This is a genomic window from Taklimakanibacter albus (genome assembly GCF_016595235.1).
GTDB lineage: Bacteria > Pseudomonadota > Alphaproteobacteria > Rhizobiales > Aestuariivirgaceae > Taklimakanibacter > Taklimakanibacter albus.
The window spans coordinates 56,615-112,987 of sequence record NZ_JAENHL010000007.1 but is presented as its reverse complement, the minus strand read 5'-3'; the positions used below and the strand labels follow the sequence as shown (position 1 = coordinate 112,987).

Here is a 56,373-nt window from a genome sequence, read left to right as displayed (position 1 = left end):
GGCTCGCTGAGCTTGGGCGCAGGGGCCGGCGCCGCGGCCGCTTCGCTCTCGCCCAGATGGCGCTCCAGCGCCCGGCGATCGGTGACGTCTTCGCAGATGACGAGGATGGCGGGATCGGCGCTCTTTTCGCCCGCCATCAGCTTGGCGGTGAGGCGGATATCACGCTCACCGAACAGCGTGTCGAGCTTGCGGGTGAGGCCCAGCGTGCCGGCGGAGATCACCCGCTGCTGGAACTCCTCGAAGGCCTCGACGCTGCCCAGAAGCCGGTGGGCGTAGCGGCGCTGCTCCGGCATGAACAGGCGCTCGGCGGCGGCATTGGCGAAAGCGACCATGCCTTGCGTGAGGAGGAGGGCCGGGAAGGGCAGATCGCTGAAGGCCCGCGCCAGCTCACCCGATTGGCTGGCGGTCTCTTCGGCCTCGGCGATTCCCGCCACCAGAAGTCCGGTTCGGCCATCGGGAAGGGTGTGCAGGGCGCAGTGACAGGCAAGCGCCGTCGCATTGCCGGTCGAGGGGAAATGGAGCAGCGCCTTGCGCAGCTCACCGCGCCGCAGACGGCGCGCCAGGGCGCCCAGATTTTCCACGCCGGGCTCAGTCCGGTCGAAGGGGCGGTCGAGCAGGTCGAACAAGGTCTCGCCGCCGAAATAGGCGATGCCGGCTCTATTCGCCCAGACGATGCGCGCACGATCGCTGTCCCACAGCCAGGATGGCTGGGGGAGGCTCCGCAGATCCTCGAGCGTTGGCAAAACGGCCTGATTCACTCATCCTGCCGCAGGCTTGGCTGCCCGCGGCCCCTTGCTCCACACCGTCCCGGCAGAATCGCGCGTTCCGGCATTTTGTCTATAAAGCAATGTTAAATGAGTACAATTCATCAATCTTTTATTAAGCTTAACGGCCTTTCCCCAGTCTACAGGGCGACTCACTTGAGTTCACGTCCTGACTGTCAGTTCTCCACAGGCTCTTGCTGCGTCGCAAAATAATGTTGCGATGCACAATGATCGCGCCTATCATGGACAGATTGTGGTCACTGGCGGGCCTCGGTCCGCCCGAAAAGGAGACGTGACATGAGCAAGAAGCTGAAGCTTGTCCGGAACACCCCGGAAGTGGCGGCCGAGGTCACTGAATTCGCCCAGAAATCGGTCGATCAGGCGCAGGCCGCCTTCGACAAGGCGAGCGATCTCGCCCATTCCAACATGCAGTATGTCGACGCCGTTGCCGGCGCCTTCAAGGCGCGCACGACCGACATCCACCTCAAGGCCATGGAGATCGCCCAGATCAACATGAATTCGGCCTTCACCTATATGCGCAAGGCTTTCGCGGTGACGGATCCGACCGAGTTCGTGACCCTCAACCAGGATTTCGCGCGCGACCAGTTCGCCGCCTATACGCGCCAGGTGAACGAGCTCGGCGAGCTATCGCTGCTCCTCGCCCAGGAGACGGTGAAGCCGGTGCAGGAGAGCGTGCTGAAGTCGTTCGGCGATCTCGGCAAGACCTTCGACGTCTGATTTCACAGAGCATTTGCAACGGATCGGGCCTGCTCGCGAGAACAGGCCTTTTCCTGTTGAATTACAAACCGCTTCAGACTAGTTTGCGCCCGTTTCGAGGAACCGTGCAGCTGTAGCTCAGTTGGTTAGAGCGTCGGATTGTGGATCCGAAGGTCCCTGGTTCGAGACCAGGCAGCTGTACCACTCGATTTTTTCCACCCAGTGATAATTCGATTCTAAGAGGCGGACTGCGCCTGGAACGGATAGCCGATCCTCGCTATGGCGCTTTCGATATAGTCGATATCCTCGGCGCTCATGCGCTGCTTGTGGGAGCCGATCTTGCCGTCGCGCACCTTCATCGCATTCTTGTCGCGGGCTTCTGAGCGCATGGCGCCCGACTCGAAGAAGCCCGAACGCTCCTTCTCCTTCAGATTGTCGATGTGCCCGAAATCGACGGAGGCCTTGACGGCGAGGGGATCGACACCGATGTCGCAGAACTCCAGGGTCTCACGCAGCGCCTGCGCCGGATCGTCGTGGATGGTCTCGTAACGCTGCCACAAAACCTCGCGCGCATAAGGCATGTAGGAGGCCCAGCGATTATGGGCGACGAGCAGCTTCTCGATGCCGGTGAAGGGATGCCTGACGAATTCCGACAGCGAGCCGCTGAACGACTTCGAGCGGAAGCAGGCATGCATATAGGCGGAGACGAGGACATCCTTGGGATCGCGGGTGAGCAGGATGACTCTACGTCCGCGCCAGCTCGCAGCCGAGCCGTTGAACGGATGCCACGGCGATATCGCGTTGAGAAAATTGGCGCCGGCATGCGTATAGGAAATCTGCGGCAGCCCGGCCTTGCGCGTCAGCTTCTTGGTGTCGAGCGAGCGTGTTTCCTGACCGAGGAAGGTGGAGTTGATGTAATGGGCCAGCAGCACGCGATGCCAGGTGCGTCCGCTCTTGGGGTAGGAGACGACGAGCACCTTGTCGCCCCAGGACTGCACATGTTCCTTGTACTGCCTGCGCCACAACTTGATGCCGCCGATCATGCCTGGTCCCAGCACAGACTGATCGATCATTACGTTACCCCCTCCGGCTGCACCTCTGCTCCATCAAGACTCCGACCAAACGGAAACCTTGAGAATCTCACGAACATTATTCGGCGGGATTTGACCATAACGTGACGGTTGCATGACGATCGCGGCTCCAATTTGTATCCTTTCGGCTACAATCGCAAAACGCCGCGCCATGCGGACAAATGCGTAACCGGACGGCTCTGCAACCTGCAGCTTCAGGTTGATTTGATAACGGATTTGTGACATCTGTTGACCATGAGTTCCCTCAAAGAAAACACCGCTAAAACAAGCATTAGCGCCAAAACCTCCGACGCACAGACGCTGAAATCGCAAGCCGAGCCCGCCCGGACCTGGACGCGCGAGGCGATCGAGCAGCAGCTCAAGCTGGAGCGCTTCGACTATCAGCGCGTGCCGCTGCCCTTTGGTCTGGCGACCGAGGGGCATGACCGCTCATCGACGGCGGCCGAGATCTTCGGCGACGATCTCGCCGGCAAATCCGTCCTTGATGTAGGGGCAAGTCTGGGCTTCTTCTGCTTCGAGGCCGAGAAGCGCGGCGCCACCGATGTCGTGGGCATCGACGTCCATCCCGAGTCGGTGCGCAAGGCGCGTCTCCTCGCCGAAATGAAGGGCTCGCAGGCGCAGTTCGTCGTCGGCAATCTCGAAAGCACCTATCTCGACCGCAAGTTCGACCAGGTGTTCTGCCTCAACGTGCTGCACCATCTGCATGATCCGATCGCGGCGCTCAACCGCCTGATCGACATCACCAAGGAGAAGCTCATCCTCGAAGTCGCGACGTTCGGCGCGCATGACAAGCGCAAGGTCGGGCTTCCCGCCTTCATCTGCAACTGGCTCAGCCGCTTCCCGATCATCTTCGTCACCGCCACCGGCACGCGCGGCAAGCGGGAAGTGCAGCGCTTCTATATGAGCGAGAAGGCGATCTTCAACATTCTGAAGGTGCATCGCGGTGTCTTCGCGAAGGTCGAGCTGAAGCCGTCCGGCCACAAGGGTCGCTTTGTCGCCATCGCCCATAAGCGGCAGATCGATCATCTGCTGGTGGTCGGCGGACCGACTTCCTCCGGCAAGAAGACGATCATGGCGCGGTTCATGAGCAATCAGATGCCCGAGCTCGCCAAGGCCCTGGGCACGCCCGACGCCACCGTGTGGGGCGAGCGGTTGAACGCCAACCATCTCGACAAGCCGGACGACCAGCCGGTGCGCTCGCATGTCATGCTGCATTACGACATCATGCGCCCGTTCATGCGCTCGACCCGCGTCTATGAGCGGGACGAGGCGATGGATCTCCTGTCCTGCGCCAAGAAGATCACCTTCCTCACCGTTGCGACCCCGAGCGAAAGACTGTTCAAGCAGATCACCGCGGCGGAGATCGACAAGAAATTCGCGCGCTCAGGCAAGGCGAAGAACCGCCATCTGCGCATCCGCGAAATGTATCAGGATCCGGCGAAAGTGAAGGAGATCTATTCGACCTGGATCGACTTCGCCAAACAGCACTCCGATACACACTGGATGATCGAGATGACGTCGCCGACCGAGTTCAAGCTGTTCCCGGCCGACGAATACGTCCCGCGCTAGCGCGCTATTTGATTTTGCGCATCAGCTTGCCCGAGAACCGCATGCACTTCTCGGTCCGACGCTTTAGACGAGTGCGGCGGCGACGTCGCGCTCCCACTCCTCGACAGTCAGCAGCATCGGGCCTTCCGGCTTGATCCACAGGATGCGGTGGTCGACATTCTTGCGGGCCAGATACTGGAACCAGGCGCGGTAATGCTTGGCCAGGTGCTTCGGGTTTTCATACTGGCCGAGGAGATTGACGAGCTGCTTGCGCCGCTTTCCGTCGCTCTTGCCGATATCGGCCTCAGCCGCCTTGATGAGCTGATCGCGCGGCAGCCAGACGGTCACGGCGCGCGTCGCCTGGGCGGTGTCGATGACATCGAGCGCCGGGTCGTGCTCGAAGGTGCCGGCGCCGCTGGTGAAGGGGCGCATGAAATCGTAGTCGAAGGCGAGCGCCGGCTGATGCGGCGTCTGCGGCTCGTGATAGTCCTCGGCGCGCAGCACCGGAACTTTGCCCTCAAGACCGAGGAAGCGCGCGGCCTCCGTCTGCTGGCCGGCGATGACCTTCTGGACGAACGGCGTCATCGCGGAAGAGGTGGGCGAGCCGACGATCATCAATTTGTCGATCTGGCGCTTGGTGGCGATGACCAGGAAGCGCTCCTTGAAGGTAGATGGCACGATTTCTACCGAAGCGAAGCAGCCGCGCCGATAACGCAGCAGATTCTCGATCGCCGATTTGGTGATGTAGAACTGCTTGACGCCTTCGCCGGCGGTGCCGCGCCCGACGAGCAGAGCCGGCAGGCGCACCAGGGTGCGCTGCTGCAGCAAGGTCATGCCGAGCTTGCGGCGGTCATGGGCGCCGAAGGTCGCGAGCTCAAGGATGAGGCGGCGGCGGGTCGCGGCGATCAGCCGGTCGAGGCCCTGGATCGGGTCGGCCAGGTGATGCAGCACGTTCAGGCAGATGACATGGTCGAAGCTCTCGCCGATCGGTCCGTGCTCGATGTCGCCGAGCGTGAATTCGACCGGCTGTCCCAATATGTCGGCAAGAAGCCTGCCCTTGCGGACATTGTCGATCTCGAGGTCGAAGCCGACCACGCGGCCGGCGCCGCGGCGGCGCGCCTCGAAGCAGAAATAGCCGAGCGCGCAGCCGACATCGAGGAAGCTCTGGCCCGTCATATCGTCTGGCAGAATAGCCTTGGCTGTGCTTGAACGGTCATGGCCGCCGGTGCTGAGCCCATAGGGCAGGGGAATGGCCTGGTAGTTGAAGGGCTCCGAACGGAGCAATTCTTCGATCTTTTCGCGCGACCAGGACGTGCTGGCGGGTGCGGAAACTTCAGTCATCGGGGGCCTCGTGCTAGCTATGCCGCGTTGTTCGAAAAGGAGGGGAATTTCGTTGTTTAATGCGTCAGGGCGGCCTTCATATCAAGCCTCGGCAGACCAGCGATGAACTGGAAGCAGCTGCTCTTTCCGCGCGCCGTCCATAGCGCCTTCAAGCGCGCCCGTCGAGCCAAGACGGCGCTGGCGAAACCCTGGCTGACGGGGCGGCTCCGGCTCGGCCGGCCGGCGCCCCTGGCGCGGTATCTGGGGGCGTTACGCCATGGCAGCCAGGTCGTCCGGAAGAAGCAGGGGATCGTCTATGCCGTGGCCGGCGACCGGTTCGTGCGTTTCGCCGCCGAGCCCCGCGCCATGGCCAAGCTCGGGCGCGAATATGACATGTGGCAAGCGCTGCGCGGCGAAGGGCTCGCCGCCATCCTGCCCCATAGCATGGCGCTCCACGATGTCCCCGGCGGCAAGATCCTCGAGAGCGACAGGCTGCGGCCGATCGCCAAGGAAGACCATGCAGCGGTGGCCTTGCCGATCGTCCAGGCGCTGCTCAGCAAAGCCCGGCCGGTCGTCCCGAGTGGCCTGCCGGCGACAATCGAGGCGGGGCTCGCTTTCGCCCGACAGATTTCCGGCGGCGCGCTGCCCCAGTCCTTCGCCAGCGAAAGCGACATCCGCGACGCCTTCGCGCGCCCATTGATGACCGGCATCTCGCACAAGGACCTGCATTATCGCAATGTGATGCGCGACGATCAGGGCAAGCCGGTGCTGATCGATCTCAAATCCTGCGAGCCCGAGCGCGTCGTCGCGATCGACCTCCTGGCACTCGCCTGCAAGAATCTGCAGGCGCAGGGGAAGCAGACCCTGGTGGATGCGGCTTTCGCCGCACAGCAGCGCAACTGGCGCGTCAGCGAACTGGAGCCGATCCTGGCGCTCGTCGATCTTCCCCGGCCGCTCTGGGGGCAGATCTATCTGCTCAACGTCATCGGCCTTCACGCCACGAAGCGCAAAAGCGGCGAGGAGGTGGATCCCTTCTCGCGCGCTTTGTTCCTGCGCATTCTGGCCAAGGATTGGCGATCGCCGATCCGGTAGGGCGTCAGGCGGCGAAGAGCGGGCGTTCGACCAGCGTCGACGTGCGCGCGATCACATCGAGCGCATCATGGCGGACATGGTTCTTGCGCATCTGATCCTCGATCATGTCGCGGGTCACGATGCCCTTCTCGACACACTCTTTCAGGAGCGCGAAGAACAGCCGCTCCTGGTTGGAGTCGGGATGCTTCTTATACTGGCCGAGGAAGGCATATTCGCCGAACAGCGAGCGGCGGACGCGGTGCCAGATATTGGCGGGCTTGAGGGACCCGGCCTTCTGCGGCGGACGGTAATCGACGGGGAGGCCCGTCTTCCAGGGCTGCGTGTTGCGGTGAGTGTTGTGGATGAGACGGGTATCGGGCGCCAGGCGGTCGAAATCATTCCAGGTCGGCTCGAGAACCCCGATCGTGTCGTCGTTCTCGAGCTTGAGCGCGATCCACTGGGCGTAGTCGCGCTTGGAGGCGAACATCTCGGCGAAATTGTTCTGGAGCTGCCAGTGCTTGAGCCTGGCATTGTCGAGCAGCATGACGCTCGAGGCGAAGTCGCTGTCCTTGGAGCCGCCCTTGCGCCGGCGCGCCATGATCGCCTTGCCGCCCATGTCGCGCTCGAGCAGCGGCACCACGTCCGCGACGCAGAACACATCCGGATCGACGACGACGGAGCGGCCCTCATAACCCATCTCCTCGGGCGGCGCGAAGCGCAGGACGGTGAAGGACTGCAAATCCTCGTTGCGCCATTCGCGCTGCAGGCCGTCGCGCAGATATTTCTTGCCTTCATAGGCCTGGAAGAAAGGATAATCGCGCGTGTCGACCAGCTTGACGTCGAAGAGGTCCTTCTTCGAGGCGAAGCGCTCGAAGGAATATTTCGAAACGAGCGCGCCGATGATCTGCTTCTCGTTGGTGTGAATGAAAATGCAGTGTTTCATTTTTCCGTCTCCGATGGGCAGCCAAGCAGCGCCCTTTCAACAATGGCTCATCACACGACCCGGGGATCGGGCGGGGCTTCGCTGTAGCCGTAGGCCGGCGACAAGGTGCGGGCGACGAGCTCGTCGATCCGGGCGACCTCGTCTTCGGTGAAATAGTCACGGTAGCCGCCGACTTTGGCGCGGCGCACCTTGTAGCTGTCGGGGTTGCTGGCATCGCCCGGCGTCATGCGATCGCCGACGCCCTTGAAGAAAGTATCCTTCTCCATCTTGCGCATGTTCTCGACGGAAGCGAATTCGACGCACTGAGCGAGTTCGGTGTCGGTCGCCATCTCATTCATGAATTCGAGGACATTGCCGAGCGTCTTGGCGGTGTCGCGCCTCAGCGTCTCGTAGCGCACCACGCGTATGGCCTTCAGCTTGTCGAATTCGGCCGCCCACAGGTTCATGAAGCGGATGATCTTCGGGATGCCGGCGCTTTCGCCGAGCACGAAGTCGATGAGCGGCACGTCGTCCTTGGGATCGGGATAGTTGTTGATGTACTTCTTGCGGTCGCGCATCCGGTGCTTCCACTGGAAAAACTGCGACACGGCAGTGTCGGCGGGGTGGCGGGCCAGCAGCACGACGCGGCTGCCGGCATAATCCGCTTTCGAATCCTGCGTACCGGTATAGTCGCCCAGATAGTTGTCGTGGGTGAACATCACCCGCGGAACGGCCCGATCGAGCACATGCAGGCTGTCATATTGCAGCAGCCGGTCGGCCGGCAGCTTGTAGCGCAGCTGGAAATAACGCGACAAAAGCACGCACAGCCAGGTGCGGCCGCTCTTTCCGTAGGACACGACGGCGTAGTCGGACTGGGCGAGCATGCGGGCGTCTTCCTGGCCGCGCAGGTAGCGCTCCAGCTTGAGACTCTTGTCGCGGGGCATGGTCACCGAGCTCGCCATGGCTATGCCCTGGCGCAGGGCGACGCGAACTTTATGGCCTATCGACATTCCTTGATTGACATCCGCGATATGTTGAGGGAAGTGCGGGGATATAGCTTGACCCTCCTTAAGTGGCAATCACAGACTGGCATGGACAATTCATGAACGGACCGGACATCAAACTGAAGCCCCTCGGCGAATTGGGGCTCGGCGTCGATGGCGAGGCGGTGTTCGAGGCCTTGCGTCCGTTCGTGACCCAGAATCCGGAAGCCGGACGGTTCGACACCGAAATGCGGCTCCGGCGTAAGAATCTGCGAAAGCGGCTGATCAAGCGGATTGGTAACGGTTGGTTTCGCCAGGTGCGATCGACGGACCGGATTCTCAACGAATATGAAGCGGCCTGGCAGGCCGGCCATACGCGCTATGACGTCACCCGCGGCCCGCAAAGCTTCACGCCCTGGCGCTGGCGGGACAAGGATATCCTGGTCGACGCGGCCGGATCGGCGCGGATGCGCAATATCATGTTCGGCGCGGTGATCCGCGCGCTCAAGCCGAAGCGGGTGCTAGAGGTCGGTTGCGGCGAAGGCATCAACATGTTCCTCCTTGCCGGCGCCTTTCCCGACGTGTCCTTCACCGGGCTGGAGTTGACGAGCACGGGCCATAACGAGGCCTTGAAGCTGCAGGCCGGCGCGGTACTGCCGGAGCATCTCCTTTCTTATGCGCCGCTGCCGCAAAAGGACGGCCAGGCGTTCAAGCGAATTTCCTTCGTGCAGGGCAATGCCTGCGCCATGCCGTTCGAAACCGGCTCCTTCGACCTGGTGATGACCGTGTTATCCGTCGAGCAGATGGAGCAGGTCCGCAAAGAGGCGCTGACCGAGATCGCCAGGGTGACCGGCGGACATTTGTTGTCGCTGGAGCCATTCCGCGATGTCAATGCCGATTTGTTGCGGCGCCTCAACGTGGCGAGCCGAGACTATTTCCGCGGCTCGATCGCCGAAATGCGCGATTATGGCCTGGAGCCCATCTGGGCGACGGATGATTTCCCGCAAGAGGTCTTTCTCGGCTCAGCCCTCGCGCTTAGCCGCAAGATCACAAATTCCTGAACGAGCGACGGCCAGCTTTCGCAGCGCCAGGCAGTTTTCTCATTATTTGAGATCCCACGCTATCCAGCAACGCGACGGCGTTAGGGGGCGTGCCGTCGGCAATCCGAGCTTTGAAGTCATCAGTCCGGCCGCTGTCGCATAATCGAACCCTTTGGTCAGGAGTGGTGACGCACCGAGACGGTCGCCTTCAGAATTGTCATCCATCCGTTTTGTCGGTGCAATAAAGTAACCGGTCGAGTGCCTGTTCCATGGCTGCCACGAACTTTCCGAAACAATGTTTCTGATGTCGATACAATGTTTCAAGATTGTTTCTGCGGCCCGTGGTGATGCTGCGTCAGGCCGTCGCAGGTGTGAAACTGAGCCGAAAACCGCCATGGTGCATGCCAGATACAGCGTGTTCAAGGATTGACAGGGAGATTGGCTGTGATCAATTGACGGCGGGCGACTACTCCCATTTGGAGGGTTCTTTTCTCGCGCATCGCGGGCACTCTTCGGTGGCTGGTGTCAAACAACGTTGGCAGGGAACGTATGGACGGAGCGCCCTGATATCTACGAATACACGCCGGTTTGGGGATTGAGCCGAGCTGCGATGGGTCGCCTGGGCCGAGCAAGCCCAGGGGACTGGAGGGGCGGAATAAGCATGAAAGCGGTAATTCTGGCCGGTGGGCTGGGAACTCGGATATCCGAGGAAACCCACCTCAGGCCCAAGCCGATGGTCGAGATCGGGCACAAGCCGATCCTCTGGCATATCATGAAGAGCTATTCGGCCCATGGGGTCACTGACTTCATCATATGCTGCGGTTACAAGGGCTATATCATCAAGGAGTATTTTGCCAACTACGCCCTGCATATGTCGGATATCACCTTCGACCTGCAGGCGAACAACATGTCTATCCATCAGCGCAAGGTCGAGCCGTGGAAGGTCACGCTGGTCGAGACCGGTGAAGAGACCATGACGGGAGGCCGCCTCAAACGTGTGGCTGACTATTTCCGCAACGAAGAGTGCTTCTGCTTCACCTATGGCGACGGCGTGGCGAATGTGGATATCACGGCGTCGATTGCATTTCACAAGGAGCACGGACGGCTCGCGACAGTGACCGCGGTGCGGCCGCCGGGCCGCTATGGCTCGCTGGCGATCGACGAAGAGGAAGTCATGGGATTCAGCGAAAAGCCCCCGGGCGACGGCGGGTTCGTGAATGGCGGTTATTTCGTTCTGTCGCCCCGCGTCATCGATTATATCGAAGGTGACGCGACGCCCTGGGAAGTGGGACCGCTCGAGCGGCTGGCACTCGACCGCCAGATGAAGGCTTTCGTCCATACCGGCTTCTGGCAGCCGATGGATACGTTGCGCGACAAGATCTATCTCGAAAGCCTGTGGGACAGCGGCAGGGCACCGTGGAAAGTGTGGTGACGACCGGCCGGCAGAGCGCCTTGCCTGATCCCTCCTTCTGGCGCGGCAAGCGTGTATTCCTGACCGGTCATACCGGCTTCAAGGGAAGCTGGCTCGCCATCTGGCTGAAGCGGCTCGGTGCCGAAATCGGTGGCGTTTCGCTCCGGCCGAGCACCGAGCCCAGCCTGTTCGACCTGGCCCAAGTCGCGGAGCTGGTGGACGGGCATTTCGGCGATATTCGGGACCAGGCTCTCGTTGCGCGCCTGTGCGCCGCGCACCAGCCGGAGATCATCCTGCATCTTGCCGCCCAGCCGCTGGTGCGCGCGAGCTATGCCGATCCCGCCAGCACCTTCGGCACGAATGTGATGGGGACCGTCAATATCCTGGAGGCGGCGCGTATGAGCGAAAGCTTGCGCGCCGTGGTGATGGTGACGACCGACAAGGTCTATCTAGACACCCAGCAGCAAAGTCCGTTTCGGGAGTCCGATACACTCGGCGGCCATGACCCTTACAGCGCCAGCAAGGCGGCATCCGAGCTCGTTGTCGCCGCTTATCGCTCCTCCTATCTCAAGGAAAAAGGGGTGGCGGTCGCCACAGCACGGGCCGGCAATGTCATTGGCGGCGGCGACTGGGCGCAGGACCGACTGATCCCCGATGTCATCCGGGCGTGGTCGGCGGGTGGAACGCTCAATGTCCGCAGACCGTCTTCGGTGCGGCCATGGAACCATGTCATCGAGACACTGACCGGTTATTTGGTGCTGGCGGAGCGCCTGTGGGACGCGCCTCAGCTTGCTCGCGCGTGGAATTTCGGGCCGCCGCCCCATGAAGAAGTCACTGTGCGGACCATCGTCGAGATGGCGCGCCGGATATATGGCGCCGGCGATGTGGCGTGGGGTGCGAGGGAAGAGGGGCCGCATGAAACACGCTGGCTCAGCCTGGATAACAGCAAGGCTCGGGTCGAGCTCGGGGTAGCGCCCCGATGGGATGCCGCCACCGCGCTCGAGCGTACGATCCGTTGGTATCGCCGGCAGCAGGACGGCGCTGACCCGCGTGGACTCTGTGAGGCCGATATAGATCACTTCGAGACTATTCAATGAGCAGCCGGTTTACGGTCGTACCAACCTCCTTCGACGGACTGAAGATCCTGGAACGCAGGATCGTCGGGGATGAGCGCGGCTCCTTCCACCGCATGTTCTGCGCAAATGAGCTCGCGGCGGCGGGGTGGAAATCCCCGATCGCGCAGATCAATTTCACCCGGACGACGCTGCGCGGAACGATCCGCGGCATGCACTATCAAAGAGCGCCTTTCGCGGAAATGAAGCTCGTGGCCTGCGTCTCCGGACGAGTGCTGGATGTGGTTGTGGATCTCAGGGCTGGGTCGGCCACGTTCCTGAAATGGTTCTCGGTCGAGCTATCGGAAGACAATCATTGCAGTGTTCTCGTCCCGGAAGGCTTCGCGCATGGCTTTCAGGCGCTGACCGACGATGTGGCGCTTCTCTACAGCGTTTCATCGCCATTCACCGCGGAGGCCGAGGGCGGGCTCAACCCGCTTGATCCGCGTATCGGAATCGACTGGCCGCTGCCGGTCAGCACGATTTCGGCGCGTGACGCAGGCCAGCCTCATGTAACGGATGCGTTCGAGGGGATGAAGCTCGATGCGGCCTGAATATGAAACAGTGAGGATTTAATCGACATGTCGGTGACGCAACAGGACGCCTTCTGGGCGGGCGAGCGCGGGGATGCCTATACCCAGAAGAACAGTGGTCCGCATGTCGGCAGCCAGATTCATTTCTTCAGCGATATATTGAGGCGCGTGCCGGATGTCGGATCCGTCTATGAAGTCGGCGCCAATGCCGGCCTCAATCTCGATGCGATCAAGGCTCTCAATCCGAATATCGAAATCGCCGGCTGTGACATCAACGAGCAGGCGGTAGGCATCAGCAAGGCCAAAGGGTACGACATCGACCTCTGCTCGATCTTCGAAATCGGGAGCAAGCGCCCATTCGACCTCGTCTTCACGCGCGGTGTGCTCGTGCACATCAATCCGGAGCGCCTGAACGATGTCTATGACCGGATGGGACAACTGTCCGGCAAATACATATTGATCGATGAGTTCTTCTCGCCGGTTCCGGTGCCCATCGACGGCTATATGGGACAGGACGGCGTGCTGTTCAAACGCGACTTCGGGCGCGAGATCATGAACCGCCTGGGGCTGAAGCTGCTCGCCTATGGTTTCCGTTCGAAGATCGATCCCGTCTTTCCGGGCTACGATACGAACTGGTATCTGTTTCAGAAATAACCAAGCCCAATACCGCCAATTCTCACTTTTCATGGATCCTTGATGACGCAAATTCCAGTGTTCAAACCACTCCTGGCGGCGGAGGAATTCGAAGCTGCCCGCGCTGCGCTCGAATTGGGTTGGCTCGGCATGGGAAGTTATGTCGGACAGTTCGAGGAGACGCTGAAGAAGCTGTGTGGTGCGGATGACCGTCATGTCGCGGCGGTGAGCACCGGCCATGCGGCTCTGCATCTCTCGCTTCTGCTGGCCGGTTGCGGACCCGGCGACGAAGTGATCACGCCGTCCTTCAACAACATCGCGGATATGCAGGCCATCGTCGCGACCGGAGCGAAGCCGGTCTTCTGCGATGTCCTGGACGACACGCTCTGCCTCGACCTCGACTCCGCCGAAAGGCTGATCGGGCCCAAGACCAAGGTCTTGATCGTGATGGACTATGCCTGCCATCTCTGCGATCACGACCGGGTGGCGGAGATCGCCCGGCGCCACAATATCCGGATCATCCACGACGCCGCGCATTCGGTCGGCAGCACATCTCAGGGCAAGCCGATCGGGTCCTTCGCCGACATGACGGTGTTCAGCTTCGACCCGATCAAGACCATTACGACGCTCGATGGCGGCGCTATCATCGTGCGCTCGGAGGAAGAGCTCAAGCAACTTCACGAGATGCGGCTGATCGGTATGAAGCAGGCGACCCGCACACTGTATGGAAACACCCGCGCCTGGAGCTATGACGTCGAGCGGCTCGGCTTCCGCTATCACCTCGCCAATCTGCATGCGGCCTTAGGGCTCGCTCAGCTGGCGAAATTCGACACCATCGCGAGCACGCGGCAAGCGCTGTTCAAGCGGTATCAGGAGGCGTTCTCGCCGATCTCCGGTCTCAAGGTACCCGGCGGCGACATGGCGGGGATCGTTCCCTTCATCTTCTATCTGCGCGTCCTCGGTGGCCGCCGCGAAGATTTTAGAGAATTCCTGACCGAAAATGGCGTCGACACCGGCATCCACTGGCAGCCGGCGCATGGCTTCACCTTGTTCAAGGATTGCCGCAAGGATGATCTGCCGGTGACCGAACGTATCGGCCGGGAGATCGTGACCATTCCGTTCCATTCCTGCATGGCGCCGGAAGCGGCGGCCCAGGTGATCGATACCATCACGCGTTTCTTCGCCTCTCCGGCGAGGCGCTGACATCCAGCTTGGGGGAGTTTCATGGATCCGAACGAGAAGTTCGCAGAAGAGCGGCGGCAGCGCATAGAAGCGTTCGCCAGTGACGAGGTTTTCCGGGTGCTTTCGCGCGACTGGCTCGAAGCCTCGATGGACCGCAAATACATCTACAATTTCGATTGGCTCGGCCGCCCGATCATCCAGTACACGCAGGACATGTTCGCCGTCCAGGAGCTGATCTGGAAGGTGAGGCCGGATCTGATCATCGAGACCGGCATCGCGCATGGTGGCTCATTGATCCTCAGCGCCTCGCTCCTGACGATGCTCGAATATTGCGAGGCAGCTGAAAGGGGTGTCGTCGTCGATCCCCGGCGACCATCGCGCCGGGTCATCGGTATCGATATCGACATCAGAGCCCATAACCGCGTCGCCATCGAAAAGCATCCGCTTGCCGGGAAGATCTCGCTGATCGAAGGCTCCTCGATTTCGGATGCAGTCATCGAGGAGGTCAGGAAGCAAGCTGAGGCGTTCCGGAACGTGATGGTGTTTCTCGATTCAATGCATACGCATGACCACGTGCTGGCCGAGCTTGAGGCCTATTCGCCGCTGGTGTCGAAAGGCAGCTACTGCGTGGTGTTCGACACTTTCGTCGAAGACATGCCGAAGGGCTTCTTCGCCGACCGGCCTTGGGACGTCGGCAATAATCCGAAGACCGCGGTCCGGCAATTCCTCATGGGCCATCCGGAATTCGAGGTCGATACCGACATGGAGAACAAGCTACTAGTGACGGCGGTTCCCGGCGGCTTTTTGAAACGAACGGCTTGACTTCAGCGCTTTCGTCCGAAGCGTCCGCGCAAGTGATGCACTAGGCCTACGACGAAATATATCGGCGCGAGAACAGACGCTAAAGCCAGTGGAGCCGTCAGCCGCACAACCTGCTGGGCGGCGTCGAACGGGCGTTCGTCCCGCTGATATGTGCATTTGGCGAAGAGCCATGCCAGCCCGATCTGGAGCCGGGTGACGTTGAAATTGCGCGCCAACAGCGCCTGATAATTCTTGTCCAGGAAACGCTTGCGCGCCATAGCTTCCATGAAGCGGCGATGCTTGCGGAAACCTTCTCCTGCATAACGCCTGTCGTTGATGAGCTCCTGGAGGAATTCCTGTCTTATGAACCCGAAATCCGGCTTCTGCATGAGAATCTCGAGTCCCATATGATGCTCGTGCCCAGGGCTCAGATATACAGGCTCAAGACCGGCGTAGGCCAAGATGTCGGAGACCATCAATGTGTGATAGGCGACGCCGAGTCCCTTCAAGTCGAAGAAGGCGTCTTCGATCATCCGGCGTGCGTCCAGCCGTTCATGCGAACCCGGAATCTCGCTCGATGTATAACCTTGAAACCGCGGATTGCGCGGCGAATGCTCACCCGTCGCCGGATTGACCCAGCATTCGCTGGAGGCAATCGCGCAAATCGAAGGATCGGCGTCAAGAGCGGTGACCATGCGCTCGATGGTTCGTTCGTTGAGGGAGCAGTCGCTTGATAGAACGTAATGATAGACGCCCGAGCGCGGCAGAAAGGCCTTCTGATGATTGATGACGATATTGTCGCGGATATTCGGAGCGTTACGAGAGTAATGGATGCGGTCATCGGCCATCTCCCTCACGCAGTTCTGCACATCGTCCGAGTTGGAGTTGTCCAGAACATAGATCTCCAGGTTCCGATAGGTCTGTCGACAGACGGAGCTGAGCGAGAGGCGGAATAGATCAATCCGTTCATAGGCGGTGATCGCAACTGTAACGAGAGGAGAGGTCCGTGTTTCCATATGCCGCTCCCTTAGCTTCGTCCATCGAGCAAAGGAAGTGCGATGTCCCGTTCCCACTCTTCCGGCGTCAGGAGCACTGGGCCGGACGCCTGCACCGCCAATATCCGATGCTCGACTTGTGTCCGGGCGAGATATTCCGCCCACATGCGATAGTGCCTGACCAATTGTTTGCCGTCCTCGGACATGGCCAGCAGCGCGGATAGCTTCTTGCGTGCCTTTTCGCTCACCGCAGTCATTTCGGTGCGGATACCTTGGCTCATCTCGTGAGGCGGAAGCCAGATGGTTATGGCCCGCTTGCGCGTGGCGGTGGAGATTATTTCCACGGCGGGATCATGCTCGAAGGCGATGGCGCCGCTGATTTCCGGACGCATGACATTGTAGTCGAAGATCAGCTTGTCATCCTCGGCCTTCCGCGGCTCGTGGTAAGCATCGGCGTTCAGTACGGATGCTCCGGCGATATCGCCGAGGAAGTCGGCCGCGCTCTGATAGGCGCGCTGGTGAATTCCCTTGACGATCGGGGCCGCGACTTCGAGGCCTGGAAAGCCAATGATCATCAGATCCTTGATGTGACGCTTATGGGCGACGACGAGGAAACGCTCCTTGAACGGTGAGGGAATGATCTCGACGGAGGCGAAACAGCCGCGACGGAAGCGCAGCAGATTCTCGATTGCCGCTTGCGTTATGTAGAACTGCTTGACGCCTTCGCCCGCCGTGCCGCTGGCGACGAGTACGGAGGGGGAGCGCGACAGGAATCTCTGCTGCAACCAGCCGATGCCGAGCTTGCGGCGGTCATGCGCGCCAAAGGTCGCGAGTTCGAGCGTGAGCTTGTGCCGGGTAGCGGCGATCAAACGGTCCAGGCCCAGGATGGGATTGACCAGATGATGGAGGACATTCAGGCAAATCACATGATCGAAAGTCTCGTCGATCGACTCGTGGTCGATATCGTATTTGCGGAATTCGACCGGCAAGCCCAGGACGTCGGCCAGGATGCGGCCGCGGCGGACATTCTCCGAGGCGAAATCGAGCCCCACCGAGCGGCTGGCGCCACGGCGCTTCGCTTCGAAGCAGAAGAAGCCGAGGGAGCATCCGATATCGACGAAACTCTGTCCGCTCATATCATCGGGCAGGATGACCTTGGCCGTGGCCGAACGATCATGGCCGGTGCCGGTGCTGAGTCCGTAGGGCAGGGGGATCGACTGATAGTCGAAGGACTCCGAACGCAGCAGCTGTTCGATCTGGTTGCGTGACCAGGTTGTCGGCGGGGAGGCAGTCGAATCCATAATATCTGACCTTATCAAAACTTGCTGTGAGCTTTGCAGTACTCTAACACGTGTGGCTGGTACCGCGATAATCTCTCCGGGGGCGTCCATGAAGTGGAAGCAATTTATTCTTCCACGCCATCTCTACCGAATTTATAAGCTGGGCCGTTTGTGGAAGAACCAGGCGAAACTGCCCTGGCTGACGATGCTGCTGCGCTTTGGCCAGCCGTCGCCGCTTGCCCGCCAACTGGGGACCGATCGGCGGCAGGCGCGGGTGATCCTGCACAAGCAGGGAATCTGGTCGATCGCCGCGGGTGCGCGTTTTATTCGCTACACGACCAAACCCAAATCCGTGGCTAAGCTGCAAAAAGAACACGCCATGTGGCATCTGCTGCGCGAGCGCGGATTGACGGACATGGTGCAGCCGTCGATCGTGCTCAGCACCTGCGGGCGGGGCGTTGCGCTCGAAACGGGGATGTTGCGGCAGATCGAGATGGATGATCAGGTCGCGATGACGGTGCCGATCATGCGGGCGCTCATGGCGGCGGCCAAGCCAACTATCCCGGGGGCGCTGCCACCGACGGTCGAGGCGGGCATCAGGCTCGGGCGCCTGGCCTGTGGTGGCGAGCTGCCGGCGAGCTTCGCTTCGGAAAGCGCGATCCGCGACTGTTTCGCGCGACAATTGCGGATAGGCGTCTCTCATCAGGACCTTCACGTCTACAACGTCATGCAGGATGCCGGTGGGAAGCCAATCCTGATCGATCTCAAATCTTGCGATGTCGATCGCATCGTTTCGATAGACATACTGATGTTCGCTGGCAAGTACATACAAGCCAGAATGTTCGACAATCTGCTCGAATGTGTGTTCTCGGCGCAACAGCAGGGATGGCGCATGGCCGAGCTCGAGCCGGCGCTCGCCCTCATCGACCTGCCACGCGCTTATTGGTCTCACATCCTGATCCTGCATCTGATGGGGGCCGGGTCGGCGGACACCGACGGAAGCGAGCAGGAGATCAGTCCGATTTCACGACAGCTGTATCAACGGATGCTGTCGCGGGATTGGAGCGCGCGCAATCCGGATTGAGGGTGCGGAGACATGGTGAATTCATTTTTTCATTTAAAATCAATTATATAACCAGCGCGCGCAACCTTGCCGCGGCGAGGGCGGTGTCGTCGGCGGGGAGCGCCGGGGGCGTCACCAAGGGCTGGCCCAGCGGCACCGCCCAGCCCTTTTCATACATGTGGTCATGGAGCAGCGTAAAATCACGCGAGGTCGCGTCGGCGCCGAGCCGGCTGAGCAGGTTCTGCGCCCTGGCTGCGGTCCAATAAGCAAGGTCATCGGAGAGGCCCAGCCGCCGCAGACCCTGGGAAACGGTGCGGTTCGCCTGCCGCAAGGGCGCGATGGCCAGGGGTTTGCCGAGGCGGGCCACTTCGACGGCCATGGAAATGCTGTCGCCCGTCACCACGAAGCGGTCGCCATGGGCGAGGAGGCCGACATAGGGATTGTCGCCGCCCAATCTGTCCCACCGATAGAGCTGGGCGCCGGCGGGCAAGGCCTTCTCGATGGCGGCCACGGTCTCGGGTGGGGTGCGCCTGGATGTCGTGATCTGGAGGCTGCCGCCATCCTTCATCCGCTCCAGCGTGGCGAGGACGGCGCGCGCCGTCTGGGGATCAAAAGCGTGGCTGCCAATGGACCCGCCACAGAGAAGGACGGTGAGGGGGCGCGGCAGTTGCGCAAAAGTGTCCCGCCAGCGTTCGGCCTCGGCGGCGACGCGCTTCGGATCGATGCCGACCAGCGGCAGGCCGATGCGGAAGATATTGGGCGCGTCGGCGGCGCGGTACTGATAAGGCACGATGAACAGATCGGCCTTCTCGCTGTCGCCCTTGGGGGTTCCGATCAGGGCGATCTTCGTGCGGCCCTGCGACTGCTCCTTGATCCACAAGGCCACCATCGCCAGGCGCCGGCCGACGGTGAGGACCAGGTCTGGCCAAGCTGGCGTCAGCGGGTCCGATTTTTCGCGGTCGACATGATGCAGCGACGCCTCGACGCGCGGCTTGGCGAGATCGAAACCGGGCTTGAGGACGATGCTCCGCCGTTCGAAAGCCAGTCCCGTGGCCTCTATAAGACGCTCGGCCTGGGCATTGTCGCCGTGCTTGGCGCCGGTCAGAAGCCAGATGCGGGGATGGGACATTCGGCCTGTTTAAAAGATTGACAGAAAGGCGGCTATAATCGATTGGCAGGGCAATGACAAACCGGGGACTTCGCCGCCTCATGCTGCTGAAAGATCTGTTCTCCACCGCGGTCGCCGCCGCCGATCCTGCCCTCAGAGTGCCGCCCTACCTGCCGAAGCCGCCCAAAGGCCGCACCTTGGTCGTCGGCGCCGGCAAAGCCAGCGCCGCCATGGCGCTCGCCGTCGAGGACCATTGGCAAGGCCCTTTGTCCGGCCTCGTCATCACCCGCTACGGCCATGGCGCCCCCTGCAAGAAGATCGAAATCGTCGAGGCTTCGCATCCCGTTCCTGACGCCAGTGGACGTGACGCGGCGCTGCGGATGGGTGAGCTGGTCAAGGGGCTCACCACCGACGATCTCGTCCTCTGCCTCATTTCCGGCGGCGGCTCGGCGCTGCTCGCAGCCCCCGCGCCGGGACTGACGCTCGCGGACAAGCAGAATGTGAACCGGCAGCTGCTCTCTTGCGGTGCGCCGATCTCCGAGATGAACTGTGTGCGCAAGCATCTTTCGGCGCTGAAAGGCGGCAGGCTCGCGGCGGCGGCGTGGCCGGCGCAAATCGTCTCGCTCGTCATTTCTGACGTGCCGGGCGATGATCCGGCGATCGTCGCCTCCGGTCCAACGGTGGCTGATCCGACGACGCGGCAGGAGGCATTGGCGATCCTGCGCAAATACAAATTCGACCTGCCGGCGCATGTCTGGGCTTTCCTCGAGACCGAGGCGGCCGAGACGCCGAAGCCCGGCGATCCACGCTTCGCCAAGGTCAGGACCGAGATGATTGCGGCGCCGGCGCAGTCGCTTGCTGCCGCAGCGAAAATCGCCGCCGAGGCCGGTTACCGGGTGATCGATTTGGGCGACCGGATCGAAGGCGAGGCGCGTGATGTGGCGCGTGCGCAGGCGGCGCAGGCGCTCGCCACCAAAGGGCCGGCCGTCATCCTGTCGGGCGGAGAAACCACGGTGACGCTTAAAGGCAAAGGGCGGGGCGGCCGCAATGCCGAATATGCGCTGGCGCTCGCCTTGGCACTCGATGGCAAGGCGAATATCTCGGCAATCGCCGGCGATACTGACGGCATCGACGGATCGGAGGACAATGCCGGGGCTCTGGTCATGCCCGACACGCTGGCGCGCGCCAAGGCCAAGGGCATCGATGCGGAGGCCTGTCTCGCCAATAATGACGCCTATGGCTTCTTCGCCAGCATCGGCGATCTCGTCGTCACCGGGCCGACGCGCACCAATGTCAATGACTTCCGGGCGATCCTGATCGAGTAGCGCACCTGCTTTGGAAGCAGGTGCACTACGGTCTGGTCACACAATCTTCTTGTAAGCCGGCAAGGTGAGGAAGGTTTCAAACCGGGCGGAGGTCGACATCTTGCGGAAGATGGCGACGGCCTCGCGGAAACGGCCTTTCTTATAGGCCTCCGGACCCACTTCCTGGGCCACGCGCGCCATCTCCTCCTTCACGCATTTCTCGAAGAAGGGCTTGGTGACCTTCTGGCCGCCTTCGAGCCTGGCGCCGAATTTGAGCCATTGCCAGATCTGCGAGCGTGAGATCTCGGCGGTCGCCGCGTCTTCCATCAGATTGTAGATCGGCACGGCGCCACGGCCCCGGAGCCACGCTTCGATATACTGCACGCCGACGCGAATATTCTCGCGGAAGCCGGCCTCGGTCTTGGTGCCTTCATGGACCTGGAGCAGCTCCTTCTGGCCAACCGCCACGTCCTCGCGCTTGACATAAAGCTGGTTCGGCGTCGGCATCAGCGCGTCGAATATGTCGCGCGCCACCGGCACGAGATCGGGATGCGCCACCCAGGTGCCGTCATGGCCGTTCTTGGCCTCACGTTCCTTGTCGGCGCGGACCTTCTCGAAAGCGAGCCGGTTGGCTTCCTCGTCCTTGCGGTTCGGAATCTGCGCCGCCATGCCGCCCATCGCGAAAGCGCGGCGCTTGTGACAGGTCTGGATGAGGAGCGCCGAATAATTGGCGAGGAAGGCCTTCGACATCACCACCTGGCTGCGGTCCGGCAGCACGAAGTGCTTGTTGTTGGCGAAGGTCTTGATGAAGGAGAAGATGTAATCCCAGCGGCCGCAATTGAGGCCGACAATATGGTCACGCAATTCGAACAGGATCTCGTCCATCTCGAAAGCGGCCGGCAGCGTCTCGATGAGGACGGTCGCCTTGATGGTGCCGAGCGGCAGGCCGAGCGCGCTTTCGGCCTGGATGAAAGCATCGTTCCACAGCCGCGCCTCGTGGTGGCTCTCCATCTTGGGCAGATAGAAATAGGGGCCGGATTTGGCGGCGAGCGCCGCCTTGGCATTGTGGAAGAAATAGAGGCCGAAATCGAAAAGGGCGCCAGACACGGGCGCGCCGTCCACCCTCATATGCTCCTCGAGAAGATGCCAGCCGCGCGGACGCACCAGAAGGACGGCGGGCTCCTTGCCGAGCTTGTAGGATTTGCCGCTGACGGAATCGGTGTAATCGAGCTTCCTGGCCCAGCGGTCCATCAGATTGATCTGGCCCTGGATCATGTTGTCCCAGGTCGGTGAATTGGAATCCTCGAAATCGGTCATGAAGACCTTGGCGCCGGAATTGAGCGCGTTGATCACCATCTTGCGGTCGGTCGGGCCGGTGATCTCGACGCGGCGGTCCTGCAGGTCGGCCGGGATCGGCGCCACGGTCCAGCTGCCATCGCGGATGGCCTTCGTTTCGGGGAGGAAGTCGGGCAGGACGCCGTTGTCGAAAAGCTTCTGGCGTTCAGCCCGGGCTTTGATCAGAGCGCGGCGGCGATCCTCGAAGGCGCGATGAAGGCTCGCCACGAAGGCCACGGCCTCCGGCGTCAGGATCCGCTCGTAACCCTTCTTGACCGCCTCGGTGAAGGTCACACCTTTCGGCAATTTCGCCATTAATTCCTACCCTTTAGATGATTGTCTTAAGATTTCAGGTTCGTGTCCGCCATGAGCCCAGTCCAAGAGTTCGACCGTATGGAGGATGGGAATTTCCGTAGCCTGACCGATCTGGGTGATGCAACCGATATTGCCGGTGGCGATGATGTCGGGCGCGACCGAGCGGATATTGGCCACCTTGCGGTCGCGTAGCTTTACGGCGATGTCGGGCTGGAGGATGTTGTAGGTGCCGGCGGAGCCGCAGCAGAGATGGCCCTCAGGCACGTCGCTCACCGTGAAGCCGGCGCCTTCGAGCAATCGGCGCGGTTCGGTCTTGATTTTCTGGCCGTGCTGCATCGAGCAGGCCGAATGATAGGCGACGCGCAGGAGTTTCGGCGGCGAAACCTTGGGCAGATCGATCTCAACCAGGAATTCGGTGATGTCGCGGGCCATGGCCGAAACACGCTCCGCCTTTTCCCGATAGGCCGGATCGAGCCTGAGCATATGGCCGTAATCCTTGATCGTCGTGCCGCAGCCCGAGGCGGTGATGATCACGCGATCGACGCCGGCGGCGCTCCAGGCATCGACCATCTGGCGGGCGCGGGCGAGCGCGTCCGCTTCCTTGCCCATGTGATGCGTGAGGGAGCCACAACAGGATGAGCCGTCGGCGACCACGACCTCGATGCCCTGGCGATTCATAAGCCGGATGGCGGCGGCATTGATGCCGGGATCGAGAACGCTCTGCACGCAGCCGCGCAGGAGGGCGACGCGCATGCGCTTCTCGCCTTCCGCCGGATAAAGGCCGGGCTGGCCGATGATCTCCGGAGGCGGCGTTTCCTTAGGGATCAGAGCAAGAAGCGACGAGAGCCGCTTGTCGCCCAGCTTTTCGATCAAGGGCGCCAGAGGCCGGACGAGCGACGACAGGATCAAGGCGGCCTTGAAGAGGCCGGGACGCGGCATCAGGAAAGCCAGGACGTGACGCAGCAGGCGTTCGACGAGCGGGCGCTTATAGGTCTTTTCGACATGGGCGCGGGCATCGTCGATGAGATGCATGTAATGCACACCCGACGGGCAGGTCGTCATGCAGGACAGGCAGGAGAGGCAGCGGTCGATATGTTTCACCGTTTCGGGTGTCGCCGCTTCGCCGCGTTCGAGCATGTTCTTGATGAGATAGATGCGGCCGCGCGGGCTGTCGAGCTCGTCGCCCAAGAGCACATAGGTGGGACAGGTGGCGGTGCAGAAGCCGCAATGGACGCATTTGCGCAGAATCTGGTTGGCCGTCGCGATATGCGGGTCGCGCAATTGCTCAGCCGTGAAACTCGTTTGCATTAGGCGCTTTCCTGCTGCATGCGGCCGGGATTGAAGATGCCGACGGGATCGAAGGAGGCCTTGACGCGGCGCGCCAGAGCGGCGAGCGCCGGAGCCTGCGGTTGAAAGACCGGGACCTGGCCACGCAAGCTCTCATCGGCACGGATCAGCGTCGCGTGGCCGGAGGGGAGGGCGGCGCGAATGGCATCGGCCGAAGCGCCATTTTCGGGCGGGACGGCGAGCCAGACGAGACCGCCGGCCCAGTCATAGAACCAGCGCATGTCGATATGCGGCTTGAGCGCTGCGACGAGCTTGGCGCCCTCCATCGGCGCCACCGACAGGCGCCACACGCAGCGTCCATCCGGCGCGGCGAGCGGATGGACGTCGCGCAGGGCCACCCACTGTGCCCGCGAGGCGTCGGTCGCCAGCAAATGTGACCCGGACGCGGTCAGCAGCTTGGCGAGCTTGTCGCGCCGATAGGCGATGGAAGGCGGCACGCCTTCGAGGCGCAGGAAGGTTTTGGCGGTGCCATCGGCCAAAGCGGAAGGCAGATGCGCCGCGCCCGATACTTCGCAGGAGGACTGCATGGCGAGACTCATCGCCGCCACCGCGTCTTCATCGCTCAAGCCCTCGAGAACCAGTGTCTCCTCGCTTTCGGCCTTGGGCAGGGCCTTGAAGGTGACGGTGGTGAGGGCGGCGAGCGTGCCATAGGAACTCGCCATCAGCTTCGGCAAATCATAGCCCGTCACGTTCTTCACGACGCGGCCGCCGGCCTTGAAGGCCTCGCCGCGGCCCGACACGCCGGCGACACCCAATATGTGATCGCGCGCGGCGCCCGCCTTGAGCCGGCGCGGCCCGCACAGGTTGCAGGCGAGCATGCCGCCCAGCGTGCCGGAATGCGGAGCGCCCAGGAGCCGCGAGAGATCAGGTGGCTCGAAGGCGAATTCCTGGCCCTTGTCGTCGAGTAGCTTGCGGACGTCGTCGAGACGTGCGCCGGCGCCGGCGGTGATCACCAGTTCCTCGGGCTCATAGAGCGCGATCTCGGAGAAGCCCGACAGGTCCAGCGTGGCGGCCGTCTGCATCGGGCGGCCGATGCCCTTCTTGGTGCCGGTTCCGGTGACATCAAGCGGCGTCCTCTGAGCGAGGGCGTCCTGCACCATGTCGACGAGTTCGGCTTCAGTGGCTGGCTTCAGGCTGGTCACTCAGAACCTCGGAAGATCGGCATGGGGCAGCTTGCCGCCGCGCACCACCATGCGGCCAAGCTCGGCGCAGCGATGCAGCACCGGGAAGACCTTGCCCGGATTGAGCAGGCCCTTGGCGTCGAAAGCGCATTTGAGCCGTTGCTGCTGGTTGAGATCGGCCTCGGAGAACATTTCCGGCATCAGGTCGCGCTTCTCGATGCCGACGCCATGCTCGCCGGTGAGCACGCCGCCCACCTTCACACAAAGCCGCAATATATCCGCGCCGAATTTTTCGGCGCGTTCGAGCTCGTCCGGATCATTGGCATCGAACAGGATGAGCGGATGGAGATTGCCGTCGCCGGCATGGAAGACATTGGCAACCCGCAGGCCATAATGGCGCGACAGATCTTCCATGCCCTGCAGCACTTCCGGCAGGCGCCGGCGCGGGATGGTGCCGTCCATGCACAGATAATCGGGCGAGATGCGGCCGACCGCCGGGAAGGCTGCCTTGCGACCGGCCCAGAAAACCAGGCGCTCGTCTTCCGATTGCGATACGCGGCAGGAATTCGAGCGGTTGGCTTCGGCGATCGTGACGACCCGCTCGATCAGGTGATCGATCTCGGCGGCGCAGCCATCGAGCTCGATGATGAGCAGCGCTTCCGCCTCGAGCGGATAGCCGGCATGGACGAATTCCTCCGCCGCGTGGATGGCGGGGCGGTCCATCATCTCCATGCCGCCCGGAATGATGCCGGCGGAAATGACATCGGCCACGCATTTGCCGGCGTCCTCATTGGAGGGAAAGCCGATCAGCACGGCGCGCGCCGTCTCGGGTTTCTGCAGGATGCGCACCGTGACCTCGGTGACTACGCCGAGCAGGCCTTCGGAGCCGGTCATGACGCCCAGGAGGTCATAGGCCTCGCTGTCGAGATGCTTGCCGCCGAGCCGGATCACCTCGCCGGTGATCAGCACCATCTCGATGCCCAGCACATTATTGGCGGTGAGCCCATATTTGAGGCAATGCACGCCGCCTGAATTCTCCGCGACATTGCCGCCGATGGTGCAGGCGATCTGTGAGGAGGGGTCGGGCGCGTAATAGAAGCCCTTGTGCTGCACCGCCTGGGTGATGGCGAGGTTGGTCACACCCGGCTGGGTGACGACACAGCGATTGGCGTAATCGATATCGAGAATGCGGTTGAACTTGCCGAGGCCGAGGAGCACGCCGTCGGCGAGCGGCAGGGCGCCGCCCGACAAAGAGGTGCCGGCCCCGCGCGGCACCACCTTGATGTTCTGTTCGTGACAATATTTGAGGACGGCGCTCACTTGCGCCGTGGTCTCGGGCAGCACCACGACCAGCGGCATCTGGCGATAGGCGGTGAGGCCGTCGGTCTCGTAGGCCCGCATCTCGACGGGGGCCTCGATGACGCCTTCGCCCGGTACGAATTGACGCAAGGCGGCGGCGATCTCACGCCGCCGGGCGAGGGCCGTCTTGTCGGGTAAAGGCATTGCAACCATGGCTCTTAGTCCCATACTGCGGCGGATTGCTCAATCCATTTTATCACATAAATACTTGCGGGGCAGGCATGCCTCGCGCCATAAGACAGGCCCGGATAATATTGGGATGCGCCTGATGGAGCTGACCCGGCCGCGCGTCGGCCTTTTCGTGACTTGCCTCGTCGATCTATTCCGGCCGTCGGTCGGCTTCGCCACCGTCAAGCTTCTGGAAGAGGCGGGCTGCGTGGTCGAGGTTCCGGAAAGCCAGACCTGCTGCGGCCAGCCGGCCTTCAATTCGGGCGACCGCAAGGATACCGCCGACATCGCCCGCGCCGTCATCAAGGCCTTCTCTCCTTACGACTATGTCGTGGCCCCGTCCGGTTCCTGCGCCGGCATGATCAAGGCCCATTATCCCGAACTCTTCGCGACGGGCTCGCCCGACCGTGCGGCCGCCGATGCCCTGGCGGCGAAGACCTATGAGCTGGTCTCCTTCCTAGTTCGGGTCATGAAGCAGGAAAAGGTCGCCGCGCGTTTCGACGGCTCGGCCACCTATCACGATTCCTGCTCGGGCCTGCGTGAGCTCGGTGTCAAGGCGGAACCGCGCAAGCTGCTGCGGACTGTCGAAGGGCTCGATCTCGTCGAGATGGAGGATGCCGAAGTGTGCTGCGGCTTCGGCGGCACGTTCTGCGTGAAATATCCCGACATCTCCAATGTCATGGTCGCCAAGAAGACGAAAAAGATCGCGGCCACCGGCGCCGATCTGCTGCTCGCCGGCGATCTCGGCTGCCTCATGAACATGGCCGGCAAGCTCAAGCGCGAAGGCTCGACCCTCAAAGCTCGCCATGTCGCCGAAATCCTCGCCGGCGATACGGCGACGCCCCCCATCGCGGAGGGCGAATAATGGAGGCCAAGACCGCTGAATTCACCAGCAATGTGGCGCGCGCCATCGCCGACAGCCAGTTGCAAGGGACGATGACCGAAACCGGACCGCGTTTCATCGAGAAGCGCGCCAAGGCCCGGGCCGGCCTGCCGGAATTCGATGCCCTGCGCGACCAGGCGCGCGACATCAAGGACCATGTGCTCGCTCATCTCGATCTCTATCTCGAGCGCTATGAGGCGAAAGTCGTGGAAAGCGGCGGCCATGTCCATTGGGCGGAGACGGCGGAGGAGGCGCGTGCCGCCATTCTTGGCATCTGCCGCAAGCTCGATGCCAAGCTCGCCACCAAGGGCAAGTCGATGATCTCGGAAGAGATCGGCCTCAACCAGGCGTTGGAAGCGGCCGGGGTGACGCCGGTCGAGACCGATCTCGGCGAATATCTGATCCAGTTGCGCAATGAGCCGCCGAGCCACATCATCGCGCCCGCCGTGCATCTGACGCGCGACCAGATCGAGGCCGACTTCCGCAAAGCCCACACGCATCTCGACCCCAATCGCGATCTCACCGAGATCCCGACGCTGGTCGAAGAGGCGCGCACCGTGCTGCGCCAGAAATATCTTGATGCCGATGTCGGCATCACCGGTGCCAATTTCCTCATTGCCGAGACCGGCACCTCGATCATCGTCACCAATGAGGGCAATGGTGACCTGACCCAGACCTTGCCCAAGGCGCATATCGTCATTGCCTCGATCGAAAAAATCGTGCCGACGCTCGAGGATGCGACGACTATCTTGCGTGTGCTGGCGCGCTCGGCGACGGGGCAGGATTTCTCCAACTATACGACCTTCTCGACCGGACCCAGGCGGCCGGAAGATCCGGACGGCCCCGGCGAATATCATGTCGTCATCCTCGACAATGGCCGATCGAATGTGCTCGGCACTGAATTCCAGGACATGCTGCGCTGCATACGCTGCGGCGCCTGCCTCAATCACTGTCCGGTCTACCAGGCGGTGGGCGGCCATGCCTATGGCTGGGTCTATCCGGGCCCCATCGGCTCAGTGGTGACACCGGCGCTCATCGGCATCGAGAAGGCGAAGCATTTGCCCAACGCCTCGACCTTCTGCGGACGTTGCGAAGAAGTCTGTCCGATGCGCATTCCCTTGCCGCGTCTGCTGCGGCATTGGCGCGAGAAGGAGTTCGAAAAACATCTGACCCCCGGCGCGGTGCGCACAGGCCTCGGCGTCTGGGCCTACTTCGCCAAACGGCCGAAGCTCTATCAATTCGGCACGCGGGTTGCGGCGCGCCTTCTCAGTGTCATGAGCGGCAAGAAGGGCAGGCTCGCCAGCCTGCCTCTCGCCCAGGGCTGGACACGTTATCGCGACATGCCGGCGCCGCAGGGCAAGACCTTCCAGGCGATGTGGAAGGAGCGCCGTCATGGATAATGCCCGCTCTCGCATTTTCGCGCGTATCCGCAGCTCGGCAGACAAGGGTGATGAAACCGCTCGCGTCGCTGCCGTCGAAGCGCGTCTCCAGCATCCGCAGCGCAATCTGGTGCCGGAACGCGGCCAGGGTGATGAGGCGCACCGCATCGAGGTCTTTGTCCGCATGATGGAAGCGGTCGGCGGCACGGTCGAAATTCTGCGCGACCTGAACGACGTGCCGGCTTCGGTCGCCACCTATCTGCGCAATACGAACCGGCCGGCGATGATCCGGCGTGGCCGCGACGAATATCTCGCCAATCTCCCCTGGCACCGTGCCCAGACGCTCACCGTAAAGGAGGGGCGGGCGGAGGACGCCGACACCGCGTCGCTCACTCATGCCTTTGCCGGCGTCGCCGAAACGGGCACCGTCGTCCAGCTCTCAGGCGTCGACAACCCGACGACGCTCAATTTCATGCCCGAGGCGCACATCGTGCTGCTCGAGGCCAAGGACATCACCGCGAGCTATGAAGAGGTCTGGACGCGCCTGCGCGACATCTACGGGCCCGGTCAGATGCCGCGCACCGTGAACATGATCTCGGGCCCCTCGCGCACCGGCGATATCGAGCAGACGATCGTGCGTCCGGCGCATGGGCCCAAGGACATGCATGTGATCATCGTCAGGCGGCCATGATGTGGAAGAAGGTGGAAGAGATCGTCGCGCGCTGGCGGCCCGAGGAGGGCGAAGGCCTCGAACATCTCATCCTCCGCGCGACGCCCGACGGCTACAGCGTGCGTAGCAATGTGATCGGCCCGTCCTTTGCCGTTTCTTACGCGATCGATCTCAACAAAAGCTGGCGCACTTTGAGCTTCACGGTCGATTCAGTCGACGGACGCCGGCGCGAGTTCCGCTCCCCGGCGCCGGGGCGCTGGGAGGACGGCAATGGCAACAGGCTGCCCGTCTTCGACGGCTGCATTGACATCGATCTCTCCTTTACCTGCTTCACCAACAGCCTGCCCGTCAGGCGGATGGCGTTCGCCAAGGGGCAGGCGCATGAATTCGCCATGTTGTGGATGCCCACCGATACGCTCGACCCCTTCGTCGACGGCCAGCGTTACACCTGCCGCGAGCCCGGACGGCGCTTCCATTATGAAGCAACGGATGGCGCCTTCGAGGCCGAGATCGTTTTCGACGACTTCGGGCTCGTCTCGGATTATCCCGGCCTGTTCCGGCGCGTCGCATGAGATACGTGGCGGCGGCTCTCGTCCTTCTGCTTTTGCCTGCGGCGGCGCAAGCCTGCATGAGCGACCGCAACGAAGCGCCGCTTTTCGTCTGTGAAACCGGCGCCGCCGGCAAATATATCGAGATCTGTGCCGTCGAGGCGGAACCGGGCCAGTCCTGGCGGGACATCCAGTATCGCTTCGGAAACGAGGAGAAGAACGAACTCGTCTATCCGGCCGATGCGGCGGAAGGGGCGAAGAAGCTGTTCTTCTCACATGTGCGGGGCGCGCGCAGCTACACGGTCAATGTCCGCTTCCGGAATGCCGGCTACACTTATCGAGTCTATTCCGTCGCCCGCTGGGAAGGCGATGAGGCGCCGGCGGAGGCGATGGACGGCGAGGCCGGCGTCGAGGTAAAGGACAAGAAAGGCAAGGGGGTGGCGCTCATCGAATGCGCCGAGCGACCAACGATATTTCCGGAATATCTGCGTCGGGCGCTGGCCTGCGACAAGGACAACCCGCATGGCGCCAAGGGCTGCGCCGAAGTCCCGCCTAGGGAACGCTGACATGACCCTGCAGAACCGCGTCACTCCTTATGGCGAGATCGTCGCGAGCCCGGCGCGCGGGACGATGATGGGCAATCGCGGCGGCAAGTTCCATCGCGACGACCAGACCCTCGGCAAAAGGCGCTGGGCGAGCCGGCACTGGATCTGCTGCGATCTCTATTGGAAGGGCGTTCATCACGAGCCGATGGGCAAGGGCTATACGTCGCTGTTCTTCCTCGACGAGGTGACGGCGCTGGCGGCCGGGCACCGGCCCTGTTTCTATTGCCGGCGCAAGGAGGCGCAACGCTTTCTGTCGCTGGCCTCGCCGCCGCTCATGGCGGACGAGGCCGACCGCATCGTCGACAAGGAGAGGCGCAGCCCCAGGCCAGATATCGAGGTGGCGAAACTTCCCGATGGCGCCATGATCGACGCCGGCGAGGGGCCTTTCGCGGTTCTGGGCGATCGCCTGCTCAAATGGTCCTTCGAGGGCTACCAATTGGCCGTTCCGCGCAGGCCAGTCATGAGCGCTAAGCTTTTGACTCCGGCACTCTATGTCGGCATTCTCGCGCGCGGTTTTCAACCACGCTGGCATCCGTCAGTCCAATCATTGGGGAAGGGGATTATATGAAACTGCTGCGTTATGGAGCGAAGGGCAAGGAGAAGCCGGGCGTCCTCGACAAGGAAGGCCGTATCCGCGATCTCTCCGGCATCATCGCCGACATCAGCGGCGAGACGATCAGCCCGAAGAGCCTGACGCGCCTCGCCAAGATCAAGCCGGAATCGCTGCCTTTGGTGCGCGGCACGCCGCGCATCGGACCGTGCGTCGCCAATCCGCAGAAATTCATCGCCATCGGCCTCAACTATTCCGATCATGCGGCGGAATCGAACCTGCCCGTCCCGCCCGAGCCCGTCGTCTTCACCAAACATGTGAGCTGCATTTCCGGTCCGGACGATGATGTGACCATCCCGCCCAAGTCGAAGAAGTCGGACTGGGAAGTCGAGCTCGGCGTCATCATCGGCACGCGCGCCAAGAACATCAAGAAGAAGGACGCGCTCGCCCATGTGGCGGGTTATTGCACCATCAACGACCTGTCCGAGCGCGAATTCCAGATCGAGCGCGCCGGCCAGTGGACCAAGGGCAAGTCCTATGACACGTTCGGCCCGATCGGCCCGTGGCTGGTGACGACGGACGAGGTCAAGGACCCGCAGAAGCTCAAATTGTGGCTCGAGCTCAACGGCAAGAAAGTGCAGGACGGCTCGACATCGACCATGGTGTTCGGCGTCGCCCATATCGTCGCTTATCTGTCGCAGTTCTTCACCTTGATGCCGGGCGACATCATCACGACCGGCACGCCGCCGGGCGTCGGCATGGGCATGAAGCCACAGCGCTTCCTGAAACCCGGTGACGTCATGCGCATCGGCATCGAAGGCCTGGGCGTCCAGCAGCAGAAGGTCGTGCGCGATAAGTAAGCGCGCGGCTATTCTGATCGAATTGAGCCCTTCTCCCGCAAGCGGGAGAAGGGCTTTTTCGTTTACTCCGCCGGGGCGGGGTTGAAGCTGCCGTCGATATCGGGACGACGGTCGGGCTTGGTCATTGTGGCTTTGGCGCGGGCGATGACCTCGGCGCGGTTCACCGACTGACGCTCCGCGTCGATGCGGCGGATCAGCAGCTCGGCGCGCTCGATACTGCCGAGCAGCGCCAGGATGGCGCCGCGCTCGCCCGAAGACACTTGCGGACCGAGCAGCAGGGCCTTTTCGCGCAGCTCCTCGACGGAGTTGAGCTTCACATGGCCGGTCGGCACGGCGGGATTGGGCACGCCGAAATCGGGCAGGATCTCGCGCAGGCGGAACTCCAGCCGGGTCAAGGCGGCGGTCACCACCTTCTCGGCGTCGGCGGTGAACTTCTCGCGCTTCACCCGGCGCGCCACCTGATGCAGCGTCTCGGCGAGGCTCGCCGAAAAATCCGCTTCCTCGATGAGGCTTCCCACCAGATCCTGTTGGTCATAGGGCATGCTGTCCTTGAACAGGGCAGCCGAGAAGGAGCGGATATCGCGGCTCAATATGTCGGTCGCGACATAGTGCTCGCCGGGATCGCTCGGCGCCGTCTTCACGCCGCGCGCGATGTCGAGGAAGAGGGCGCCGGCATTGAGATGGCGCAAAGTCTCCTGCTGCACGGCATTGACCGAATTGGTGAAGTCGCTGGTCAATTCGCGCTTCAGGTATTTCGGCACCGAATAGTCCTCGATGTCCTCCGCCGCGGTACGACCGATGCGCGAGAGGACCTGCTCGAAGACGCCGACAAAGGGGAAGAGCAGCACGGTGTTGAAGACATTGAAGGCGGTCGAGAACAGACCGACGGCGACCGGCACCAGCGGGAAGGTCTCCTTGCCGCCGACCATGACCGGCACGCCCGGATCGCCGCCGAACCAGCCCATGGCGAATTTCAGGATCTCGATGGCCGGGAAGAACAATATGATCATCACTGCCACGCCGATGAAGTTGAACGACATATGGGCGTAAGCCGCGCGTTTGGCGTTCTTCGACAGGTTGAGCGAGGCCATCCACGAGGTGATGGTGGTGCCGCGATCGGCGCCGAGCGAGAAGGCGACCGCCGTCTGCCAGTCGAGCACGCCGGCCGCGCCGAGACCCATCACGATACCGATGGTGGCCGAGGAGGAGTGGATGAGGGCTGTGATGAGGGCGGCGATGAGGATGCAGACGACGAGGCCGACAAAACTTTCGGCATGCAGGCCTGAAATGATCGACATCACTTCCGGCATGCCGCGCAAGGGACGCAAGCCCCCGGTCATCAGGTTCAGGCCGTAGAAGATGAGGGCGAAACCCATGCAGGCGAGCGCGATGTTGCGGATCTTCTCGCTTTTGGCGAAGACATACACCAGGGCGAAGATGCCACCGAGCAGGAGCCCCAGGGGGCCGAGCGGCAAAGCGATGAGGCCGTTGCCGAGCGTGGTGCCGATATTGGCGCCCATGATGACGCTGATGGCGGGTCGGAGCGCGATGACGCCGGCATTGACGAGACCGACGACCATCACCGTCATGGCGGTCGAGGATTGGATGACGCCGGTGATCAACGTGCCGGCGATGACGCCCTTGGCGGGCGTGCCGGCGATCCTCGCCAGCCATTCACGCATGCGGTTGACGGAAAGGGCCTGGATGCCGTTGGCCATGAATTCGAGGCCGAGCATGAAGATGCCCAGGCCGCCGATGACCGGCACGATGATGTCCTTGAAGATATCCGCTTCCATGTTCGCCGTTTCTTTCTCGTTGATTCAACTTCCGAAATTCAACTCGCGTGCCCAATAGGCCTTCACCTGCTCGACCAGAGAGCCGGGCAGCGGCACATAGAAGAGCGCCTCGGCATCGGCCGCTCTTTCAGTCAAAGCGTGATTGAAGAACCAGAGCGCCTGGCGCGCACGCGAGGTGGAATCGGGATCGCGGCGCATCAGGATGTAGGTCACGGCCGTGATCGGCCAGGCATCGGCCTCGGCGCTGTCGACGAGCGACAGATGGAAGCCGTTGGCGGGCGACCAGGGCGCCTTGGCGGCGGCGATGGCGAAGCTTTCAGGCGCCGGCCGCACGAACTTGCCGGCGCGGTTCTTCACCGTGGCGAAAGTGAGCTCGGCGCGGACCACCTGGCCGTATTCGATATAACCGATAGCGCCCTTCGTCGCCTTGACGGCGCTGACGACACCTGAGCTTCTCTCGACGCTGGTGCCGAGCGGCCAAGTGATCAGCGTGTCGGCGCCATATTTGGTCTTCCACTCAGGGCTCGCGGCGGAGAGGAAGCTCGTCCAGTTGAAGGTCGAGCCCGAGCCGTCGGCGCGGTGGATGACGGTGATCTTGAGATCGGGCAGCTTGAGTCCGTCATTGAGAGCGAGAATGGCAGGGTCGGACCAGTTCTGGATCTTCCCCAGATAGATATTGGCCAACACCTCGCCTGACAGCTGAAGACCGCCCGGCGCGACATTGTCGAGATTGACCACCGGAACGATGCCGCCGACGACGAGCGGGAACTGGACGAAGCCGAATTTGTCGAGGTCTTCCGGGGCCAGCGGCGCGTCGCTGGCGGCGAAATCCATCTCCGGCTGGGTCAGGCGCAGGATGCCGGCCAGCGAGCCGACCGGCTCATAGTCGATGCCGGAGCCCATGAAGGTGATGTCGGTGCCGCCGGCCCGATCGGTCAGATAGCTTTCCGACCATTTGGCGATCACCGGATAGGCGAAGGTGGAGCCCGCGCCATGGATGGGTTCGGCGGGAGCCGGCAAGGCCGAGACGAGGTAGAAGAGGGCGGCTAGAAAAGCGAGCATGGCGGACTTCATAAAGGCTCCCAAGGCTGTTCCGATGCCGCCGCCGAAGGACGGCTGGAGCGGACCTTAAGTTTCGTTAATGACAGGCCGGTGACCGCACGTTCGGCGGGCAACGTTGCGTTTTCAATTCCAACGGGATAGTTTGACGGGACCCCGAGAAACAGTGGCGTTTCTCCATTTCCCGTCCGTTCAGATCTTGATCCGGCAGACGCTGCTGACGGGCGCTATCGTTGAGTGATGTCTCTTGGCAGGTGACTAAGATCGTGACGAACGGTGACTGGCGGCTCGGCATATTGTTTTCACGCAGCGGCGTGACGGCGGCGGCCGAGATCGCCGAGGCCAATGCCGCCTTGCTGGCGGTCGAGGAGATCAATGCGCGCGGCGGCGTGCTCGGCCGGCCGATCCGCCCGACATTCTACGACCCGGAATGCTCGCCGCAGAAATATCGCGAGCTCGCCGTCCGCCTGCTCACCGAGGACAAGATCAGAAGTGTCGTCGGCTGCTACATGTCGACGGCGCGCAAAGCCGTTCTTCCGGAAATCGAGGCCTATCGCGGCCTGTTGTTCTATCCGACCTTCTACGAAGGGTTCGAATATTCGCCCCGCTGTTTCTATGCCGGGTCTTCGTCCAATCAGAATGCCGTGCAGCTGGCGCGTTATCTGATGGAGACATTCGGCAAGCGTTTCCTGCTCGTCGGCTCCAATTATGTGTTCCCTTACGAATATAACCGGGTCGTGACCGATCTCGTGATGTCGGGGAAGGGGAGCATCGCGGATGAGATCTATGTTCCGGTCGAGGCGACGCGCCGGGATTTCGAGCCGGTCATCCGGCAGATCCGCAAGCTGAAGCCCGATGTCGTCGTCTCCAATGTCGTCGGCACCGGCGCGGTGCTGCTCTATGAAGCCTACAAGGAGGCGGGCTTCGATGCCCGCACCATGCCGATCGCTAGCCTGTCGACGACCGAGGCCGAGCTGGCCGAGATGGCGCCCGAAATCGCGGTCGGCCACCTGACCGCCGCTTCGTTCTTCGAGACTTTGGACACGCCCGAAGCGCGCCGTTTCGTCTCGGCCTTCAAGCGCCGGTTCGGCGATGCGGCACCCGTCACCGCCAGCGCTGAAGCCGCCTATTGCCAGATCCATCTTTACGCCAAGGCCTTGGAGATGGCGGGAGACGATGAGCCGGATGTGGTGGCGCGGCATTTGCGCGGGCTCGAATTCGATGCGCCCCAGGGACGCATAAGGGTCGATCCCGACAACAACCACACCGAGCTGTGGTCACGGATCGGGCGCATCAATGCGCAGGGGCGGTTCGACATCGTCTGGCAGTCGGAGACCCGGGTGAAGCCCGATCCTTATTTCGTCACCTCCGCTTTCGACGACTGGATGGAGTCAACGCCGCGCATGAAACGCCGGACATAGGACTTTCCCGTGGCGATGAACATTCTTCGCGACCTGAAAGGACTGCGCATTCAAGTGATCCACCCGCCCGACTCGGAAGGGCTGGCGCTGGTCGATCACTTGCGGCGCGTCGGCTGCAGCTGCGAGACGACATGGCCGCTGCCGGAGGAAGTCAATCCGGCCGCGGCGGTCATCCTGGTTTCGATCGAGCAGGAAAATCGTGAGAAGATCCTCAAGCTGTTCCGTCCGAACCAGGCGTCCGATCCCGCTTTGCTGGCCGTCGTTTCATTCGAGGATCCCGGCACATTGCAAGTGGTGCTGGAATGCGGCGCGCTCGCCGTCATCGAGCGGCCGATCCGGCCCTTCGGCCTTCTGACTAATCTCACCATCGCGCGGGCGCTGTGGCTCGAGCGGCAGAATGCGAGCAAGAGAATCCGCAAGCTCGAACGCAAGCTCGCGGGCAACAATCGCATCATGAAAGCGAAAGCCATTCTCATGGAGACGCAGGGACTTTCGGAGCCCGAAGCGTATGAAAGCATTCGCCGGCAGGCGATGGCCAAGCGCGTGCCGATGGATGATCTCGCAATGGCGATCATCAACGCACATGAACTCTTGACGTTCAAAGATCGTCGTGCCTAAGATGAAAATTAGTTGAAGCTTAGTAAAAGCTGAACTCGAAGAGACGCAAGACAGCGCGGTCTGCGTCGCAAGGCTAGGAAGCCCGCAAGCTCCGTGATCGGAGCCGGCGGGTTTTTTTGTTTCCGACTATGCCGACAGCGCCGTTGGCATGCCGTTGATGGTTACTGCGCTGCGCCGCCGTTCATCGGTTGCGTGAAGGATGCGTAGTGCCCGCAGCACCCAAGCAAATCTCAAAAAGATAAGCGCTCACGAAGCGCGGAAGCGAGGAGGAAATGAAACTACTTCAAAGCAGGCGTACCTTCATCAAGGCCACCGGTTTCGCCGCCGCGGGGCTCGCCGCACCGGAGATTTTGCGTTTAGGCGACAGAGCGTGGGCGGCCGAGGAGATACCGGTCGGGATCATGTATTCGCTGACCGGGACGACGGCGATCGTCGAGAAGTCGATGAATCAATGCGCCCAGATGGCAATCGCCGAGATCAACGCCAAGGGCGGCGTGCTCGGCAAGCAGCTCAAGGCGATCATCGAGGACCCGGCGTCGGAACCGCGCATCTACAGCGAAAAAGCGCGCAAGCTCGTCATCGAGGACCAGGTGCCGGTCATCTTCGGCTGCTATACGACGGCGAGCCGCAAGGCGGTGCTGCCGGTGGTGGAGCGGCGCAAGGGTCTCCTGGTGTGGCCGACATGGTATGAGGGCGAGGAGTGCTCCAAGAACGTGCTCTATGCCGGCTCCGCGGTGCCCAACCAGCAGCTCGAGAATTCGCTGCCGTGGCTCAAGAAGAATCTCGGCAAGAACAAGCTCTTCATCGTCGGTTCCGACTACGCATTCCCGCGCGGCATGGCCAAGACATCGAAGACTATCTGCCAGAAGATCGGCATGGAAGTGGTGGGCGATGAATATCTGCCGCTCGGCCATACCGAATGGGCCTCGCTCGTCTCCAAGATCGGGTCCAGCGGCGCCGACGTGATCTTCTCGAATGTGGTCGGTGATTCGATCGTCGCCTTCTACCGCGAGCTGCGCAACCAGGGCTATGACTTCGACAAGCTGCCGCTATGCGCCTCGACGACGACGGAAGTCGAGATCAAGGCGATGGGCGGGGAATATGCGCAAGGAAGCTATGTTTCCCTGCCATATTTCCAAACCGTCGACACGCCGCAGAACAAGACCTTCGTCGAGGCATTCAAGGCCGTCGCCGGCACCGATGCGGTGACGCATGCGGCCATGGAGGCGGTCTATATCGGCATCAACATGTGGGCGATGGCCGCGGCCAAAGCCGGCGATGTCGCGCCGGAGGCGGTGATCGCCAATGCCGGCGGCCTTTCCTTCGATGCCCCGCAAGGCAAGGTCACCATCGACCCAGAGAATCTCCACAGCTACCTGACGCCCCGCATCGGCAAGTCCCGGTCCGACGGACTTCTCGATATCGTCGATCAGTATTCCGAGCCGCTCCTGCCGCTGCCTTATTCGAGCGTCGGCGAAACGGCGGAGAAGCGCATCTGCACCACGCAAGGCGCGTCACTGTAAGACAACGTCAGGCTCCTTGCCGGGGCGGCTGAGCCGCTCCGGCCCTTCTCGGGCGAGGTGGCATGGAAACATTCGTCATTGGGCTGAGCATCGCATCGATCCTGTTCATGGTCGCCCTGGGCCTGGCGATCATCTACGGCACGATGAAGGTGATCAACCTGGCGCATGGTGAAATGGTCATGATCGGCGCCTATGTCACGGTGCTGGCGACCAAACACCTGGGCTTCAGCCTCTATTGGTGCCTGCCTCTCGCCTTCCTCATCACCGCCGCCTTCGGCCTCGTCATCGAGCGCACGGTGGTCCGCCGCCTCTATGGAAGGCTGCTTGACACGTTGCTGGCGACCTGGGGGATCGCCCTCATTCTCCAGCAGCTCATTCGCATTCATTTCGGCCTGGCGCTGTTCGGCATCCAGATCGAGGGTCTGGGCTCCGATCTGCAGAACGTGCCGGTGCCCATCGAGCTGCAGCAGTCCTTCCGCTTTCTTGGGGCCAATATCCCGGCCTATCGGGCCTTCGTCTTCACCATCGCCGTGCTGCTCGGGGCCGTGACCTGGTGGCTCGTCTACCGGACGCGCTTCGGCAACCAGCTGCGCGCCGTTTCCGTCGCCCGCAACATGGCGGCCGCCTGCGGCATCAATGATCAGCGCGTCAATGCGCTGGCCTTCGCTTATGGATCGGGGCTCGCCGGCGCCGCCGGCGTACTCGTTTCCGGTTTCAAGACGGTCTCGCCGGACATGGGAACGCCCTATGTCGTCGACGCCTTTCTGGTGGTCGTCGCCGGCGGTGTCGGCAATCTCATCGGCACATTCGTGTCCGCTGGCATATTGGGAGAGGTGCAGAGCTTCGTCGCGACCTGGCTCAACGACGTCTATGGCCGCACCGTCCTGTTTGCGGTCGTGATCCTCATCCTCCTCTTCCGGCCGCAAGGCCTCTTCGTGATCAAGAGCCGCTGACGGTTGGAACATGGGCAAAACATGAAATATCGGATCGTCTCAGCCGCCGCCTACATCGCGTTCTTCGCCCTGATATTCCTGCTGCCCCTGTTCCTCAACGGCTTCTGGGTCAACCGCGTCGCCATCTATCTGGTCTATTCGATCTGCGCGGTCGCGATCAGCATGTCATGGGGCTATGCCGGTGTGCTCAATCTGGGGCAGGGGCTCTTCTTCGGCATCGGGGCCTATATGCTGGCGATGTCGCTGACCCTCGCACTGCCCGAGAACAATCCGGTGCCGGAGCTCATGCTGCTCAATATGGAGCCGGACGCGGTTCGCGACCTCTGCTGCGTGACGCCGGGCTCCTTTCTATGGATTCCCTTCCGATCGCTGGCGGTCGGTATGATCGCCGCCATCGTGGTGCCCATCGTCCTCGCCGCGGCGCTCGGCTTCGTGATGTTCAAGCGCCGCACCGCCGGCGTCTATGTCAGCATCATCACCCTCGCTTTCGCGCTCATTGGCCAACTGCTCATCATCAACAACCAGCCGCTGACCGGCGGGTTCAACGGTCTCGCCAATCTGGCCTTGCTCGATATCGCCGGCCTCGAATTCGATCCCTATGGACCGAGCGTCTATTATCTCGTGGCGGTCACGCTGCTCGTGGTGATCCTGATCGCCCGCTATCTGCTGTCGGGGCGGATCGGCCAGATCCTGAAGGCGATCCGCGAGGACGAGGCGCGGGCACGCTATCTCGGTTACGACGTCGAGAACTACAAGCTCTTCATCTTCTGCCTGTCGGCGGGTGTCGCCGGCCTGGCCGGCATGCTGTTCACCGTGACGGCGGAATTCGCCTCGCCGTCGCTGATGGCGACCTCGTTCAGCATCTCCATGGTGATTTGGGCCGCGACGGGCGGGCGGGCTTCGCTGCTTGGCGCGGCGATCGGCGCCTTGATTGTGAATTTCGTCGGCTCGCTCGCCAGCGAAAGCGCCGCCTTCCAGCCGGTGTGGCCGATCATCCTGGGGGGATTATTCATTTTCGTGGTCCTGGTGATGCCGAACGGCCTTGCGGGTATCTGCAAAGGCCTGATCGAACGCTGGCGGAAGAGGGATGCGGCCCGCGAGGAGGCCTATCCATGAGTGCCGCCGCTAATCCCATTCTGCGGACGCGCGGGCTCACGGTGCGCTTCGATTCGATTCCGGTGGTGCGTGATGTTGACCTGTCGATCGCGGACGGCGAGCTACGGGTGATCATCGGCGCCAATGGCGCCGGCAAGTCGACGCTTCTCGATCTCCTATGCGGAAGGGTGCTGCCGTCGGACGGCGAGATCTGGCTCAGGGACCGCAATATCACGGGAATCGGCGAAGCCGCCATCGCGCGCAGCGGCATCGGCCGCAAATTCCAGACGCCGAGTGTGTTCAAGGAAATGACGGTGCTGGAGAATCTGCAGGTCGCCAGCAACCGGCAGGTCCGGGTTTTTGAGAACATCTTTGCGCGGCTCAGCGGCAAGCCCAGCGAGAAGGAGGAGGCGGTGGCGGCGCGGACCGGCCTTCTCGGCGTCATGCGGCACCGGGCCTCGGAGCTGTCGCATGGCCAGCTGCAGTGGCTCGAGCTCGCCATGGTGCTCAGCCAGGACCCACAAATCATCCTTCTGGACGAGCCGGCGGCCGGCATGACCGCCGACGAGACGGACAAGACGGCGGAACTGCTGCTCGACCTTGCGGGCAGCCACACTGTGCTGGTCATCGAGCACGACATGGCCTTCGTACGCACAATATGCCGGACCATCACCGTGCTGCACCAGGGAGCGATCCTGGCCGAAGGCACCGCGCAGGAGATCGAGCATCATCCCGCGGTGATCGAGGCCTATCTCGGATCGGCGACGCTCAGCCATGCTTAAGCTCAGAAAACTCAACGCCTATTACGGAACGAGCCACATCATCCACGATCTCGATCTCGATGTGCGAAAAGGCGAGATCTTCTGCATTCTCGGGCGAAATGGCGTCGGCAAGACGACGCTGCTGCGCAGCCTGCTCGGCATCGACACCCGCACGCGCGGCTCGATCGAGCTCGACGGCGTCGATATCAGCGAGGCCCCGACCTACAAGCGGGCGCAATTTGGCATCGGCTATGTGCCGCAAGGCCGCGAGATCGTACCGGGGCTGAATGTGCTGGAGAACATCCTGCTCGGCTGCAATGCGCGCTCGGATGGACGCCGCGACGTGCCGCCGCTGGTCTGGACGCTGTTCCCGTTCCTGAAGGAGCATCTGACGCGGCGCGGCACCAACCTGTCGGGCGGGCAGCAACAGCAGCTCGCCATCGCCCGGGCGCTCGCCACCGATCCGCGTGTCCTGGTTCTCGACGAGCCGACGGAAGGCATCCAGCCCAATGTGGTGGCGGATATCGAAAAGGCGATCGTCTCGCTCAACCGGGACCATGGCCTGACGGTCATCCTGGTGGAGCAGAAGATCCGTTTTGCCCGCACGGCGGCGCAACGTTTCGTCATTCTCGAAAAAGGGCGCGTCGCGGCTGCAGGCGCTGCAGCTGAGCTCAGCAATGAGCTCGTCCGCAAACACATGAGTCTTTGAAGAAGGAGCAAAGCGATGCTTCAGGTCAACACCATCCTTGGCGCGCGCACCGATCCCGGATTGCATGAGCGGCTCCATCGGCTGGAGCACCGGCACGCGGTCGAGGTGGTGACGATCGCACTCGGCGATCTCGACCGGCGGCGACTCCTGGCGCGCACCGAAAAGGGCGAGGAGATCGCGATCGCTTTGCCGCGCGACCAGAAGCTCTTCGACGGTGCGGTGCTGATGATGGAGGACGCCCGTGCCATCGTGGTCAGAGCAGGGGAGCAGCGCTGGTTGCGGCTCTCACCCGCTTCATCGCGGGCGGCACTCGAGCTCGGCTATCACGCCGGCAATTTGCATTGGCGGGTTCGTTTCGACGGGAACGACCTGCTGGTCTCGCTCGATGGTCCGGCGAAAAACTATGCGGCGCGGATCGAGCCGCTGATCAAAGGCGGGCATGTGTCCATGTCCGAGACAACCGAATGAACCCGTTGACCAGCAGCGGACTGCTGCTCGCCCTGCAGCATGCCGATAGCCAGTTCCCATCGGGCGGCTTCGCCTTTTCACAAGGCCTCGAGGCTGCGTCACAGCTTGTCTCCAAGCTCGGCGCCTTCAGCTTCGCCGGATTTCTGGAGGCGCAGATCAGGCATCGCTGGGCGGAGGCCGACCGCGTCGCGCTGGTGCGGGCGCATCGGTGTGGCGATGACCTCGACGCTATCGCGCGGCTTGATTCCGAAGTCGAGGCGTCGACCTTAGCCGAAGGGTTGCGCGCCGGATCACGGCGCAACGGCATGGCGCTTCTCACCACCCATGCGCGGATCGGCACGCCGTGGGCGGATGCCTATCGGGCGATGATCCGCGACGGCGCGGCCTTGGGCCATCTTCCCGTCGTGCAGGGGATGCTGTGGCGATCGCTCGGACTCGATGAGAAGACGTCGGTCGCGATCAGCGGCTACCAGGCAGCCGCCTCGCTTGCGACCGCCGCCATTCGCCTCGGACTCATCGGGGCAATTGAGGCGCAGCGCCATGTCGCCGGCATGCTGCCCGTCATCGAAGCGGCGGGAGCGATGCCGGTCGGTGAGGACGAGCCCCTTCGCTCTTTCGTGCCGCTTGCCGAGATCGCGGTCGCCCTGCATGGCGTGACCGGGCAGCGGCTGTTCTCGAACTGACGATATGAAGGACCGCAAAACATGCTGCTGACCCCGACCGAGCTCGAACGTCTCACCATCTACACCGCGGCAGAACTTGCCCGTAAGCGCCGCGCCAAGGGGCTGCTGCTCAACTATCCCGAGACGGTGGCGCTCATCTCCGACGAGATCCTGGAAGGCGCGCGCGAAGGCCGCTCGGTGGCCGAATTGATGTCGCTCGGCTCACAGCTCCTCAGCCAAAAGGACGTCATGCCGGGCGTCGCCGCGATGTTGCCGATGCTGCAGGTGGAGGCCACTTTCCGGGACGGCACCAAACTCGTCACTGTCCATGATCCGCTGCGTCCCACCGCCGGCTCGGAGGTCGACACGGACCATCCGGGCGAGCTGATCGTCGAGGAGGGCGAGATCGAGCTCAATGCCGGGCGCCGCAAAGTCACGCTGCGCGTCGTCAACACCGGCGACCGGCCGGTGCAGATCGGCTCCCACTATCATTTCTTCGAGGTCAACAAGGCGCTCGATTTCGACCGCGCGGCGGCCTTCGGCCTGCGGCTCGACATCGCGGCCGGCACCGCTGTGCGTTTCGAGCCGGGGCAGGAGAAGGACGTGCCCCTCACCAGCTTCGGCGGAAAGCAGCGGCTTTCCGGCCTCAACGACCTTTCCGACGGACAGGCGGAAGATCCGAAAGCCAAATCAGCAGCAATCGAGCGGGCGCGCGCGGCCGGTTTCCGTGGCGCCTGACAGGGAGTTCAATCATGGCCACACTTTCCCGCCGAGACTATGCCGCGATGTATGGGCCGACCACCGGCGACGGCGTCCGGCTCGGTGACACGTCGCTGGTCGCCGTTATCGAGAAGGATTTCGCGATCTATGGCGATGAATGCCTGCATGGCGGCGGCAAGACACTGCGCGACGGCGCCGGACTCACCGCCGGCGTCACCAGCGCCGAGGGCGCGCTCGACTTTCTCCTCTGCAATGCCACGATCATCGATGCGGTCGTCGGGATCGTCAAAGGCGATATCGGCATCAAGGACGGCCGCATCGTCGGGATCGGCAAGGCTGGCAATCCCGATGTGATGGATGGCGTCGATCCGCGGCTCATCGTCTCGGCGGCGACCACGGTGCGCGACTGCGAAGGCCTCATCGCCACCGCGGGTGCCATCGACGTGCATGTCCATTTCGACAGCGCCCAGCTCTGCGAGCATGCCATCGCGTCGGGGATTACCACCATGCTCGGCGGCTCGCTCGGGCCGATCACTGTCGGAATCGATTGCGGCGGTCCGTTCAATGTCGGCAAGATGCTGCAGGCGGCCGAGCAGTGGCCGATCAATTTCGGCTTCCTCGGGCGGGGCAATTCACACAAGCCCGCTTCCCTTGTCGAGCAGATCGAGACGGGCTGCCTCGGCCTCAAACTGCATGAGGACTGGGGCACCATGCCGGCGGCGATCGACACCTGCCTGAGTGTCGCCGACCGCCTGGACTTTCCAGTGCAGATCCATACGGACACGCTGAATGAGAGCGGCTTCGTCGAGGACACGCTGGCGGCGATCAAGGGCCGCACCATCCACATGTATCATACCGAGGGGGCCGGCGGCGGCCACGCACCCGATATCATTCGCGTGGCCGGCGTCCCCTGGTGCCTGCCGTCCTCCACCAACCCGACCAATCCCTACACGGTCAACACTTTCGACGAACATCTCGACATGACGATGGTGTGCCATCACCTCAATCCGGCGATCCCCGAGGACGTCGCCTTCGCCGAAAGCCGCATCCGCGCCCAGACGATCGCCGCCGAGGATATCCTGCATGATATCGGCGCCATTTCCATGCTGGGCTCCGACAGCCAGGGCATGGGCCGCATCAACGAGGTCATCTGCCGGACATGGCAACTGGCCGACAAGATGAAGAAGCAGCGCGGCCGATTGCCGGAGGAGGCGACGCGTTTCGGCGACAATGAGCGCATCAAACGTTATGTCGCCAAATACACGATCAATGCGGCGCGCACTTTCGGCATCGCCGAGCACATCGGGTCGCTCGATGACGGCAAGATGGCCGATATCGTCATCTGGCGTCCGGCCTTCTTCGGCATCAAGCCGGAGCTGGTTATCAAAGGCGGCTTCATCGCCTGGGGTGCCATGGGCGACAGCGCTGCTTCGCTCATGACCTGCGAGCCCTTGCTGCTCAGGCCGCAATGGGGCGCCTTCGGGCGCGCCAAGCAGGCGCTCTCCGCCTGTTTCGTCAATCCGGCGGCGATCGAGCGCGATCTCGCCGCGACGCTCGATCTGAAAAAGGCGCTGCTGCCATCGCGCGGCTGCCGCAGCCTGTCCAAGAAGGACATGCTGCATAATGATCTCTGCCCGGATATCCGCGTCGATCCGCAGACCTTCGATGTCTTCGTCGACGGCAAGCTGGCGGCCTGCGAGCCGGCGCATGAGCTGCCGCTGGCGCAGCGCTATATGTTGAGGTGATATGATGTCAGCGGAAACTCAAGCCCGTGTCGGGGCGGCGCGCGTCGGCATCGGCGGGCCGGTCGGCTCAGGCAAGACGGCGCTCATCGAGCGTCTGATCCCGGCCTTTGCCGCCCGCAATGTCTCGCTCGCCATCGTCACCAATGACCTGGTCACCGCCGAGGACGCCGAACGCATCCGCCGCTCCGGCCTGATCGATCCGACCCGCGTCGCCGCGGTCGAGGCGGGGGCCTGTCCGCATACCGTCATTCGTGAGGACCCGACGCTCAATATCGCGGCCGCCGATGAGCTCGAGATGCGCTTCCCGGATGTCGAGCTTATCCTCATCGAAAGCGGCGGCGACAATCTCGCCTCGACCTTCTCCCTCGATCTGGTGGACTGGTGGATGTTCGTCATCGATGTGGCAGGCGGCGACGACATTCCGCGCAAGAACGGGCCGGGTGTGCTCAAATGCGATCTGCTGGTCATCAACAAGACCGATCTCGCGCCGCATGTCGGAGTCGATCTCGTCCGCATGGAGGCCGAAGCGGCGGCGACGCGTCGCGGCCGCCCGATGGCGCTGACCAACTGCCGCAAGGTGGAAGGTATCGACGCCGTCGCCGACCGCATCATGGCTGACGTGCTGTTCCGGTGACCAGCCACTGGCCATCGCCCTGGCCACCGGCGGCAGCGGCTTCCGACAGCTCGGCTCCGGAGCGGAAGGGGCGTTTCGATCTCGATTTCATGCGCCATGGGCCGCGCACGGTGATCGGCCGCCAACATGTCTCCTATCCGTTCCATCTCACGCGGCCGTTCTGCCTGGATGGCGCCATTCCGTCTCTCCTGACCGTCTATCAGCAATCGGCCTCGGGCGGCCTCTATCGGGCGGACGCGCTCGCCTGCCGGTATCATCTGGGGGCAGGTGCCGCGGCCCATGTCACGACCCAGGCGGCGACCGTCGTGCATGATTGCCATGGTCAGCCGGCGCGGCAGGCCATCGACGTGACGCTCGAGGACGATGCTTTCCTGGCGCTGGTTCCCGATCCGCTCGTCCTGTTTCCGGGCGCGTCCGTGGCTTCCGTCCTGAAAGCCCGGTTGGCGCCCAGCGCCGTGCTTATACTGGCCGACAGCTTCGCTCTGCATGATCCGCAGGCGAAAGGTCAGCCTTTCGACCAGCTCACCTCGGAGGTCAGTCTCCGCGACGCGGAGGACCACCTGCTGGTCAGAGACTGCTTCCGAGTCCAGGGCGCCGAGCTTACCGGCCCCGCATCGCCCACTGGTCAATGGCGCATCGTTTCGAGCTTTCTGTTTCTCGGACCGCCAGCCCGCTTGCCCAAACGGGACGTCCTGACCGGCCTCGATCCGGGCGCCGGGGCGGTCTTGGGGGTAAGCCCGCTCGCCAATAGCGCCGGCTGGGGTGTGCGCTGCCTTGCCGCCGATGCGGTCAGCGCGCGCCGGGTGGCCGAGATGCTGTTTTCAGCGAGCGTTTTCGCCGCCTTTGGCCAGTTGCCGTCAGCGCGCCGTAAATGAGATCATCACCGTTCGATTTCGCGCCGCGCGGCCTGGGCCAGAAACGCTGACCGTGTCAACTTTCTGGCCTTGGCGGCGGCATCCACAGCGCGGAGCAGGCCGGCTTCCATGGTGATATTGGCGCGTTCGACACGCGCATCATTCTCGATATAGGGCACGGCGACCAGCATGGCGCCATCGGCGAGATGCGCCGCTACGTCCTTGTCTTTGCGCAATGCGTCAAGACTCCTGGGTTCAGGAAGGTCGGTATCCTCGCCATAAAGAGCGAGAGCTTCGGTTGCTTTGGGAACAACCTCGTCCAGAGTGTCTGCGCCAGAAAAGCAGCCCGGCAGATCGGGAAAGTGGACACCGAAGGCGGAGTCCTCATCCTTGTGAACCACGGCGATATAATAACGCATTGTTCGAATTCTCCGTCAGAGCCAACCGGCCTGCTTGGCGATCTCACGCGCAGTACCGATCGGCAGATCCTTCTTTGGATGCGGAACGATGATTGTCAGGGCACCTTTGCGAAACTTATGATGCGAGCCCTTGACGCTGATCAGCTCGAAACCGTCTTCCTTGAGGCGTTTGACGATCTTCTTACTGTCGCGCTCCATGCGCATATTAATACACATTGAGATGAGATTTGTCAAGGTAAGTGTGTATAATAGTGTGTATCGAAAGAGCGCGGGCGATGGCTTCCCGCGCAGCAAAACCCCATTATTTCCCGGAGAGTTGCTGAAGCGGCACGCATCCGTTACAAGCCCGCTCGACTTATCTTTGAGGGAGCGGTCATGTCCGCCAAGACCAAACAACAGCGCCCGAAAGCGCGCGTCGCCAAGGGGTTCCGCGATATCGGGCCTGAGGAGGTGCGCGGCGTCAAGCGCATGATGCGGGTGATCGAGGAGGTCTATGAGGCCTATGGCTTCGAGCCGCTTGAAGTGCCGTTCATCGAATATACCGACGCGCTCGGCAAGTTCCTGCCCGATCAGGACCGGCCGAATGAAGGCGTGTTCTCCTTCCAGGACGATGACGAGCAATGGCTGTCGCTGCGCTATGACCTGACCGCGCCTCTGGCCCGTTATGTGGCCGAGAACCAGCAGGCGCTGCCCACCCCCTATCGCGGCTATCGCCAGGGCTGGGTGTTCCGCAATGAGAAGCCGGGACCGGGGCGTTTCCGGCAGTTCATGCAGTTCGACGCCGACACGGTGGGCTCGGCCTCGCCGTCGTCGGATGCGGAAGTCTGCATGATGATCGCCGACACGATGGAGAAGCTCGGCATCGCGCGCGGCTCCTATGTGATGAAGATCAACAACCGCAAGATCCTCGACGGTGTCCTGGAAGCGATCGGCGTGGCCGGCCCGGAGAACGAGGCGCGGCGCATGACGGTGCTGCGCGCCATCGACAAGCTCGACCGCTTGGGTGTCGCCGGTGTGCGCGAGCTGCTCGGCAAGGGCCGCAAGGACGAGTCGGGTGATTTCACCAAGGGCGCCGAGCTCGATGCCGCCGCCATCGACCGTTTTGCCGGCTTCGTCGATGCGGGAGCGTCGACGCGGGCCGAAACATTGAAGCGGCTCGCCGATCTCGTCAGCTCGAGCGAGCGTGGCCGCGCCGGCGTCGCCGAGCTCGCGGAAATGTCGATGCTCTTCGAGGCGGCGGGTTATGGCGAGGATCGCATCAAGATCGATCCGGCAGTGGTGCGTGGGCTCGGCTATTACACCGGCCCTGTCTTTGAATGCGAATTGCTGATGGAAGCGCGCAATGAAGAGGGTCAGCTCGTGCGCTTCGGCTCGGTCGGCGGCGGCGGGCGTTATGACGATCTCGTGGCCCGCTTCACCGGCCAGCAGGTGCCGGCCACCGGCTTCTCGATCGGCGTGTCCAGGCTCTATTCGGCGCTCAAGCTTCTGGGCCGCACCGAAGAGGGCAAGACTCTGGCTCCGGTCGTCGTGCTGGTCATGGATCGCGAACGTATCGGCGATTATCAGCGCATGGTCGGAAGCCTGCGCGCGGCCGGCATCCGTGCCGAGATGTATGTCGGTACCTCCGGCATGAAGGCGCAGATGAAATATGCCGATAAGCGCGGCAGTCCGCTTGTCGTCATCCAAGGCGGTGACGAGAAGGCGAAAGGCGAAGTGCAGATCAAGGATCTGATGTTGGGCGCCGAGCTCGCCGGCAGCGTCGAAAACCGCACCGATTACAAGGAAGCGCGGCTGGCGCAATTCTCCGTCCCGGAAGCCGACCTCGTGACGGCGGTGCGCGAGGCCCTGGCGCGCAGATGAGGGAAAGCGTCTTCGATGTCCGGTAGGTCCTCGGCCGAGCGCGTCGCGCTCGCCGCCCAGAATGAGCGCGTGATGGCCGTCTTCGAAGGGGCGGGCTTCGACCATATCGCGCCCGACATCCTGCAGCCGGCCGACATCTTCCTCGAACGCTCGGGCGAGGATATCCGCGCCAATTCCTACGTCTTCACCGATCCGGAAGGGGCCGAAATGTGCCTGCGCCCGGATCTCACCGTGCCGGCCTGCCGCTATCACCTCATGCATGCGGTGCGCCCCGACAGCGAGGCGCGTTATTGTTATTGCGGGCCGGCCTTCCGCTTCACGCAAGGCGGCCGCGCGCCCAGCGAATTCGGCCAAGCCGGCATCGAATGGCTCGCGGCGCCCGATTCAGAGGCCTCCGAGGCCAAGGTGCTGGCGCTCGCCATCGCCGCCGTCAAGGCGGCCGGGCTCAAGCGTTTCCGCGTGAAACTCGGCGATCTCAATCTCTTCCATGCGCTGCTCGACGGGCTCGACATGCCGGAGCGCTGGCGCCGGCGTCTCATCCATCAGTTCTGGCGGCCGCAGGCGTTCCGCGAGACGCTCGCCCGCTTTGCCGCGCGCGAAGAGCTGAGCCGCACCAGCATCTCGCCCTTCGTCGATCAGGTGATGAACAAGGACGCGAAGGGCACACAGGGCTGGGTCGAGAGCGAATGCGAGCGCCGCGGGCTGGCGCCGGTCGCCGGCCGTTCGGCGGAAGACGTCGCGGCGCGGCTCGCCGACAAGGCGGCCGACCGGTCCGCCCATCCGCTGGCGCCAGAGGCGGTGCATGCGATCAACGCCTATCTCGCCATCGAAGGCGATGCGGCGTCGGCGCTGCGCCAGCTCGAAACCATGGCGCGGAGCGAGACTTATCGCGAGGCGCTCGAACGTTACCGCCGGCGCATCGCGGCGATGCGTGCTGAAGGACTGAGGCCCGAGGACTTCTTCTTCGCCGCACCCTTCGGGCGCAATCTCGAATATTACACAGGCTTCGTCTTCCAGATCGAGGCGGATGCAGCACTTGGGCCGCTGCAGGTCGCGGGTGGCGGGCGTTATGACGATCTTCTCTCGGATATCGGCTCGCCTGTGCCGGTATCGGCAGTCGGCTGCGCCATCGGCACCGAGCAGCTTCTCGCCGCCATGGGAGGCCGGTCATGACGGCGCTCGTTCTCGGCATCCCCTCCAAGGGCCGTCTGATGGAGGCGACAGAAGCGCTCCTCGGTAAGGCCGGCTTCGCGCTCACACGCAACGGTTCGGACCGGCTCTATCGCGGCCGTCTCGGCGGCATCGAGGATGTTGACGTCGCCTTCCTGTCGGCGTCGGAAATCGCGACGTCGCTGAAGGAAGGCAAGATCGATCTCGGTGTTACCGGCGAGGATCTGCTGCGCGAGACGCTGCGGCCCGAGGACGACCGCGTCGATGTGCTCGAGCGCTTAAGCTTCGGCTTCGCCAATGTCGTCGTCGCGGTGCCGGAAGCCTGGCTCGATGTCGCGCGCATGAGCGACCTCGATGAGGTGTCGGAGAGCTTCTACAAGCGGCATGGGCGGCGCCTGCGCGTCGCCACCAAATACCTCAATCTCACGCGCCGCTTCTTCGCCAATAAAGGGGTGACCGGCTATCGCATCGTCGAAAGCCTGGGCGCCACCGAAGGGGCGCCGGCGGCCGGAACGGCGGAAGCGATCGTCGACATCACCACCACCGGATCGACGCTTACCGCCAATCGCCTGAAGATCCTCGATGATGGTGTGATCCTCGAATCGCAAGCGGTGCTAGCGCTCAGGACGGAATGTGAGGACGATCAGCGCGTCGCCGCGCTGCGCGCCGGATTGAGCCGGGCGCTGGCCAAGCCATAGGCCTGTTTGAGCCAGGGCAGGGCCGCCACGGCGAGCCCGGCGATCAGCACCACCCAGGCGGGACGTAGTCCATAGGCGAAGGCCAGATTGGCCTTGAGGACGCGGAAGGGGCCGACCCCGGTCGCGAGGCCATACCAGGCGAATTCGACACCGGCCGTCAGCAGGCCGGCCAGGATGGCGCAGCCCACGAGCACCAGCGGGCTCAGCGGCCAGCGCAGCTTCATCACGACGCGATAGATCATCAGCAGCAGGAAGAAACCGGACCAGAGAACCGGCTGGCTGACATCGATCTTCGACTGGATGAAATAATGGAGCAGCGCCAGAGCGGCGAGGGCATAGACGATGAGATGCAGCCGCTTCCAATTGCGGCCGAGCTTGCGTACCGCCCAGTCGGTCGAGGTCATGGCGAGCAGGCTCAATCCGAAAAGTGCTACGAAGCCGATGGTGAGATAGATGCGCAGAGCGATCTCGGACACGACGAAAGCGAGATCGAATTTTTCATTCACGATATAGAGACTGAAATGCGCCAAGGCGTAGGCGAAAGTGGTGACGCCGAGCATACGGCGGATGAGGGCGAGCCTGGGCCAGCCCAGGATGCGTTGCAGCGGCGTTAACGCCAAAGTGATCACCAGGAAACGGATGGTCCAGTCGCCGATCCGGTGCAGGGCTTCCTTATAGGGCAGGGGGCCGAGATCGTTCTGCCACAAAGCGTAGGCGACCATCGCCGCGGGAACGAAAACGAGCAGCAGCACGCCGGTCTTGAGAAGGGAAAACCTGCCGCTGCGGTCGGTCCAGAGTGCCATGATGCCTCAAAACTACTATGCCTGCCCCACTATACGCCAGCGCCGAGGGTAATGTTTCAGGCCCAGTGATTTCTCGATTTGTGCGATGCAATTGCTATCTTTCCGGAATGAAGAATCGGGCATTCGAGACGATGGAACCCCTGGAGCCGGCCGCCGGCGGGGGTTCGGACTGGGCCTATTCGGCCGCCCTTTTCCTGCTCGATCAGCCGGTCGATGAAGCCATCATGTCGATCCTCGCGGCGGGAGGCCCCATGGCCGAGGCCGATCGCGCCTGGATGTTCGAATATGACGATAAGCTCCTGTCCTTCCGCAACACACATGAATGGACACGGCGCGGGGTCGAGGCCTTCGTGCAGGATCTGCAAGATGCGCCGGTGACGATGATCGCCTGGCTGCAGCGGGACCTGGTGCATGGCCGGGCGGTGCTCATCCATGATGTCACCGCACTCCCGCGTGGGGCGCGCTCGCTTCAGACCGAGCTGCTCCGCCAGGCGGACAAGAGTGTGTTGTCGGTTCCGGTCTTTCACGACGGCCGGCTGCGCGCTTGCATAGGCTTCGACACCACGCGCGCGCCGAAGCGCTGGAGTGAAAGCGATGTTCTGGGTCTTCAACGCTGCGCCGAACTGATCGGACGTGCCCGCTATGGCCATATCCGCGGGCGCGGTCACGAAGGAGATGAACCCGTTCCCTATCAGCCGCTCGTCTATCTGACGCGGCAGGGCCGGGTGCGCGGCGTCCGCCTCGATGAGATATTGGGGCTGCGCTCGAACCATAATTACACCGACATCTGGCTCGCCGATGGCTCGGTCGTCAGCGACACACGCGCCTTCGGCACCTGGATGGATCTCCTGCCGGCGGCGACGTTCCAGCGCATCAACCGCACCGCCATCGTCCATCTCAAACATGTCGCCGAGCTGGACCGGCAGATTTCGAGCGGACGTTGGGAGGTGCAGCTGCGGCGGGTGGCGCAGCGCTGGTCCGTTTCGCGGCCCTACCGGCAAGCCTTGCGTCAGCGCCTCGGCATCTAGATTAAATCTTTGTGAGCGATGTCGTTTCGTCCGACGGGCATGTCATGTCGTCCATCTCCGGTTGCACGCTCGGATATTCCGATGCAGTGGGATTCCTCTAGCATCTGGGGGCCACATGCATAGAAATTTTGCCGGGCGTCGTCACGCTCTGCTGGCGAGCACCATCTTGGGCGGGATCGCCGCTTTCACCTCACCTGTCCTCGCCGACAAGTATTGGGATGGCAGCGGTCCGGCCAGCAACAATGTCGTCAATGGCGGCGCAGGGACCTGGAGCAACAACGGGTTCACGTGGACCGATAGCAGCGGTGCGGCCAATACGAGTTGGAACAGCGGTTTCGGGGACGAGACGGCCATCTTCCAGGGGACCGGTGGGACGGTCACGGTTCAAGGCACTGTCGGCATCACCGAAATGCAGTTCAAAGTAAGCGGCTACACCCTGAGCGGCGGTACGCTCGATCTGTTGCCAGCAAGCGGTGCCGAGTCGGTTATCGATGTCGCAAGCGGTGTGACCGCGACGATCAGCACGACCGTCACCGGTACGGCCGGCTTGCGCAAAACGGGCGATGGCATCCTCACGCTCCGCAATGTTGGCAACAATTATGCGGGCGGCACGTTCATCGACGGCGGCACCTTGCAGATCCGCATGGATTCCAATCTCGGCGCGGCCGCTGGCGGGCTGACCTTCAATGGCGGCACACTGGAGACGATCGAGACCTTCAACACCACATCGGTCCGGCAAGTTACGCTCAATGCCGACGGCACATTCAAGATCGGCGAGGACTCCGGGCTCAGCCTGCAGGGGGTGGTCAGCGGCGATGGCGGCCTGATCAAGACCGGCAAGGGCACGCTGAGGCTCTATCAGGCCAATACCTATCTCGGTGGCACGGACGTCCGCAATGGCACTCTGGTCGCTGGCGCCACGGGCGCACTCGGTTCAGGGACGGTCGAGGTAGCCCATGACGGTGTGCCGGGCTCGGGTCTGCCAGTTTTGTGGTTTCAAGCCGCCTCCGCCGCCACACCGGTGAGCGCGGGGAACTTGAACATCACCATCGGACTGGGCGACGTCAATTTCGCGAAAGATACGACGGCGGCGGATGCGCAGATCACCTTGACCGCCGGAAAAAACGGCCGCCTCAATTTCTATGGCGGTGCGGCCGGCAGCGCGACGATCATCAACAACGGAGGAACGGTGTCGTTCGTTGAAGGTGATGCCGGCAGCGCCAGCATTTCCAATGATGGTGCCAACAGCCGGACGTATTTCTATGACAATGGCGGGGCCGGTATCGCTACTCTCAGCACGGCCTCGATCACCAACAGGAATGGCGGCGCCGTCTATCTGCAAGGCAAGACGAATGGCGGCAGCGCCCAGATCGTCAACGAGACCGGTGGTTTCGCCTATTTCGAGGGAAGCGCGAAAGCAGCCGGCGCCACGGTCGAAAATCAGGCGGGCGGATCGGTCATCGTCCGATTCCAAACGTCGGATGCCGAGATCGGATCGCTCTCGGGCGACGGCGCGGTTGTGGTCGGCCAGTTCTCATCCGATCTCGTGCGTCTCAAGGTGGGCGCGCTCGGTCTTGATGATGTGATCGGTGGTGTGATTTCTGCCGCCAATGTCGGCTCGGAATTCGTCAAGACCGGCACAGGGATGCTCACCCTCACCGGCGACAGCTCGACCTATGCGGCCAAGACGGCGATCGAGGACGGCATATTGCGCGTCAATGGCAAGCTCGGGGGCACGCTCGATGTCCGTGACGGCGGGCGGCTCGAAGGCATCGGGACAGTGGGGGCCACCACCGTCAATGACGGCGCCACCGTCGCCGCCGGCAATTCGATCGGGACGCTCAAGGTCAATGGTGACATCACCTTCAAAGCAGGTTCCACACTCGAAGTCGAGGCGACCAATGTGCCGGTTCCGGTTGATCTGATCGAGGTCACCGGCACGGCCTATCTCCAAGGCGGTCTCGTGGATGTGCGTGCCGCCGACGACATCTACATGCCCTTCACCACCTATACGATCCTCACCGCCACGACCGGTGTCGAGGGTGAGTTCGCCGACGTTAACGACAATCTGGCCTTTCTAGATCCCTCGCTCAGCTATGACGACAACAATGTCTATCTGACCCTGGCGCGCAACGACATCGACTTTGCCAACTATGGTCGCACGGCTAACCAGAAGGCGACGTCACGTGGCATCGACAGTCTTGGTGCCGGCAATGCGCTCTATCTCGCGTTCGTGCTGCTCGAGGACGATGCGGCGCTCATCCAGAACACGCTCGACCAGCTGTCGGGCGAGATTCATGGCTCGCTCAAGAGCACGCTGCTGGCGGACAGCCATTTCCTGCGCGACGCGGTGACCGGACGGTTGCGTTCGGCGGTGCAGTCGGATGCCGGGATGGCTGTGGCCGTTGGCGACAGCACAGTCGAGCCTGCCGCCGATTATTCGGTGGCGCGCAAGTCCTCCGGCTTCTGGATGCAGGGCTTTGGCAGCTGGGGCGACTGGGACGATGACGGCAATGCCGCCGCGCTCGACCGCTCGACCGGTGGCGTCATTGCCGGCGTCGATACGCTGGTCGGCGGCTGGCGCCTCGGCGTCGCCGGCGGCTACAGCCAGACGAGCTTCGATGTCGACGACCGGCGCTCGTCGGGTGATGCCGATGGCTATCATGCGGCGGTCTATGCCGGCACCAATTGGGACAACGTGTTCCTGCGGGCGGGTGCGGCCTATTCGTGGAGCGACATCGCGACAAAACGCGAGGTTACCAGCCCGATCGTCGACGAGCTCGCGGCCGATTATGGCGCCGGTACCGCGCAGGTCTTCGGCGAGCTGGCCTATCGTGCCGATCTCGGCGGTCTGGTGATCGAACCCTTCGCCAATGCGGCCTATGTCAATCTCCACACCGAGAGCTTCACCGAAAAGGGCGGGGCGGCGGCGCTCGAAAGCAAATCGTCTTCGTCCGACAGTGTCGTGACGACGCTGGGCCTTCGGCCGGAAGTCCGCTTCGGCCTGGGGGATATGGTGACAGTAGCAACCGGCATGATCGGCTGGCAGCATGCTTTCGGTGATGTCACGCCGGAGACGCAGCTCGCTTTCGACGGCGGCGACGCGTTCGGCATCCGTGGCGTGCCGATGGCGCGCGACACGGTGCTCGTTGAGGCGGGGCTCGCTCTCAAGCTCACCGACAGCGTCAGCTTCGGCGCGTCCTATCAGGGCCAGTTCGGCGACGGCGTTAGCGACAATGGCTTCAATGCCAGGCTCGGTGTCGAATTTTAGAATATGTGATTGGCCTAGTTTGATCTATCCCCCTCATCCTGATGGATGCTTCGAGGCTCGCTTCGCTCGCACCTCAGCGTGAGGGGTT

The 56,373-nt window shown here is 62.7% G+C and carries 53 protein-coding genes, 1 tRNA gene and 1 pseudogene (1 of these 55 running past the window's edge); 38 read left to right on the top strand and 17 right to left on the bottom strand.

What is annotated here, in order from left to right; genetic code table 11:
• Positions 1-758 carry the 5' portion of a PAS domain S-box protein gene (locus JHL16_RS34950; protein ID WP_348647201.1) on the bottom strand. 1,855 nt of this gene lie to the left of the window's left edge, so 758 of the gene's 2,613 nt are visible here — the first part of the coding sequence; it begins with the start codon at positions 756-758; its stop codon lies beyond the left edge, outside the window.
• Between the two features lie 303 nt (positions 759-1,061).
• On the opposite strand from JHL16_RS34950, the gene JHL16_RS12065 reads away from it, so the two are divergent.
• Together JHL16_RS12065 and JHL16_RS12060 are read left to right on the top strand one after the other, a co-directional pair.
• Positions 1,062-1,502, top strand: a complete 441-nt coding sequence (locus tag JHL16_RS12065) for a phasin family protein (RefSeq protein ID WP_200185099.1) — start codon at positions 1,062-1,064, stop codon at positions 1,500-1,502.
• 106 nt (positions 1,503-1,608) lie between these two features.
• Positions 1,609-1,685 (top strand) — tRNA-His (locus tag JHL16_RS12060).
• Positions 1,686-1,717: 32 nt separating this feature from the next.
• Here JHL16_RS12060 and JHL16_RS12055 read toward each other — a convergent pair.
• Positions 1,718-2,554: a sulfotransferase domain-containing protein gene (locus JHL16_RS12055; RefSeq protein ID WP_200185098.1), complete on the bottom strand. Its 837-nt coding sequence runs from the start codon at positions 2,552-2,554 to the stop codon at positions 1,718-1,720.
• 252 nt (positions 2,555-2,806) lie between these two features.
• Between JHL16_RS12055 and JHL16_RS12050 the strand changes: the two genes are divergently transcribed.
• Positions 2,807-4,141: a class I SAM-dependent methyltransferase gene (locus JHL16_RS12050; RefSeq protein ID WP_200185097.1), complete on the top strand. Its 1,335-nt coding sequence runs from the start codon at positions 2,807-2,809 to the stop codon at positions 4,139-4,141.
• Positions 4,142-4,204: 63 nt separating this feature from the next.
• Here the strand turns inward: JHL16_RS12050 and JHL16_RS12045 are convergent, their stop codons facing one another.
• On the bottom strand, positions 4,205-5,461 hold the full coding sequence (locus JHL16_RS12045; protein ID WP_200185096.1) for a class I SAM-dependent methyltransferase: 1,257 nt from the start codon (positions 5,459-5,461) through the stop codon (positions 4,205-4,207).
• A 102-nt stretch (positions 5,462-5,563) separates the two neighbouring features.
• Here JHL16_RS12045 and JHL16_RS12040 point away from each other — a divergent pair, with 102 nt between their 5' ends.
• Positions 5,564-6,532 (top strand): hypothetical protein, encoded by a 969-nt coding sequence (locus JHL16_RS12040; protein WP_200185095.1) that lies wholly within the window; start codon positions 5,564-5,566, stop codon positions 6,530-6,532.
• Between the two features lie 4 nt (positions 6,533-6,536).
• Here JHL16_RS12040 and JHL16_RS12035 read toward each other — a convergent pair whose 3' ends face one another.
• A complete protein-coding gene (locus JHL16_RS12035) occupies positions 6,537-7,454 on the bottom strand; it encodes a glycosyltransferase family protein (protein WP_200185094.1) in 918 nt (305 codons plus the stop codon).
• 50 nt (positions 7,455-7,504) lie between these two features.
• Positions 7,505-8,443, bottom strand: coding sequence for a sulfotransferase domain-containing protein (locus tag JHL16_RS12030; protein WP_200185093.1), 939 nt, complete (start codon positions 8,441-8,443; stop codon positions 7,505-7,507).
• 92 nt (positions 8,444-8,535) lie between these two features.
• On the opposite strand from JHL16_RS12030, the gene JHL16_RS12025 reads away from it, so the two are divergent.
• From JHL16_RS12025 to JHL16_RS11995, 7 genes are all read left to right on the top strand, one after another.
• Positions 8,536-9,477 (top strand): class I SAM-dependent methyltransferase, encoded by a 942-nt coding sequence (locus JHL16_RS12025; protein WP_200185092.1) that lies wholly within the window; start codon positions 8,536-8,538, stop codon positions 9,475-9,477.
• 640 nt (positions 9,478-10,117) lie between these two features.
• Positions 10,118-10,888 carry a glucose-1-phosphate cytidylyltransferase gene (gene rfbF / locus JHL16_RS12020; protein WP_200185091.1) on the top strand — a complete coding sequence of 257 codons (771 nt, stop codon included), beginning with the start codon at positions 10,118-10,120 and terminating at the stop codon, positions 10,886-10,888.
• Entirely contained in the window at positions 10,885-11,964 is a 1,080-nt protein-coding gene (rfbG, locus tag JHL16_RS12015) for a CDP-glucose 4,6-dehydratase (RefSeq protein WP_200185090.1), read from the top strand. Before rfbF ends, rfbG begins: the two co-directional genes overlap by 4 nt.
• The gene (locus JHL16_RS12010) at positions 11,961-12,533 is read left to right on the top strand and encodes a dTDP-4-dehydrorhamnose 3,5-epimerase family protein (protein ID WP_200185089.1); all 573 of its coding nucleotides are present in this window, start codon (positions 11,961-11,963) and stop codon (positions 12,531-12,533) included. Before rfbG ends, JHL16_RS12010 begins: the two co-directional genes overlap by 4 nt.
• 27 nt (positions 12,534-12,560) lie before the next feature.
• Entirely contained in the window at positions 12,561-13,166 is a 606-nt protein-coding gene (locus tag JHL16_RS12005; protein WP_200185088.1) for a pseudaminic acid biosynthesis-associated methylase, read from the top strand.
• A 42-nt stretch (positions 13,167-13,208) separates the two neighbouring features.
• Positions 13,209-14,348: a DegT/DnrJ/EryC1/StrS family aminotransferase gene (locus JHL16_RS12000; protein ID WP_200185087.1), complete on the top strand. Its 1,140-nt coding sequence runs from the start codon at positions 13,209-13,211 to the stop codon at positions 14,346-14,348.
• A gap of 21 nt (positions 14,349-14,369) precedes the next feature.
• Positions 14,370-15,149 (top strand): cephalosporin hydroxylase family protein, encoded by a 780-nt coding sequence (locus JHL16_RS11995; protein WP_200185086.1) that lies wholly within the window; start codon positions 14,370-14,372, stop codon positions 15,147-15,149.
• Between the two features lie 2 nt (positions 15,150-15,151).
• Here JHL16_RS11995 and JHL16_RS11990 read toward each other — a convergent pair whose 3' ends face one another.
• Together JHL16_RS11990 and JHL16_RS11985 are read right to left on the bottom strand one after the other, a co-directional pair.
• Positions 15,152-16,144, bottom strand: coding sequence for a glycosyltransferase family A protein (locus JHL16_RS11990; protein ID WP_200185085.1), 993 nt, complete (start codon positions 16,142-16,144; stop codon positions 15,152-15,154).
• 11 nt (positions 16,145-16,155) lie between these two features.
• Positions 16,156-17,424 carry a class I SAM-dependent methyltransferase gene (locus JHL16_RS11985; protein ID WP_200185084.1) on the bottom strand — a complete coding sequence of 423 codons (1,269 nt, stop codon included), beginning with the start codon at positions 17,422-17,424 and terminating at the stop codon, positions 16,156-16,158.
• 88 nt (positions 17,425-17,512) lie between these two features.
• Here JHL16_RS11985 and JHL16_RS11980 point away from each other — a divergent pair, with 88 nt between their 5' ends.
• Complete coding sequence (locus JHL16_RS11980; RefSeq protein WP_200185083.1) at positions 17,513-18,487, top strand: hypothetical protein; 975 nt, start codon at positions 17,513-17,515, stop codon at positions 18,485-18,487.
• A 43-nt stretch (positions 18,488-18,530) separates the two neighbouring features.
• Here the strand turns inward: JHL16_RS11980 and JHL16_RS11975 are convergent, their stop codons facing one another.
• Entirely contained in the window at positions 18,531-19,595 is a 1,065-nt protein-coding gene (locus tag JHL16_RS11975) for a mitochondrial fission ELM1 family protein (RefSeq protein ID WP_200185082.1), read from the bottom strand.
• A gap of 80 nt (positions 19,596-19,675) precedes the next feature.
• Between JHL16_RS11975 and JHL16_RS11970 the strand changes: the two genes are divergently transcribed.
• Positions 19,676-20,899 carry a glycerate kinase type-2 family protein gene (locus JHL16_RS11970; RefSeq protein ID WP_246770923.1) on the top strand — a complete coding sequence of 408 codons (1,224 nt, stop codon included), beginning with the start codon at positions 19,676-19,678 and terminating at the stop codon, positions 20,897-20,899.
• A gap of 36 nt (positions 20,900-20,935) precedes the next feature.
• Here JHL16_RS11970 and aceB read toward each other — a convergent pair whose 3' ends face one another.
• Genes aceB through JHL16_RS11950 form a run of 4 tightly spaced genes read right to left on the bottom strand, consistent with a single transcriptional unit; the run spans position 20,936 to position 26,508 of the window.
• Entirely contained in the window at positions 20,936-22,528 is a 1,593-nt protein-coding gene (aceB, locus tag JHL16_RS11965; protein ID WP_200185080.1) for a malate synthase A, read from the bottom strand.
• Positions 22,529-22,534: 6 nt separating this feature from the next.
• Entirely contained in the window at positions 22,535-23,836 is a 1,302-nt protein-coding gene (gene glcF, locus JHL16_RS11960) for a glycolate oxidase subunit GlcF (protein ID WP_200185079.1), read from the bottom strand.
• Positions 23,836-25,017: an FAD-binding protein gene (locus JHL16_RS11955; protein ID WP_200185078.1), complete on the bottom strand. Its 1,182-nt coding sequence runs from the start codon at positions 25,015-25,017 to the stop codon at positions 23,836-23,838. Before JHL16_RS11955 ends, glcF begins: the two co-directional genes overlap by 1 nt.
• Entirely contained in the window at positions 25,018-26,508 is a 1,491-nt protein-coding gene (locus JHL16_RS11950) for an FAD-linked oxidase C-terminal domain-containing protein (RefSeq protein ID WP_420884536.1), read from the bottom strand. It lies immediately after the preceding gene.
• Between the two features lie 115 nt (positions 26,509-26,623).
• Here JHL16_RS11950 and JHL16_RS11945 point away from each other — a divergent pair, with 115 nt between their 5' ends.
• The 7 genes from JHL16_RS11945 to JHL16_RS11915 are packed head-to-tail and all read left to right on the top strand — an operon-like array spanning position 26,624 to position 32,018.
• The gene (locus JHL16_RS11945; RefSeq protein ID WP_246770922.1) at positions 26,624-27,388 is read left to right on the top strand and encodes a (Fe-S)-binding protein; all 765 of its coding nucleotides are present in this window, start codon (positions 26,624-26,626) and stop codon (positions 27,386-27,388) included.
• Positions 27,388-28,806: a LutB/LldF family L-lactate oxidation iron-sulfur protein gene (locus JHL16_RS11940; protein WP_200185075.1), complete on the top strand. Its 1,419-nt coding sequence runs from the start codon at positions 27,388-27,390 to the stop codon at positions 28,804-28,806. The genes JHL16_RS11945 and JHL16_RS11940 overlap by 1 nt, the downstream gene beginning before the upstream one ends.
• Entirely contained in the window at positions 28,799-29,476 is a 678-nt protein-coding gene (locus JHL16_RS11935; protein ID WP_200185074.1) for a LutC/YkgG family protein, read from the top strand. Before JHL16_RS11940 ends, JHL16_RS11935 begins: the two co-directional genes overlap by 8 nt.
• Positions 29,473-30,027: a putative glycolipid-binding domain-containing protein gene (locus JHL16_RS11930; RefSeq protein ID WP_200185073.1), complete on the top strand. Its 555-nt coding sequence runs from the start codon at positions 29,473-29,475 to the stop codon at positions 30,025-30,027. Before JHL16_RS11935 ends, JHL16_RS11930 begins: the two co-directional genes overlap by 4 nt.
• Complete coding sequence (locus JHL16_RS11925) at positions 30,024-30,569, top strand: hypothetical protein (RefSeq protein ID WP_200185072.1); 546 nt, start codon at positions 30,024-30,026, stop codon at positions 30,567-30,569. Before JHL16_RS11930 ends, JHL16_RS11925 begins: the two co-directional genes overlap by 4 nt.
• 1 nt (position 30,570) lies before the next feature.
• Positions 30,571-31,176 carry a hypothetical protein gene (locus JHL16_RS11920; protein ID WP_200185071.1) on the top strand — a complete coding sequence of 202 codons (606 nt, stop codon included), beginning with the start codon at positions 30,571-30,573 and terminating at the stop codon, positions 31,174-31,176.
• A complete protein-coding gene (locus JHL16_RS11915) occupies positions 31,173-32,018 on the top strand; it encodes a fumarylacetoacetate hydrolase family protein (RefSeq protein ID WP_200185070.1) in 846 nt (281 codons plus the stop codon). Before JHL16_RS11920 ends, JHL16_RS11915 begins: the two co-directional genes overlap by 4 nt.
• Positions 32,019-32,080: 62 nt before the next feature.
• On the opposite strand, the gene JHL16_RS11910 is transcribed toward JHL16_RS11915, so the two are convergent.
• Positions 32,081-33,814 (bottom strand): Na/Pi cotransporter family protein, encoded by a 1,734-nt coding sequence (locus JHL16_RS11910; RefSeq protein ID WP_200185069.1) that lies wholly within the window; start codon positions 33,812-33,814, stop codon positions 32,081-32,083.
• A 24-nt stretch (positions 33,815-33,838) separates the two neighbouring features.
• Positions 33,839-34,888, bottom strand: coding sequence for a phosphate ABC transporter substrate-binding protein PstS (gene pstS, locus JHL16_RS11905; protein WP_200185068.1), 1,050 nt, complete (start codon positions 34,886-34,888; stop codon positions 33,839-33,841).
• A gap of 248 nt (positions 34,889-35,136) precedes the next feature.
• Here pstS and JHL16_RS11900 point away from each other — a divergent pair, with 248 nt between their 5' ends.
• The 13 genes from JHL16_RS11900 (at position 35,137) to JHL16_RS11840 (ending at position 47,057) form a co-directional block, all read left to right on the top strand.
• Complete coding sequence (locus JHL16_RS11900) at positions 35,137-36,294, top strand: transporter substrate-binding protein (RefSeq protein WP_200187118.1); 1,158 nt, start codon at positions 35,137-35,139, stop codon at positions 36,292-36,294.
• A 9-nt stretch (positions 36,295-36,303) separates the two neighbouring features.
• Positions 36,304-36,912 (top strand): ANTAR domain-containing protein, encoded by a 609-nt coding sequence (locus JHL16_RS11895; RefSeq protein WP_200185067.1) that lies wholly within the window; start codon positions 36,304-36,306, stop codon positions 36,910-36,912.
• Positions 36,913-37,184: 272 nt separating this feature from the next.
• Entirely contained in the window at positions 37,185-38,435 is a 1,251-nt protein-coding gene (locus JHL16_RS11890) for a transporter substrate-binding domain-containing protein (protein ID WP_200185066.1), read from the top strand.
• A gap of 62 nt (positions 38,436-38,497) precedes the next feature.
• Positions 38,498-39,388, top strand: coding sequence for an urea ABC transporter permease subunit UrtB (gene urtB, locus JHL16_RS11885; RefSeq protein ID WP_200185065.1), 891 nt, complete (start codon positions 38,498-38,500; stop codon positions 39,386-39,388).
• A gap of 21 nt (positions 39,389-39,409) precedes the next feature.
• Positions 39,410-40,504 (top strand): urea ABC transporter permease subunit UrtC, encoded by a 1,095-nt coding sequence (gene urtC, locus JHL16_RS11880; RefSeq protein ID WP_200185064.1) that lies wholly within the window; start codon positions 39,410-39,412, stop codon positions 40,502-40,504.
• Positions 40,501-41,265, top strand: a complete 765-nt coding sequence (gene urtD, locus JHL16_RS11875; protein WP_200185063.1) for an urea ABC transporter ATP-binding protein UrtD — start codon at positions 40,501-40,503, stop codon at positions 41,263-41,265. Before urtC ends, urtD begins: the two co-directional genes overlap by 4 nt.
• Positions 41,258-41,953, top strand: coding sequence for an urea ABC transporter ATP-binding subunit UrtE (urtE, locus tag JHL16_RS11870; protein ID WP_200185062.1), 696 nt, complete (start codon positions 41,258-41,260; stop codon positions 41,951-41,953). The genes urtD and urtE overlap by 8 nt, the downstream gene beginning before the upstream one ends.
• 15 nt (positions 41,954-41,968) lie before the next feature.
• Positions 41,969-42,421, top strand: coding sequence for an urease accessory protein UreE (gene ureE, locus JHL16_RS11865; protein WP_200185061.1), 453 nt, complete (start codon positions 41,969-41,971; stop codon positions 42,419-42,421).
• A complete protein-coding gene (locus JHL16_RS11860) occupies positions 42,418-43,104 on the top strand; it encodes an urease accessory protein UreF (RefSeq protein WP_200185060.1) in 687 nt (228 codons plus the stop codon). The genes ureE and JHL16_RS11860 overlap by 4 nt, the downstream gene beginning before the upstream one ends.
• 21 nt (positions 43,105-43,125) lie before the next feature.
• A complete protein-coding gene (locus JHL16_RS11855) occupies positions 43,126-43,821 on the top strand; it encodes an urease subunit beta (RefSeq protein ID WP_200185059.1) in 696 nt (231 codons plus the stop codon).
• Positions 43,822-43,835: 14 nt separating this feature from the next.
• Entirely contained in the window at positions 43,836-45,548 is a 1,713-nt protein-coding gene (gene ureC / locus JHL16_RS11850; RefSeq protein ID WP_200185058.1) for an urease subunit alpha, read from the top strand.
• A 1-nt stretch (position 45,549) separates the two neighbouring features.
• Positions 45,550-46,182: an urease accessory protein UreG gene (gene ureG, locus JHL16_RS11845; RefSeq protein WP_420884535.1), complete on the top strand. Its 633-nt coding sequence runs from the start codon at positions 45,550-45,552 to the stop codon at positions 46,180-46,182.
• Positions 46,179-47,057, top strand: coding sequence for an urease accessory protein UreD (locus JHL16_RS11840; RefSeq protein ID WP_200185057.1), 879 nt, complete (start codon positions 46,179-46,181; stop codon positions 47,055-47,057). The genes ureG and JHL16_RS11840 overlap by 4 nt, the downstream gene beginning before the upstream one ends.
• A 5-nt stretch (positions 47,058-47,062) precedes the next feature.
• Here JHL16_RS11840 and JHL16_RS11835 read toward each other — a convergent pair whose 3' ends face one another.
• Together JHL16_RS11835 and JHL16_RS11830 are read right to left on the bottom strand one after the other, a co-directional pair.
• Complete coding sequence (locus JHL16_RS11835; RefSeq protein WP_200185056.1) at positions 47,063-47,455, bottom strand: type II toxin-antitoxin system HicB family antitoxin; 393 nt, start codon at positions 47,453-47,455, stop codon at positions 47,063-47,065.
• A gap of 15 nt (positions 47,456-47,470) precedes the next feature.
• Positions 47,471-47,653: a type II toxin-antitoxin system HicA family toxin gene (locus JHL16_RS11830; protein ID WP_200185055.1), complete on the bottom strand. Its 183-nt coding sequence runs from the start codon at positions 47,651-47,653 to the stop codon at positions 47,471-47,473.
• Positions 47,654-47,830: 177 nt separating this feature from the next.
• Between JHL16_RS11830 and hisS the strand changes: the two genes are divergently transcribed.
• From hisS to hisG, 3 genes and pseudogenes are all read left to right on the top strand, one after another.
• Positions 47,831-49,315 (top strand): histidine--tRNA ligase, encoded by a 1,485-nt coding sequence (hisS, locus tag JHL16_RS11825; RefSeq protein ID WP_200185054.1) that lies wholly within the window; start codon positions 47,831-47,833, stop codon positions 49,313-49,315.
• Positions 49,316-49,330: 15 nt separating this feature from the next.
• Positions 49,331-50,488, top strand: a complete 1,158-nt coding sequence (locus JHL16_RS11820; RefSeq protein WP_200185053.1) for an ATP phosphoribosyltransferase regulatory subunit — start codon at positions 49,331-49,333, stop codon at positions 50,486-50,488.
• Positions 50,485-51,144: pseudogene (hisG, locus tag JHL16_RS11815) on the top strand (ATP phosphoribosyltransferase); the annotation flags it as partial. The gene JHL16_RS11820 and the pseudogene hisG, both read left to right, overlap by 4 nt.
• Here hisG and JHL16_RS11810 read toward each other — a convergent pair.
• Positions 51,129-51,986, bottom strand: coding sequence for a protein-methionine-sulfoxide reductase heme-binding subunit MsrQ (locus tag JHL16_RS11810; RefSeq protein ID WP_200185051.1), 858 nt, complete (start codon positions 51,984-51,986; stop codon positions 51,129-51,131). The pseudogene hisG and the gene JHL16_RS11810 overlap by 16 nt on opposite strands.
• Before the next feature lie 107 nt (positions 51,987-52,093).
• Between JHL16_RS11810 and JHL16_RS11805 the strand changes: the two genes are divergently transcribed.
• Both JHL16_RS11805 and JHL16_RS11800 read left to right on the top strand, forming a co-directional pair.
• Positions 52,094-53,014, top strand: coding sequence for a LytTR family transcriptional regulator DNA-binding domain-containing protein (locus tag JHL16_RS11805; protein ID WP_200185050.1), 921 nt, complete (start codon positions 52,094-52,096; stop codon positions 53,012-53,014).
• 115 nt (positions 53,015-53,129) lie between these two features.
• A complete protein-coding gene (locus tag JHL16_RS11800; protein ID WP_200185049.1) occupies positions 53,130-56,285 on the top strand; it encodes an autotransporter outer membrane beta-barrel domain-containing protein in 3,156 nt (1,051 codons plus the stop codon).
• Positions 56,286-56,373 lie beyond the last annotated feature (88 nt).

Coding starts and splice junctions, on each gene's coding strand:
- JHL16_RS12065 (WP_200185099.1), top strand. CDS start 1,062: ATGAGCAAGAAGCTGAAGCTTGTCCGGAACACCCCGGAAGTGGCGGCC.
- JHL16_RS12055 (WP_200185098.1), bottom strand. CDS start 2,554: ATGATCGATCAGTCTGTGCTGGGACCAGGCATGATCGGCGGCATCAAG.
- JHL16_RS12050 (WP_200185097.1), top strand. CDS start 2,807: ATGAGTTCCCTCAAAGAAAACACCGCTAAAACAAGCATTAGCGCCAAA.
- JHL16_RS12045 (WP_200185096.1), bottom strand. CDS start 5,461: ATGACTGAAGTTTCCGCACCCGCCAGCACGTCCTGGTCGCGCGAAAAG.
- JHL16_RS12040 (WP_200185095.1), top strand. CDS start 5,564: ATGAACTGGAAGCAGCTGCTCTTTCCGCGCGCCGTCCATAGCGCCTTC.
- JHL16_RS12035 (WP_200185094.1), bottom strand. CDS start 7,454: ATGAAACACTGCATTTTCATTCACACCAACGAGAAGCAGATCATCGGC.
- JHL16_RS12030 (WP_200185093.1), bottom strand. CDS start 8,443: ATGTCGATAGGCCATAAAGTTCGCGTCGCCCTGCGCCAGGGCATAGCC.
- JHL16_RS12025 (WP_200185092.1), top strand. CDS start 8,536: ATGAACGGACCGGACATCAAACTGAAGCCCCTCGGCGAATTGGGGCTC.
- rfbF (WP_200185091.1), top strand. CDS start 10,118: ATGAAAGCGGTAATTCTGGCCGGTGGGCTGGGAACTCGGATATCCGAG.
- JHL16_RS12010 (WP_200185089.1), top strand. CDS start 11,961: ATGAGCAGCCGGTTTACGGTCGTACCAACCTCCTTCGACGGACTGAAG.
- JHL16_RS12005 (WP_200185088.1), top strand. CDS start 12,561: ATGTCGGTGACGCAACAGGACGCCTTCTGGGCGGGCGAGCGCGGGGAT.
- JHL16_RS12000 (WP_200185087.1), top strand. CDS start 13,209: ATGACGCAAATTCCAGTGTTCAAACCACTCCTGGCGGCGGAGGAATTC.
- JHL16_RS11995 (WP_200185086.1), top strand. CDS start 14,370: ATGGATCCGAACGAGAAGTTCGCAGAAGAGCGGCGGCAGCGCATAGAA.
- JHL16_RS11990 (WP_200185085.1), bottom strand. CDS start 16,144: ATGGAAACACGGACCTCTCCTCTCGTTACAGTTGCGATCACCGCCTAT.
- JHL16_RS11985 (WP_200185084.1), bottom strand. CDS start 17,424: ATGGATTCGACTGCCTCCCCGCCGACAACCTGGTCACGCAACCAGATC.
- JHL16_RS11980 (WP_200185083.1), top strand. CDS start 17,513: ATGAAGTGGAAGCAATTTATTCTTCCACGCCATCTCTACCGAATTTAT.
- JHL16_RS11975 (WP_200185082.1), bottom strand. CDS start 19,595: ATGTCCCATCCCCGCATCTGGCTTCTGACCGGCGCCAAGCACGGCGAC.
- JHL16_RS11970 (WP_246770923.1), top strand. CDS start 19,676: ATGCTGCTGAAAGATCTGTTCTCCACCGCGGTCGCCGCCGCCGATCCT.
- aceB (WP_200185080.1), bottom strand. CDS start 22,528: ATGGCGAAATTGCCGAAAGGTGTGACCTTCACCGAGGCGGTCAAGAAG.
- glcF (WP_200185079.1), bottom strand. CDS start 23,836: ATGCAAACGAGTTTCACGGCTGAGCAATTGCGCGACCCGCATATCGCG.
- JHL16_RS11950 (WP_420884536.1), bottom strand. CDS start 26,508: ATGGTTGCAATGCCTTTACCCGACAAGACGGCCCTCGCCCGGCGGCGT.
- JHL16_RS11945 (WP_246770922.1), top strand. CDS start 26,624: ATGGAGCTGACCCGGCCGCGCGTCGGCCTTTTCGTGACTTGCCTCGTC.
- JHL16_RS11940 (WP_200185075.1), top strand. CDS start 27,388: ATGGAGGCCAAGACCGCTGAATTCACCAGCAATGTGGCGCGCGCCATC.
- JHL16_RS11935 (WP_200185074.1), top strand. CDS start 28,799: ATGGATAATGCCCGCTCTCGCATTTTCGCGCGTATCCGCAGCTCGGCA.
- JHL16_RS11930 (WP_200185073.1), top strand. CDS start 29,473: ATGATGTGGAAGAAGGTGGAAGAGATCGTCGCGCGCTGGCGGCCCGAG.
- JHL16_RS11925 (WP_200185072.1), top strand. CDS start 30,024: ATGAGATACGTGGCGGCGGCTCTCGTCCTTCTGCTTTTGCCTGCGGCG.
- JHL16_RS11920 (WP_200185071.1), top strand. CDS start 30,571: ATGACCCTGCAGAACCGCGTCACTCCTTATGGCGAGATCGTCGCGAGC.
- JHL16_RS11915 (WP_200185070.1), top strand. CDS start 31,173: ATGAAACTGCTGCGTTATGGAGCGAAGGGCAAGGAGAAGCCGGGCGTC.
- JHL16_RS11910 (WP_200185069.1), bottom strand. CDS start 33,814: ATGGAAGCGGATATCTTCAAGGACATCATCGTGCCGGTCATCGGCGGC.
- pstS (WP_200185068.1), bottom strand. CDS start 34,888: ATGAAGTCCGCCATGCTCGCTTTTCTAGCCGCCCTCTTCTACCTCGTC.
- JHL16_RS11890 (WP_200185066.1), top strand. CDS start 37,185: ATGAAACTACTTCAAAGCAGGCGTACCTTCATCAAGGCCACCGGTTTC.
- urtB (WP_200185065.1), top strand. CDS start 38,498: ATGGAAACATTCGTCATTGGGCTGAGCATCGCATCGATCCTGTTCATG.
- urtC (WP_200185064.1), top strand. CDS start 39,410: ATGAAATATCGGATCGTCTCAGCCGCCGCCTACATCGCGTTCTTCGCC.
- urtD (WP_200185063.1), top strand. CDS start 40,501: ATGAGTGCCGCCGCTAATCCCATTCTGCGGACGCGCGGGCTCACGGTG.
- urtE (WP_200185062.1), top strand. CDS start 41,258: ATGCTTAAGCTCAGAAAACTCAACGCCTATTACGGAACGAGCCACATC.
- ureE (WP_200185061.1), top strand. CDS start 41,969: ATGCTTCAGGTCAACACCATCCTTGGCGCGCGCACCGATCCCGGATTG.
- JHL16_RS11860 (WP_200185060.1), top strand. CDS start 42,418: ATGAACCCGTTGACCAGCAGCGGACTGCTGCTCGCCCTGCAGCATGCC.
- JHL16_RS11855 (WP_200185059.1), top strand. CDS start 43,126: ATGCTGCTGACCCCGACCGAGCTCGAACGTCTCACCATCTACACCGCG.
- ureC (WP_200185058.1), top strand. CDS start 43,836: ATGGCCACACTTTCCCGCCGAGACTATGCCGCGATGTATGGGCCGACC.
- ureG (WP_420884535.1), top strand. CDS start 45,550: ATGATGTCAGCGGAAACTCAAGCCCGTGTCGGGGCGGCGCGCGTCGGC.
- JHL16_RS11835 (WP_200185056.1), bottom strand. CDS start 47,455: ATGCGTTATTATATCGCCGTGGTTCACAAGGATGAGGACTCCGCCTTC.
- JHL16_RS11830 (WP_200185055.1), bottom strand. CDS start 47,653: ATGGAGCGCGACAGTAAGAAGATCGTCAAACGCCTCAAGGAAGACGGT.
- hisS (WP_200185054.1), top strand. CDS start 47,831: ATGTCCGCCAAGACCAAACAACAGCGCCCGAAAGCGCGCGTCGCCAAG.
- JHL16_RS11820 (WP_200185053.1), top strand. CDS start 49,331: ATGTCCGGTAGGTCCTCGGCCGAGCGCGTCGCGCTCGCCGCCCAGAAT.
- JHL16_RS11810 (WP_200185051.1), bottom strand. CDS start 51,986: ATGGCACTCTGGACCGACCGCAGCGGCAGGTTTTCCCTTCTCAAGACC.
- JHL16_RS11805 (WP_200185050.1), top strand. CDS start 52,094: ATGAAGAATCGGGCATTCGAGACGATGGAACCCCTGGAGCCGGCCGCC.
- JHL16_RS11800 (WP_200185049.1), top strand. CDS start 53,130: ATGCATAGAAATTTTGCCGGGCGTCGTCACGCTCTGCTGGCGAGCACC.